The sequence below is a fragment of the Microbacterium flavum genome (genome assembly GCF_018717645.1).
In the GTDB taxonomy this organism is placed as follows: domain Bacteria; phylum Actinomycetota; class Actinomycetes; order Actinomycetales; family Microbacteriaceae; genus Microbacterium; species Microbacterium flavum.
The window spans coordinates 114,426-171,172 of sequence record NZ_JAFLHG010000008.1 but is presented as its reverse complement, the minus strand read 5'-3'; the positions used below and the strand labels follow the sequence as shown (position 1 = coordinate 171,172).

54 protein-coding genes (2 of these 54 cut by a window edge) are annotated in these 56,747 nt (G+C 65.8%); 26 read left to right on the top strand and 28 right to left on the bottom strand.

Annotated elements, in window-relative coordinates:
• A protein-coding gene (locus J0P97_RS10340; RefSeq protein ID WP_372449697.1) for an IS3 family transposase occupies nt 1–969 on the top strand; the annotation gives its coding sequence in 2 pieces (ribosomal slippage) (nt 1–11 and nt 11–969; 1,239 coding nt in all) (it extends 269 nt beyond the left edge of the window).
• On the opposite strand, the gene J0P97_RS10335 is transcribed toward J0P97_RS10340, so the two are convergent.
• Nucleotides 915–1,322 (bottom strand): hypothetical protein, encoded by a 408-nt coding sequence (locus J0P97_RS10335; protein WP_215487697.1) that lies wholly within the window; start codon nt 1,320–1,322, stop codon nt 915–917. The genes J0P97_RS10340 and J0P97_RS10335 overlap by 55 nt on opposite strands.
• A gap of 114 nt (nt 1,323–1,436) precedes the next feature.
• On the bottom strand, nt 1,437–1,904 hold the full coding sequence (locus J0P97_RS10330; protein ID WP_215487696.1) for a hypothetical protein: 468 nt from the start codon (nt 1,902–1,904) through the stop codon (nt 1,437–1,439).
• 281 nt (nt 1,905–2,185) lie between these two features.
• Between J0P97_RS10330 and J0P97_RS10325 the strand changes: the two genes are divergently transcribed.
• From J0P97_RS10325 to J0P97_RS10300, 6 genes are all read left to right on the top strand, one after another.
• Complete coding sequence (locus J0P97_RS10325) at nt 2,186–3,397, top strand: ROK family transcriptional regulator (protein ID WP_215487695.1); 1,212 nt, start codon at nt 2,186–2,188, stop codon at nt 3,395–3,397.
• On the top strand, nt 3,394–4,341 hold the full coding sequence (locus J0P97_RS10320; protein WP_215487694.1) for a carbohydrate ABC transporter permease: 948 nt from the start codon (nt 3,394–3,396) through the stop codon (nt 4,339–4,341). The genes J0P97_RS10325 and J0P97_RS10320 overlap by 4 nt, the downstream gene beginning before the upstream one ends.
• Nucleotides 4,334–5,164 (top strand): carbohydrate ABC transporter permease, encoded by an 831-nt coding sequence (locus J0P97_RS10315; protein WP_215487693.1) that lies wholly within the window; start codon nt 4,334–4,336, stop codon nt 5,162–5,164. Before J0P97_RS10320 ends, J0P97_RS10315 begins: the two co-directional genes overlap by 8 nt.
• 45 nt (nt 5,165–5,209) lie before the next feature.
• Nucleotides 5,210–6,454 (top strand): ABC transporter substrate-binding protein, encoded by a 1,245-nt coding sequence (locus J0P97_RS10310; protein ID WP_215487692.1) that lies wholly within the window; start codon nt 5,210–5,212, stop codon nt 6,452–6,454.
• 77 nt (nt 6,455–6,531) lie between these two features.
• On the top strand, nt 6,532–7,683 hold the full coding sequence (locus tag J0P97_RS10305; protein ID WP_215487691.1) for a glycoside hydrolase family 15 protein: 1,152 nt from the start codon (nt 6,532–6,534) through the stop codon (nt 7,681–7,683).
• Nucleotides 7,683–9,911, top strand: a complete 2,229-nt coding sequence (locus J0P97_RS10300; protein WP_215487690.1) for a glycoside hydrolase family 31 protein — start codon at nt 7,683–7,685, stop codon at nt 9,909–9,911. Before J0P97_RS10305 ends, J0P97_RS10300 begins: the two co-directional genes overlap by 1 nt.
• Before the next feature lie 55 nt (nt 9,912–9,966).
• Here the strand turns inward: J0P97_RS10300 and J0P97_RS10295 are convergent, their stop codons facing one another.
• Nucleotides 9,967–10,656, bottom strand: coding sequence for a LacI family DNA-binding transcriptional regulator (locus J0P97_RS10295; RefSeq protein WP_215487689.1), 690 nt, complete (start codon nt 10,654–10,656; stop codon nt 9,967–9,969).
• A 340-nt stretch (nt 10,657–10,996) separates the two neighbouring features.
• Here J0P97_RS10295 and J0P97_RS10290 point away from each other — a divergent pair, with 340 nt between their 5' ends.
• The gene (locus J0P97_RS10290) at nt 10,997–12,307 is read left to right on the top strand and encodes an ISL3-like element ISPfr18 family transposase (RefSeq protein WP_215487688.1); all 1,311 of its coding nucleotides are present in this window, start codon (nt 10,997–10,999) and stop codon (nt 12,305–12,307) included.
• Between the two features lie 87 nt (nt 12,308–12,394).
• Here the strand turns inward: J0P97_RS10290 and J0P97_RS10285 are convergent, their stop codons facing one another.
• The 4 genes from J0P97_RS10285 to J0P97_RS10270 form a co-directional block, all read right to left on the bottom strand.
• Complete coding sequence (locus J0P97_RS10285) at nt 12,395–12,550, bottom strand: hypothetical protein (RefSeq protein ID WP_215487687.1); 156 nt, start codon at nt 12,548–12,550, stop codon at nt 12,395–12,397.
• Complete coding sequence (locus J0P97_RS10280; RefSeq protein ID WP_215487686.1) at nt 12,547–12,840, bottom strand: hypothetical protein; 294 nt, start codon at nt 12,838–12,840, stop codon at nt 12,547–12,549. The genes J0P97_RS10285 and J0P97_RS10280 overlap by 4 nt, the downstream gene beginning before the upstream one ends.
• Nucleotides 12,841–13,114: 274 nt before the next feature.
• Entirely contained in the window at nt 13,115–13,957 is an 843-nt protein-coding gene (locus J0P97_RS10275) for a restriction endonuclease (protein WP_215487685.1), read from the bottom strand.
• 250 nt (nt 13,958–14,207) lie between these two features.
• A complete protein-coding gene (locus J0P97_RS10270) occupies nt 14,208–14,525 on the bottom strand; it encodes an ArsR/SmtB family transcription factor (RefSeq protein WP_215487684.1) in 318 nt (105 codons plus the stop codon).
• 255 nt (nt 14,526–14,780) lie between these two features.
• On the opposite strand from J0P97_RS10270, the gene J0P97_RS10265 reads away from it, so the two are divergent.
• From J0P97_RS10265 to J0P97_RS10220, 10 genes are read left to right on the top strand one after another with little or no spacing between them, the layout of a single operon-like run.
• Nucleotides 14,781–15,503: a hypothetical protein gene (locus tag J0P97_RS10265; protein ID WP_215487683.1), complete on the top strand. Its 723-nt coding sequence runs from the start codon at nt 14,781–14,783 to the stop codon at nt 15,501–15,503.
• Nucleotide 15,504: 1 nt separating this feature from the next.
• Nucleotides 15,505–16,140, top strand: a complete 636-nt coding sequence (locus J0P97_RS10260) for a M23 family metallopeptidase (protein WP_215487682.1) — start codon at nt 15,505–15,507, stop codon at nt 16,138–16,140.
• Between the two features lie 17 nt (nt 16,141–16,157).
• Nucleotides 16,158–16,451, top strand: coding sequence for a hypothetical protein (locus tag J0P97_RS10255; protein WP_215487681.1), 294 nt, complete (start codon nt 16,158–16,160; stop codon nt 16,449–16,451).
• Complete coding sequence (locus J0P97_RS10250) at nt 16,451–17,968, top strand: hypothetical protein (RefSeq protein WP_215487680.1); 1,518 nt, start codon at nt 16,451–16,453, stop codon at nt 17,966–17,968. Before J0P97_RS10255 ends, J0P97_RS10250 begins: the two co-directional genes overlap by 1 nt.
• A complete protein-coding gene (locus J0P97_RS10245) occupies nt 17,965–19,455 on the top strand; it encodes an SCO6880 family protein (RefSeq protein WP_215487679.1) in 1,491 nt (496 codons plus the stop codon). Before J0P97_RS10250 ends, J0P97_RS10245 begins: the two co-directional genes overlap by 4 nt.
• On the top strand, nt 19,455–21,053 hold the full coding sequence (locus tag J0P97_RS10240) for a putative type IV secretion/conjugal transfer ATPase (protein ID WP_215487678.1): 1,599 nt from the start codon (nt 19,455–19,457) through the stop codon (nt 21,051–21,053). Before J0P97_RS10245 ends, J0P97_RS10240 begins: the two co-directional genes overlap by 1 nt.
• The gene (locus J0P97_RS10235; RefSeq protein ID WP_215487677.1) at nt 21,050–22,354 is read left to right on the top strand and encodes a nucleotide-binding protein; all 1,305 of its coding nucleotides are present in this window, start codon (nt 21,050–21,052) and stop codon (nt 22,352–22,354) included. Before J0P97_RS10240 ends, J0P97_RS10235 begins: the two co-directional genes overlap by 4 nt.
• Complete coding sequence (locus J0P97_RS10230) at nt 22,351–24,165, top strand: type IV secretory system conjugative DNA transfer family protein (protein WP_215487676.1); 1,815 nt, start codon at nt 22,351–22,353, stop codon at nt 24,163–24,165. Before J0P97_RS10235 ends, J0P97_RS10230 begins: the two co-directional genes overlap by 4 nt.
• Nucleotides 24,162–24,647, top strand: coding sequence for a DUF4913 domain-containing protein (locus J0P97_RS10225; protein WP_215487675.1), 486 nt, complete (start codon nt 24,162–24,164; stop codon nt 24,645–24,647). The genes J0P97_RS10230 and J0P97_RS10225 overlap by 4 nt, the downstream gene beginning before the upstream one ends.
• Nucleotides 24,648–24,663: 16 nt before the next feature.
• Nucleotides 24,664–25,104, top strand: coding sequence for a single-stranded DNA-binding protein (locus J0P97_RS10220; protein WP_215487674.1), 441 nt, complete (start codon nt 24,664–24,666; stop codon nt 25,102–25,104).
• A gap of 86 nt (nt 25,105–25,190) precedes the next feature.
• On the opposite strand, the gene J0P97_RS10215 is transcribed toward J0P97_RS10220, so the two are convergent.
• The 7 genes from J0P97_RS10215 to J0P97_RS10185 all read right to left on the bottom strand — a co-directional run bounded on the left by J0P97_RS10215 (nt 25,191) and on the right by J0P97_RS10185 (nt 32,020).
• The gene (locus J0P97_RS10215; protein WP_246540200.1) at nt 25,191–28,187 is read right to left on the bottom strand and encodes an AAA family ATPase; all 2,997 of its coding nucleotides are present in this window, start codon (nt 28,185–28,187) and stop codon (nt 25,191–25,193) included.
• Nucleotides 28,188–28,297: 110 nt separating this feature from the next.
• On the bottom strand, nt 28,298–28,936 hold the full coding sequence (locus J0P97_RS10210; protein WP_215487673.1) for a hypothetical protein: 639 nt from the start codon (nt 28,934–28,936) through the stop codon (nt 28,298–28,300).
• Nucleotides 28,933–29,391, bottom strand: coding sequence for a hypothetical protein (locus J0P97_RS10205; RefSeq protein WP_215487672.1), 459 nt, complete (start codon nt 29,389–29,391; stop codon nt 28,933–28,935). Before J0P97_RS10205 ends, J0P97_RS10210 begins: the two co-directional genes overlap by 4 nt.
• Before the next feature lie 133 nt (nt 29,392–29,524).
• Nucleotides 29,525–30,103, bottom strand: coding sequence for a recombinase family protein (locus J0P97_RS10200; protein ID WP_215487671.1), 579 nt, complete (start codon nt 30,101–30,103; stop codon nt 29,525–29,527).
• On the bottom strand, nt 30,100–30,384 hold the full coding sequence (locus J0P97_RS10195) for a hypothetical protein (RefSeq protein ID WP_215487670.1): 285 nt from the start codon (nt 30,382–30,384) through the stop codon (nt 30,100–30,102). Before J0P97_RS10195 ends, J0P97_RS10200 begins: the two co-directional genes overlap by 4 nt.
• 10 nt (nt 30,385–30,394) lie before the next feature.
• Entirely contained in the window at nt 30,395–30,814 is a 420-nt protein-coding gene (locus J0P97_RS10190) for a hypothetical protein (RefSeq protein WP_215487669.1), read from the bottom strand.
• A 300-nt stretch (nt 30,815–31,114) separates the two neighbouring features.
• Entirely contained in the window at nt 31,115–32,020 is a 906-nt protein-coding gene (locus J0P97_RS10185; protein ID WP_215487668.1) for a LysR family transcriptional regulator, read from the bottom strand.
• Between the two features lie 88 nt (nt 32,021–32,108).
• On the opposite strand from J0P97_RS10185, the gene J0P97_RS10180 reads away from it, so the two are divergent.
• On the top strand, nt 32,109–33,170 hold the full coding sequence (locus tag J0P97_RS10180) for a YeiH family protein (RefSeq protein ID WP_215487667.1): 1,062 nt from the start codon (nt 32,109–32,111) through the stop codon (nt 33,168–33,170).
• Between the two features lie 428 nt (nt 33,171–33,598).
• Nucleotides 33,599–34,522: a DNA-methyltransferase gene (locus tag J0P97_RS10175; RefSeq protein WP_308163542.1), complete on the top strand. Its 924-nt coding sequence runs from the start codon at nt 33,599–33,601 to the stop codon at nt 34,520–34,522.
• Here J0P97_RS10175 and J0P97_RS10170 read toward each other — a convergent pair.
• From J0P97_RS10170 to J0P97_RS10155, 4 genes are all read right to left on the bottom strand, one after another.
• Nucleotides 34,519–35,121: a hypothetical protein gene (locus tag J0P97_RS10170; protein ID WP_215487666.1), complete on the bottom strand. Its 603-nt coding sequence runs from the start codon at nt 35,119–35,121 to the stop codon at nt 34,519–34,521. The two genes, J0P97_RS10175 and J0P97_RS10170, sit on opposite strands and share 4 nt — an antisense overlap.
• Nucleotides 35,122–35,320: 199 nt before the next feature.
• A complete protein-coding gene (locus J0P97_RS10165) occupies nt 35,321–37,606 on the bottom strand; it encodes an ATP-binding cassette domain-containing protein (protein ID WP_215487665.1) in 2,286 nt (761 codons plus the stop codon).
• 43 nt (nt 37,607–37,649) lie between these two features.
• Nucleotides 37,650–38,918 (bottom strand): FAD-dependent monooxygenase, encoded by a 1,269-nt coding sequence (locus tag J0P97_RS10160; protein WP_215487664.1) that lies wholly within the window; start codon nt 38,916–38,918, stop codon nt 37,650–37,652.
• Nucleotides 38,919–38,957: 39 nt separating this feature from the next.
• Nucleotides 38,958–39,935 carry a helix-turn-helix transcriptional regulator gene (locus J0P97_RS10155; protein ID WP_215487663.1) on the bottom strand — a complete coding sequence of 326 codons (978 nt, stop codon included), beginning with the start codon at nt 39,933–39,935 and terminating at the stop codon, nt 38,958–38,960.
• A 60-nt stretch (nt 39,936–39,995) separates the two neighbouring features.
• Here J0P97_RS10155 and J0P97_RS10150 point away from each other — a divergent pair, with 60 nt between their 5' ends.
• Entirely contained in the window at nt 39,996–41,441 is a 1,446-nt protein-coding gene (locus J0P97_RS10150) for an MFS transporter (RefSeq protein WP_215487662.1), read from the top strand.
• Nucleotides 41,442–41,669: 228 nt separating this feature from the next.
• On the opposite strand, the gene J0P97_RS10145 is transcribed toward J0P97_RS10150, so the two are convergent.
• Both J0P97_RS10145 and cmtR read right to left on the bottom strand, forming a co-directional pair.
• On the bottom strand, nt 41,670–42,272 hold the full coding sequence (locus J0P97_RS10145; RefSeq protein WP_016997609.1) for a cadmium resistance transporter: 603 nt from the start codon (nt 42,270–42,272) through the stop codon (nt 41,670–41,672).
• Nucleotides 42,269–42,628, bottom strand: a complete 360-nt coding sequence (gene cmtR / locus J0P97_RS10140; RefSeq protein ID WP_006590980.1) for a Cd(II)/Pb(II)-sensing metalloregulatory transcriptional regulator CmtR — start codon at nt 42,626–42,628, stop codon at nt 42,269–42,271. The genes J0P97_RS10145 and cmtR overlap by 4 nt, the downstream gene beginning before the upstream one ends.
• A gap of 191 nt (nt 42,629–42,819) precedes the next feature.
• Between cmtR and J0P97_RS10135 the strand changes: the two genes are divergently transcribed.
• The gene (locus J0P97_RS10135) at nt 42,820–43,935 is read left to right on the top strand and encodes a hypothetical protein (RefSeq protein WP_215487661.1); all 1,116 of its coding nucleotides are present in this window, start codon (nt 42,820–42,822) and stop codon (nt 43,933–43,935) included.
• Between the two features lie 372 nt (nt 43,936–44,307).
• Here the strand turns inward: J0P97_RS10135 and J0P97_RS10130 are convergent, their stop codons facing one another.
• From J0P97_RS10130 to J0P97_RS10110, 5 genes are all read right to left on the bottom strand, one after another.
• Complete coding sequence (locus J0P97_RS10130; protein ID WP_215487660.1) at nt 44,308–47,691, bottom strand: NACHT domain-containing protein; 3,384 nt, start codon at nt 47,689–47,691, stop codon at nt 44,308–44,310.
• A 177-nt stretch (nt 47,692–47,868) separates the two neighbouring features.
• Nucleotides 47,869–48,633, bottom strand: coding sequence for a DUF6338 family protein (locus J0P97_RS10125; RefSeq protein WP_215487659.1), 765 nt, complete (start codon nt 48,631–48,633; stop codon nt 47,869–47,871).
• Between the two features lie 430 nt (nt 48,634–49,063).
• The gene (locus J0P97_RS10120) at nt 49,064–50,338 is read right to left on the bottom strand and encodes an AlbA family DNA-binding domain-containing protein (protein WP_215487658.1); all 1,275 of its coding nucleotides are present in this window, start codon (nt 50,336–50,338) and stop codon (nt 49,064–49,066) included.
• Between the two features lie 679 nt (nt 50,339–51,017).
• On the bottom strand, nt 51,018–51,233 hold the full coding sequence (locus J0P97_RS10115) for a hypothetical protein (protein WP_196325001.1): 216 nt from the start codon (nt 51,231–51,233) through the stop codon (nt 51,018–51,020).
• Nucleotides 51,234–51,412: 179 nt separating this feature from the next.
• The gene (locus J0P97_RS10110; protein ID WP_215487657.1) at nt 51,413–51,946 is read right to left on the bottom strand and encodes a hypothetical protein; all 534 of its coding nucleotides are present in this window, start codon (nt 51,944–51,946) and stop codon (nt 51,413–51,415) included.
• 140 nt (nt 51,947–52,086) lie between these two features.
• On the opposite strand from J0P97_RS10110, the gene J0P97_RS10105 reads away from it, so the two are divergent.
• Both J0P97_RS10105 and J0P97_RS10100 read left to right on the top strand, forming a co-directional pair.
• Nucleotides 52,087–52,476 carry a nuclear transport factor 2 family protein gene (locus J0P97_RS10105; RefSeq protein WP_215487656.1) on the top strand — a complete coding sequence of 130 codons (390 nt, stop codon included), beginning with the start codon at nt 52,087–52,089 and terminating at the stop codon, nt 52,474–52,476.
• Nucleotides 52,477–52,712: 236 nt separating this feature from the next.
• A complete protein-coding gene (locus J0P97_RS10100) occupies nt 52,713–53,531 on the top strand; it encodes an alpha/beta fold hydrolase (protein WP_308163539.1) in 819 nt (272 codons plus the stop codon).
• A 153-nt stretch (nt 53,532–53,684) separates the two neighbouring features.
• On the opposite strand, the gene J0P97_RS10095 is transcribed toward J0P97_RS10100, so the two are convergent.
• Nucleotides 53,685–54,104: a DUF1761 domain-containing protein gene (locus J0P97_RS10095; RefSeq protein ID WP_215487655.1), complete on the bottom strand. Its 420-nt coding sequence runs from the start codon at nt 54,102–54,104 to the stop codon at nt 53,685–53,687.
• Entirely contained in the window at nt 54,101–54,508 is a 408-nt protein-coding gene (locus J0P97_RS10090) for a DUF6157 family protein (RefSeq protein ID WP_215487654.1), read from the bottom strand. Before J0P97_RS10090 ends, J0P97_RS10095 begins: the two co-directional genes overlap by 4 nt.
• Nucleotides 54,509–54,559: 51 nt before the next feature.
• Here J0P97_RS10090 and J0P97_RS10085 point away from each other — a divergent pair, with 51 nt between their 5' ends.
• Together J0P97_RS10085 and J0P97_RS10080 are read left to right on the top strand one after the other, a co-directional pair.
• Entirely contained in the window at nt 54,560–55,516 is a 957-nt protein-coding gene (locus J0P97_RS10085) for a helix-turn-helix transcriptional regulator (RefSeq protein WP_215487653.1), read from the top strand.
• The gene (locus tag J0P97_RS10080) at nt 55,513–56,160 is read left to right on the top strand and encodes a hypothetical protein (RefSeq protein ID WP_215487652.1); all 648 of its coding nucleotides are present in this window, start codon (nt 55,513–55,515) and stop codon (nt 56,158–56,160) included. Before J0P97_RS10085 ends, J0P97_RS10080 begins: the two co-directional genes overlap by 4 nt.
• A 133-nt stretch (nt 56,161–56,293) precedes the next feature.
• On the opposite strand, the gene J0P97_RS10075 is transcribed toward J0P97_RS10080, so the two are convergent.
• Nucleotides 56,294–56,747: the 3' portion of a 2'-5' RNA ligase family protein gene (locus tag J0P97_RS10075; RefSeq protein WP_215487651.1), read on the bottom strand. 191 nt of this gene lie beyond the right edge of the window; the window shows 454 of its 645 coding nt (coding positions 192–645); its start codon lies off the right edge, out of view; the stop codon is at nt 56,294–56,296.

Genomic DNA, 56,747 nt, shown 5'->3' with positions numbered 1-56,747 from the left:
GAGCGTGTTTTTCGCGAAGGAGCTCGACCGTCCCTGACCGAGATGATCCGGTTCATCACCGAGTACCGGGATCGTTTCGGGGTCGAGCTCATCTGCCGGGTGCTGCGACCGGCAGTGAGAGGATTCTTCACCTCACGCGGCTATCGCGCCGCGCTCGGTCGTGCGCCGTCGGCACGGCAGCTGAAGGACGAGCTTCTCGTCCCGGAGGTCGCCAGGTTGCATGCGGAGAACTACGGCGTCTACGGACGCCGGAAGATGCATGCGCTGATGCGCCGGCAAGGCTGGGACATCGGTCGCGACCAGACCGAACGCCTCATGCGCCTGGCCGGCGTCCGAGGCGTCCGTAAGTCGAAACGGGTATTCACCACCCGCCCCGATAAGACCACCGTCCTGCCGAGCGATCTCGTGAACCGTCGCTTCACCGCGCCCGCGCCGCGAAGGCTCTGGGTCTGCGACGTCACCTACGTCGCCACCTGGTCCGGGTTCGCCTACGTCGCGTTCGTCACCGACGTCTACTCGAGGCGCATCGTCGGATGGAACGTCGCCGCCACGCTGCGCGCCGAGATCCTGCCGATGCAGGCGCTCGACATGGCCGCCTGGAACGTCGGCGGCCGCCTCGACGGACTCATCCATCACGCCGACCATGGATCGAACTACACCGCAATGGTCTACACCGAGCGGATCGTCGAACTCGGCGCCGTCCCCTCGACCGGAACGGTTGGCGACTCGTTCGATAACGCGATGGCCGAGGCCGTGAACAACCTCTACAAGACCGAGCTGATCCGTCAGCGCGGCCCCTGGCGGACCGTCGAGCAGGTCGAGCTCGCGACTCTCGAGTGGGTCTGGTGGTGGAACAACTCCCGCCTCCACGGCGAGCTCGACATGCGAACCCCCGCCGAGGTCGAGGACGCGTACTACGCTGACCAAGAATCAGGCCAACCGGCACCTGCCGGACAAGGCTCCCGATAGGAACGAAAGTCAGGCCGATTCATGGAGACGGCATCCGGTATGCCGTGGTCGTCTAGTGATCCCTCCGGCATACCCTCAGCAATCGTCACCATGTGCTCGTAGTGTTTGTTGCCGAGCCCATCGATCGTCCATTCGATGTCGGTATTGCCGTCACCGCGGGGAGCGAGCTCGCCGGTGATGGTCGCGGCCCAGCGATTCTTCATCATTGCCCGCGGGACGTCGATCACGATTGACCTCGGCGTCGAAGCGGTCACTGTGAAATCGGTGGCCTCGACGGCCGCTCGGAGAAGGGTGATCGGGTCGCCAGCTTGCGGCAGTACTGTCCAGTGAACGGTGCGCAGAATGGTCGCCATGCCGACACCCTAGCGATTCAGCTGATCCGATAGTCCTGTCCGTTTGAGGGTCCGCTACCGAGCGTGGCTCCGTGGCGGATGGAGACTCGAGTCGAACGTCGTACCCGCGGGCTCCTATCGATGTGCGAGCCGCTCCAGTGCCGAGCCGCGACGATACGCGATACGCATGAGAATCGATCCAATGGCGCCGACCGCAAGGCCAACTGCGAGCCCGATCACGGCGAAGGCGATCGCTCCGATCGCTGGCGCGGGGCCTGGCACAAACTCGGCGTTCAACCCCGCTAACGAGTCAGGGATCTGCGAAATGATCCCGGCCACTGGAAACGAGAGTCCGAGAGCCAACCCAACGAGTGCGAACAACACCAATGGGCGACGCCGAGCGAGGCGAGAATCAGATCCATCGATGCCGAAGAGGCTCGCGATCAAGAACGCGCACCCGCACACCGACACCAAGAGCGGCACGGTCAGGAGCCACCCGAGCGCAACGACCGGATCCTCCGATTGAGCCATCGCCCCCAACGCGACCACGACGACCCCACTGATTACCAGCACCAGACCAAGGGAGAGAAAAAGCTTTCGCATGAGGCGAAGGTACCGCTCGGTCGCCGCGGTGAGAAGAGCAGCCGCTCGTTGAGACTGTCCGGTACTCGGTCGTCGTACGCACGGGGTCGCGCCAACCGTCCTTTCTCTCAGCGACTCGATGCAGGCGCACGTAGGACCCGCCCGGTCGATCGCCCGGTGATGCCTCGCTATTCGTGCGCCGTCTCCTGAGAGCTCGAAACCTTCGCATGATCCGCCGAGCCGGTCTTGACCAGGTTTTGGTTTTGTTCTAGCTTTTATTCATGCCTAAACAAAGTCGTGAAATGGCTTCCACGTCCCGCACTCAGGCGGACGTGAACCGCACCGCGGTTCTCGCGCGTCTCGGCGCGCGGGGTAATGCGTCTCGGGCAGATCTCGCGAGGGAACTGAACCTCTCCCCCGCCCTCCTCACTCAGCTGACCCGCGATCTCCTTCGCGAAGGCCTCATCGAGGAGCTCGAGCAGTCGAGCAGCAACGGCGGCCGCCCTGCGCGGCTGCTCGGGCTGGTGTCGCGCAACTTCACGGCGCTCGGTGTCAAGGTCGCTCCTGACCACGTGGCGATGGTCGAAGTCGGCATCGACGGCGAGGTCGTTCGATCGGTGACACGACCGTTCGAGGCGGTGTCCCCTCTCGCGACATCCACGCTCGTCGAGCTGGTCACGCAGTTCATCGCGGAGGGCACCGGGACGCGCGTCCTGGGCGTGGGTGTAGGTCTGCCGGGCAACGTCGCAGAGCAGGGCGTCGGCATCGTCGACTCCACTCAGCTCGGCTGGAACCAGGTGCCGCTCGGTGAGATCCTTCGCCGCGCACTCAACCTTCCGGTGGTTGTCGAGAACAACGTCAACGCGCTGAGCGCCGCGGAGCGCCTCTACGGTCAGGGCCGCCAGCACGATGACGTTCTCGTCGTGACTGTCGGCAACGGCGTCGGCGCGGGCCTGATCGCTGGCGGCGTGCTCGTGCGCGGCCGCGCGGGGGGCGCTGGCGATCTCGGACACGTCCCCGTGCGCGAAGACGGCCCTCTCTGCCAGTGCGGAAACCGCGGATGCCTCGAGGCCGTCATCGGCCAGGCGGCCCTGGTCAATGACGCTCGCTCGATCCGTCTGATCGGCACAGCAGAGACCATTGACGACCTCCGCGCCCTCGCGGACGCCGGCAACGCCGGCGCCGCGGAGATCTTCGGCAATGCGGGACACGTCTTCGGACGCGCCCTCGCCGGCGCGATCAATCTGTTCGACCCGGCGATCGTCGTCCTTCTCGGCGAGGGCGTGCAGGCATGGCCGCACTGGGCACCGACTTTCGAGCGCGCCCTGCGCAGCGCGCTCGTGCCGGGCAAGCGCGGGACCCCCGTCGTGGTCGAGAGCTGGCAGGACGACCGCTGGGCGCAGGGCGCGGCCGCTCTCGTGCTTGCCACTCCCTTCGACGCAGACGGCGTCGCCGGCGAGCAGGGGCGACTCGTCCGCGAGCGGATGGTCGCGTCAGCCGAGGCGACCGCATGACGACCTATGCAACCCCCGCGACGGTGGTCGCCGCGGATCCGGTCATCCAGCGACGACGCCGTCCGACGGGGCGCGTGCGACTGAAGTACGTGCTCACCGTGCTCGTGTTCTTGCTCCCAAGCCTGATTCCGTTGCTCGCGTTCGTGATCGGTCCGATGATCTCGGCTGGTTGGACGTCGCTGCACTCGTGGAACCTCATCGGGCCGATGCAGTGGGTGGGACTCGACAACTACGCGTTCCTCCTCAGCGACCCGGCCACGCACCAGGCGTTCCTGCACACCGTTTACTACATCGTGGGATATCTGCCGCTGGTGTACGTCGGCGGCCTCGCCCTCGCTCTCGCGCTGAACTCACGGTTGCGCGGCCGCGCGATCTTCCGCGGTGTCTACTTCCTTCCCGTGATCACGAGCTGGGTTGTCGTCGCGCTGGTCTGGCGCTGGCTGCTCAGCCCGAGCAACGGGGTCGTCAACAACGTGCTCGCCGTATTCGGCATCGAAGGACCTGGCTGGTGGGCAGACCCGGCGTGGGCGATGCCGTCGATCATCCTCGCGTCGGCATGGAAGGACCTCGGCTTCGTGATGGTCATCCTGCTCGCCGGTCTGCAGACGATCAACCCCGACCTCTACGAAGCCACCGAACTCGACGGCGCCGGGTGGTGGCGTCGACTGCGGAGCATCACGATGCCCCTCCTCTCCCCCTCGACCTTCTTCGTGATCGTCCTCTCACTGATCAACGGCTTCCAGGTGTTCGACCAGGTCTACGTAATGACTGGCGGCGGCCCCAACGACGCTAGCCGCGTGGTCGTGCAGCAGGTGTACGACCTCACCTTCCGCTACGGCCAGGCGGGCATGGCATCCGCCCTCTCTTGGCTGCTGTTCTTCGTCATCCTCGTCATCACCCTCATCCAGTTCTACGGGCAGAAGCGGTGGGTGAACTATGAGTGAGACCACCCGTCGGCTCACGGTCGGCAAGACCCTGCTCTACGTCGCACTCATCGTCGGCGGATTGGTCATGCTGTTCCCGTTCGTCTGGACGGTAGTCACCTCGATCACGCCTGGTGCGACGCTCACGTCGACCCCGAAGCTCATCCCTGACAACCCGTCGCTGGCGCCGTACGCCGAGTTGTTCAGCCGGGTCCCGTTCGCCCAGGTCATCGCCAACTCGCTGATCATCGCGATCGTCAGCACGATCCTGCAGCTGGTCACGAGTTCGATGGCGGCGTACGCCTTCACGCGCCTCCCCTTCCGTGGCCGGGGCGCGGTGTTCGTCCTGTACCTCGCGACGATGATGATCCCGTTCCAGGTGCTCATCGTGCCGCTGTTCGCGGAGATGAAGACGCTCGGGCTGATCAACACATACCTGGGCGCGATCCTGCCGACGATCGCTTCCGCGTTCGGCGTGTTCCTCCTGCGGCAGGCGATGAGCACGGTGCCATACGACCTCGATCAGGCCGCGACACTGGACGGGGCGGGACATTTCCGCATCTTCTTCCAGATCATGCTGCCCCTCGTGCGACCCGCTCTAGCCACGCTCGCAGTGTTCGCGTTCCTCAACACGTGGAACAGCTTCCTGTGGCCACTGATCATCCTGCGCGACCCGACGATGCAGACCCTGCCGGTGGCCCTCTCGGCGCTGCAAGGCCAGTTCTCCACGCAGTGGGACGTCCTGATGGCGGGATCCGTCGTCAGCATCATCCCGATGTTCGCCCTCTACGTCTTCGCGCAGAAGTACATCGTGCAGGGCGTCGCCGGCACCGGACTCAAATGACCCCTTTTCACCCTTCACCACCATCACATCAAAGGAGATAGCACCATGAAGAAGGCAATCATCGCGGCGGGCACCGTTGCGATCCTCGGCGCCACCGTCCTGACGGGATGCTCGTCCTCGTCATCAGGGGACGACTCGGGACCCGTCACCATCACGTATTCCAACTTCATCTCGAACGGTGGCAACGAGGACAACCTCAAGACGATCGTCGACGCGTTCGAGAAGGACAACCCCGACATCACGGTCGATGTCCAGACCGCGGCCTACGCCGACTACTTCACGAAGCTCCAGACTGATCTGGCGGCCGGCACCGAAGCCGACGTGTTCGATGTCGACGCGGGCAGCTTCGCCAACATCCAGGCGAACGGCGTCCTCTCGGAGATGACCGGCGTGGATGACTCGAAGTACCGCACCTCGGTGCTCGACAGCTACAAGGTCGATGGCAAGCAGTATGGACTGCCGACCTCGTTCTCCAACGTCGTCCTCTTCTACAACAAGGACCTTTTCGACGCAGCCGGTGTCGACTACCCGACCACCAACTGGACGTGGGCGGACGAGAAGGCCGCGGCGGAGAAGCTGACGAACAAGGATGCCGGCGTGTGGGGCGACTACCAGCCGATCAGCTACTACGAGTACTACAAGGCCGTGCAGCAGGCGGGTGGGACCTTCCTGAACGACGACAACTCGGCATCCGACTTCAACTCCGACGCTGGCAAGAAGGCTGCGGACTGGATCGCCGGCAAGTCCGGCACCGTCATGCCGACCGCCGCTGACGGCGCGGGAACCGCTGACTTCGACACCAACCTCTTCAAGGAGGGGAAGCTCGCGATGTGGCACACGGGCATCTGGATGATCAGCCTTGTGGGCGACCTGCCGTTCGGGTGGGACATCGCGGTCGAGCCGGGCGACACGCAGAAGGCGAGCGCAACGTTCTCGAACGCCGTCGTCATCTCGAAGAACTCCAAGCACCAGGAGGCCGCGCAAAAGTGGGCCGACTACCTGACGAGCTCGAAGACCATGGTCGACACTCGCCTCTCCGCCGGGTGGGAGCTGCCCCCGGTTGCCGATGACTCGCTGCTGCAGCCGTACCTCGAGAAGACGCCCCCGGCGAATCGTCAGGCCGTCTTCGACTCGCTCGAGCACATCGCCGTCGCCCCGCAGCTCGGAACGAACGCTCAGCAGATCCAGGACGACGTGACGAATTCGCTCGGCGAGATCGCGGCCGGCCGAGCGACGACCGGCGACGCCATTCCGGCGCTGGCCACGCAGGTCGACGGCCTGCTGAAGTAACGAACCCTGCACCGCACTCCGGTCGCGCCCGCGACGCCCGTTCGTCGCGGGCGCGACCACCCACCGAAGGACAGACCGTGGCCACACGCGCCCTCACCCAGGACGACATCCAGCGTCTCGCCGACCACAGCCTCTGTGTGATCACGGATCTGCAGACGGCGGAGGGCGCCTACCCAGCCAGTCCCACGTTCTCCGCATACGTGGGGTACAGCTGGCTTCGCGACGGATCCTTCATCGCGGACGGCGCATCCCTCGCCGGGGCCACCCTCTCCGCCACCCGATTCTTCGACTGGTGCGCCCGCACTCTCGAAGGCCGTGCCGATCAGATCCGCACGATCGTCCAGCAGAGCGATGAGGGCACACCCCCCAGCGGCGACCACATGCTGCCTGCCCGGTTCACGTTCGCTGGTGAGGACGGGACCGACGACTGGTGGGACTTCCAGCTCGACGGCTACGGGACATGGATCTGGGCACTGGGCGAACACCTCGATCGTCACGACCTCGACAGCGCCCCCTACCGGGAAGCCGTCGCTCTGACAGTGGACTACCTCGTCGCCTCCTGGCAGCGCCCCTGCTACGACTGGTGGGAAGAGCACGCCGAACACGTGCACATCTCCACCCTCGCCTGCATCGCCGCAGGCTTCGAGGCTGCGCTCCGTCTGCACCTCATCTCGGGTGAACGCGCTCGACGGGTCGAGGCCGAGCTCGCAGCCGTCCACGCACGCATCCTCGGCGACGGCGTGAAAGACAGACACCTCATCAAATGGGTCGGCAGCACCGCCGTCGACGGCAGCCTCGCATCCGCCATCGCACCCCTCGGCGTCATCGACGCGTCGTCGCCGATCGCGCGTCGCACCATCCAGGTGCTGGAGGCGCACCTGACCGTAGATGGCGGCACCCACCGCTACCTCGGCGACACCTTCTTCGGCGGCGGACAGTGGCCGCTGTTGAGCTGCTTCCTCGGACTCGCCCACGACGCCGCCGGCGACCGGACGCGCGCGAATGAACTGTTCGACTGGGCCGCCTCGACCGCCACCGCAGACCTCGACATGCCCGAGCAGGTCGACCGCCATCTGATCGCCCCCGGCATGCGCCAGGAGTGGATCGACCGGTGGGGCCCCGTCGCGACTCCCCTGCTGTGGAGCCACGCCATGCTCCTGCGCCTGGGAATCCAACTCGGTCGCATCGACTCCCACCGACTCACCGCCATCAATGAAGGAAACGCCTGATGCTCCGCCACCGTCCCGAGGGTTCCGGACACCCCTACTCCGTCGACACCGAGCAGCGTTCACCCGTGACGCCGCTCGCGCGTGAGGCGGCGCTCCTCGGCATCCGCGCGGATGCCGGGATCGTCGCCGTCACCTGCACGCTGCTGTGGGAACCTGACCACGGCGAATCGAGCACGACGGATCTGACGCTCGAGCGCGTCGCGACGACGTCGCGGGGAAAGGTCACCGACGGCGGCCACCTCGCGTCCGCAGCGGCACGGCTCGCGCGCGCTGTCGGCGGGTGGCAGGTGCAGACGCCGGTGCTGCAGACCGGCGGACGCTACCGCTATCGCTTCACGGGCACGCGCGAGGACGGCACGCAGGAGCGTACGCGCTGGTTCGACTTCCGAGCCGCCGAGTGGGAGGCGGACGAGACCCTGATCGAAGAGGTCGGCACGTCGCGTGTCGTCCCCGGCAGCGTCCGGGTCCTTCGCGACGGCACGCGCAATCGGCGCGTGCGCTTTGCGCTTCCCCTGGCGCCGGGCGAGCATGTCGCGGGTTTCGGGGAACGGTACGACGCGGTGGATCAGCGCGGGCAGACGCTCGACTCGATGGTGTTCGAGCAGTACAAGTCTCAAGGGGCGGAGCGGAAGACGTACATGCCGATGCCCTTCGCCCACGTTGTGGGTGGCACTGGGTGGGGCTTCCATGTCGACACGTCGCGCCGTGTGTGGTTCGACGTCGGTGCGAGCGCCGACGATGAGATCGTCGTCGAAGCCGAGACCGGCGAGGACGACCCGCTCATCGTCCGCATCTTTGACGGCACGCCGACCGAGGTTCTGGGCGGCTTCCTCGACGTCGCCGGCCGTGCGAAAGAACTGCCGAGCTGGGTCTTTCGCCTGTGGGCCAGCGGGAACGAATGGAACACTCAGGCCGAGGTCATGCGGCAGATGGACCTGCACACGGAACACGACATCCCGGTGGGCTCGGTCGTCATCGAGGCGTGGAGCGATGAGTCCACATTCACGATCTTCCGCGACGCGGAATACACCACGCACGAAGACGGCTCGCCTCACCGCCTGTCCGACTTCCAGTTTCCCGCCGATGGCGCGTGGCCGGATCCGAAGGCGATGACCGACGAGCTTCATGCCCGCGAGATCCGCCTGCACCTGTGGCAGATTCCGTTGATCAAGATGCGCCCGCATCCGCATGGGCAGACGAAGGCGGATGCCGACGCGGCGATTCGCGAGAACGTACTGATCCGCGAGCCCAACCCGACCGGTGGGACCCGGCCATACCGCAACCGCGGCTGGTGGTTCCCGCTGGGATTCATGCCGGATCTCACCGACGAGCGTGCGGCGAAGTGGTGGACGGACAAGCGCCGCTATCTCGTCGAGGAGGTCGGCGTGGACGGCTTCAAGACGGACGGTGGCGAGCACGCGTGGGGCAACGAGCTCGTGTACCTCGACGGACGACGCGGCGATGAGAAGAACAACACGTTCCCCGTCGCCTACCCGAAGGCATACGGTGCACTGCTCGAGTCGGCGGGCAAGGCGCCGGTGACCTTCAGCCGAGCGGGCTTCACCGGCTCACAGGCGCACGGTGCGTTCTGGGCCGGTGACGAGAACTCCACGTGGGAGGCATTCCGCTGGTCGATGAACGCGGGCCTCACGGCGGCCGCGTCGGGCATCGTCTACTGGGGATGGGATCTCGCCGGGTTCTCTGGGGAGATCCCGTCAGCCGAGCTGTACATCCGCTCGGTGCAGGCGGCGACGTTCGTGCCGATCATGCAGTATCACTCCGAGTTCAACCACCACCGCACGCCGTCACGGGATCGGACGCCGTGGAACATCGCCGAACGCACAGGCGATGAGCGGGTGCTCCCGCTGTCGCGGGCGTACGCGCAGTTGCGAGAGCGCCTGATTCCCTATCTCGAGCGGTCGGCGAAGCAGGCGGTGGCGACGGATCGTCCCTTGATGCGTCCGCTCTTCTTCGAGTTCCCGGGCGACCCGGGCGTGTGGACCGCTCCAACCGAGTGGATGCTCGGAGACGAGCTGCTGGTGGCGCCCGTCCTGGAGGAGGGCGCGGAGCGTTCTTCGGTCTACGTCCCCGAAGGTGAGTGGATCAACGTGTGGACCGGCGAGCGTGTGGAGGGCTCGGTGACGATCGAGGTTGAGACGTCGATGAACCAGATCCCCGTGTTCACGCGGAACGCTGAGCTGGTGAAGCTGTTCGAGCCGATGGGGTGATTTCACACCCCGAGTGACACTGAATTGCGACCGCGCGACCTGAGCCCACGGTTGATCAGTCCTGGGCGACCCGCGCGACAGAGTCACGCAGCACCAACCGCGCCGGCGCCAGACTGACGCTAGGCACTTGCTCCCCGTCGATGGACGCCAGGAGCAAGCGAGCAGCTTCTCTGCCGAGCTCGCGAGGTGCGCTGCGGATCGTGCTGAGCGTCGGGCGGACGTGGTCGCCGATCGTGATCCCATCGAACCCCGCGACGGAGACGTCGTGCGGCACGCGATGGCCGAGTTCGATGGCGCGGTTCATGAATCCGATCGCGGCGAGATCGTTCGCGCAGAACACGGCCGTGGGCAGACGGGCCCCTGTCATGAGGATGTCGGCCGCTGTGCGCCCCCCATCGGAGGTGAATGACCCCTCGACGATGTTCGATGCGTCCAGGCCCGCCGCTTCCATCGCTCCTTGCCAGGCGGCGATGCGCTCGTGCGTGTGGATGTACTGGGTCGGCCCGCTGACGTGCGCGATGTGAGTGTGACCGAGGGCGGCGAGCGTCCGCACGAGGTCGGTGATGGCCTCGACGCTGCTCTGGCGCACCGCCGGAAAAGGGAAATCGATGTCAGGGTTGATGCCGACTGCGGGAAACCCGAGAGACGCGAGTTCGGCGACGCGTTCATCGCCGACTTTGATCTCGCTGAGGAAGATGCCGTCGACCCGATTGCTGCGTGCGTCGCATTTTCTATTGGCCTGCATCGTGGGCTTGGCAGTTCGTCAGCCGCCTACGCGTCGATCGGGTTGCCAGTCGAGTAGTCATGTACTGCCAGCCTCAGGCGTCGTCGCTGGCCGCATCTCTAACAGTTTGTCCGAATCGCACTACCAGCGGCGCGGTGCCCGGCCACAGCACGAAACGCTCGCCGGTCTCTATACGGACCTGTGGCCCATCGGAGTCTCGCACGTCCTCGAAGACCCCGAGGGAAATGGGGCTCTTCGCAGTTGAGGGTGTAGCCCGGGACCGTCGGCTGGTTCGCGGATAGGCGTCGAGGTCTTCCAGGATGGAAGTTCTCACGCTCACCATCCGCCGGAAGACCTCGACTTGCACCACCCTACGTTCGTGACCCCTGACCTGACCACGTTCTGCCGTCTCGACGAGCTCGGCCTTCAAGCCGTCGGGCAGCTGCTCGAGCCTGATCGGGCGGTGCTGGAGTGCCGCGTCGTCGAGGACGACCCGTGGTGTCGGAAGTGCGGCGCGGAGGGCGTGCCGCGTGACACGGTGACGCGGCCGCTGGCGCATGAGCCGTTCGGGCATCGGCCGACGACGCTGCTGGTCCGGGTGCGCCGCTACCGGTGCACGCACTGCCGCCGGACCTGGCGGCAGGACACGTCGAAGGCGGCGGCGCCGAGGGAGAAGATCTCCCGCGGCGGGATCGGGTGGGCACTCACGGCGATCGTGGTCGACCACCTCACCGTCTCCCGCGCCGCAGCAGGGCTTGGGGTGTCGTGGCATACCGCGAACACCGCGATCATCAGCGAAGGCAAGAAGCGGCTGATCGATGACCCGGCGAGGTTCGACGGGGTCACCACGATCGGTGTCGACGAGCACGTCTGGCGTCACACACGGTTCGGTGACAAGTACGTGACCGTGATCATCGACCTCACCCCCGCGAGGAACAAGACGGGCCCGGCCAGGCTGCTGGACATGGTCGAGGGCCGCTCGAAGCAGGTGTTCAAGGAGTGGCTCGCCGCCCGGCCTGCGGAGTGGTCGAGCCGGATCGAGGTGGTCGCGATGGACGGGTTCTCCGGGTTCAAGACCGCCGCGGCCGAAGAGCTCCCCGACGCGGTCCCGGTGATGGACCCGTTCCACGTCGTCCGCCTCGCCGGCGACGCGCTCGACCGGACCCGGCAGCGGGTTCAGCAAGACACGCTCGGGCACCGCGGTCACGCCGGCGACCCGCTCTACGGGGTCCGCCGCACCCTCCACACCGGCGCGAGCTTCCTCACCAAGAAACAGACCGCGCGGCTCGACGCGGTGTTCGCCGCCGAGGAGCACGTCGAGGTCGAAGCGACCTGGGGCATCTACCAGCGCATCATCGCCGCCTACCGCGAACCCGACAAGAACAAGGCGAAGGAGATGATGCGGGCGGTGATCGACTCTGTCAGCAACGGCGTCCCCGCGCTGCTCAAAGAGGTCCGTCGCCTCGGCCGCACGCTGAAGCAGCGCGCCGCGGACATCCTCGCGTTCTTCGACCGCCCCGGAACGAGCAACGGCCCAACGGAGGCCATCAACGTCCGGCTCGAGCACCTTCGCGGTTCCGCCCTCGGCTTCCGGAACCTCACGCACTACGTCGCCAGATCGCTCCTCGAAGCCGGCGGATTCAGACCGCTCCTACACTCTCATTCGCGATGAGCCGCTTAGGCCTCGAATCGGCGCCGCGATGTGAGCGTTTTGGGCCGGTACCGCGCACTGGGTTCACTGCGTGTCGGGCCGCTCACGTTACCACTCGGCGAGGTTCACGCCGCTGTCGAGCGTCGACGGAGAGGAGCCGCCGAACTGGGGACGCACGGACTCCAGCGTCTCGCGCGCGCAGCGATTCTCGAGAGCTCGTACGGTGTCGTCGCCGAGCATGCACTCTTTGGCGAGCTCGATCATCGCCAGATCGACCCCGCCACCGCCTTCGACTCGAGATGGATCCACGCCTCCGGCCCGTGATCGGTCTCGGCCGAGCGGACGAGATGCCGGAAGTGATGCCTCCGTCCGTCGCCCCCGACGGTCGTGATCTCCGGCGAGGGACATCCGCGCACCGGGCACATCAGGAGAGAGCGAGCGATGTCGCGGTACGCCCCGGCTTCGCCGTCGGGCAGCTCGATCAGCCCAGGGGCACCGTCGCGGCGGATCGCATAGATGAAGCGCGGATCTCCGGTGGCGAAGTCGACCGTCATGGGAGCATCACACGGCCTCTGCGCGTTCGGACCGAGGCTGTCTGGGGCCCTCGTACGACGGGCGGGCATCGGGGTGAGAAGCCAGGCGCGGATGGTATCGGCATCGATGGACAGCGCATCGGCTGCGACGGACGCGGCGGTCGCTCGGCCGAAGACTGGGGTCTAGTGCCAGCTCTCGAGCGCGGTGGGGTCCCTCATCTCCATCTGGGCTACTGCGCCCTCGTGCAGGTAGATCTCCGTGCTCAGGGAGCTTCGAGCGGCCGATGCAGCCAGCTCAGACGAGGTCGAGCCGGTCGGTCAACGCGTCTGCGAAAGTGTACGGGCCCGGGTCGCGTCCGAGCGCCTCGAGGCGCTGTCGTGTTTCGCGATGCAAGAGCTCGCGCAGCGCGGCGACATCGGGAACCATCGCGCCAATCTCGCTTTCGAAGTCCAGCAGGTTCTCGGTGCGTAGTCTGTCGACCTCAGCGAGACACAGCATCGTCTCGTCAGGCGAGGATTCCAACGCCTCTTCGGCGCGCTGTCTGAGCTCGTCGATCTCGGAATCCCGGCGGTAGCGACCGTCCTTGACGAACTCGCGCAGTCGCAGGAACTCGTGCCGATCGGGAACGATGCGACCGAGCTCGTATTCGCTCGTCGTCATCACCGGGTCGGGGAACTTCGCGAGACTTCCATCGACGCGGCGCAGGGCGACCGGCCCCCACGCCATACTGCGGATCCACGCTCCTTCGTCGCGAGCTCGACAGTCTGCTTCGACATCGAGAACACGGAGCAGCTCGGGGAGGCGTTCGGCGACCGCGTTGAGCGGCGACACCGAGTTCAGCTCGTCGAAGGCGAACAGCGCTATGCCGTCGTCGTTCGCTGCGGCCTGCGCGAGCGCGGTGAACCCCGACGACGAGAAGAACAGTAGATGGGCATAGCGCCACCCCGCACCCTTGAGTTGCTGCACCGCGGGAGCGCCTACGGGTGACGACTGATGTTTGACCTGAGCGGCTGCCTTGCTCGCGATGACATCCAGCCCGCCGTCTACCAAAGCGCGGGTCGTGGCCGCATCGGCGAACCCGATCTCGCGCATGTACGCAGCCGCCAGCGCTTCGGCCATCCGCCACGAGAACGTCACGCGCTCCAGCCCATGGCGAGCCGGCGACGCCGATCAGGCGTAGCGCCGCATCGTCTCGTCGACGCTGATCCCGAGTGTGTCTGCGATCGTCGCCCAGGAAACGGGGACTGAAGGATCTTGCCGAGCAGATCGGCCCGCTCCGCGCCAACCGCCACCAGGCGGGTGAGCAGGGTTAGCAGGGTCGTGAACTCGTACGTCCATTGGACCGGCCAGGTGTCCTCGTGAATCGCGTCGAGCCGTGCGGCGGCATTCAGACCTCCCCGATAACCTGCCCCAACTGCAGATACAGCTCGCTGACCGCCGTGGCTTCCACGCGATAACGCACCCACTGTCCCCGCGTCGCCGTCTCGCGCGGCGGGTCCGGCACGACGAGCCCGTACTCGACGAGCGTCGCGAGAGCCTTTGCCGTGGTCGCCTTCGGGATGTCGAGTGCGGCCGTGATCTCTGCGCGGAGCGAGTCGGGGTGCTCGCGCAGGTAGCCGATGATCATGGCTCGGACTCGGTTGCCGAGAGCGTTGATGGGATCCTCCGCGTGCTCGCTGTTCGCGGGGCGGGTGTATCGGGGCACGAAACCATTGTCGCGGCTGCGGATGCACGCGTCCAACAAACTGATCAAATTAGTTCTTCACTTGCAGAGTGTATCGCTGTACTATCCACATATGTCAATGATCAGCACGCAACAAGGGGGGATATGGATGCCTGGTTTATCCACAACCCCTGGCACGCGTGCGCGAGACGCGCGTAGCATGCGGCCACGGCCATTAGCCACGGTTCGTACTGGGGCGATGGCCGCCATCCTTTCCGCGCGTGGAGGAGGCCAGTGATGTCCGCAGGAGCGAACCGAGCGCGCACTTGGGCGATCGTCGGTGGCGCGGTGCTCCTCATCGGAATCGTCGCGCTTATCATTTCCGCGATCGCGGGCCGCACGGATACGGCCGATCCGACGCCCCCGACGACAACTTCACCAGCGCCTCCGACCGTGCCCACCGCAGGCGCCGGTGAGTTCGTCGATGCGACCGTGACGAAAAGGGGGTGGGTGCCCGAACCCATCACGCCGGATGCTGAAACGTACATCCGCGCGGCGCTGGCCGCGGCATCCACTTTCGATACAGCGCTGTCGACGCGCGAGGAGTGGCTGACCTACCTCGACACGTGGCTCACTCCTGACACGCGCTACGACGAGTCCGAGCGCGCAGCGGATTTGCAATCGGTGAAGGTCGAGCTGCGGCAGGCGATCGTGATCCCGCAAGAGCAATGGGACTCACTCGCAGAACAGAACGGCAGGATCACGGCGAAAGTCGACGGCGACATCAGCCGCCAGGGCGTGCCGGCCGATCAGACCGGCGACATGACCATCGGGACTGCTGACGTGGTGCTCACCACCACGTCCAGCGACGGGAGTTCTGGGGAACTCTCCTTCGACGAAACCACTCGGGTAAGCGTGCAAGTGCTGTGCGGCGCGGGGTCCATCCCCACGCCTGGCAGTGCGCAGCAGGCTGGGGACTGCAAGATCGTGCGCTACTTCACGGAGCCGCTGGAGCCCTGACATGCCCGCGCCGGTTGCAGCAGCTGCAGTCGCCCTCGGCAACACGAGGACTGGCCGGAAGATCTTCGCGATCATGCTGATCGTGCTGCTCGCCCTCGGCGCTGTCCTATCCGCGCCGATGTGGATAATCCCGCTCGCCGTCGCCGGGCAGGCCATGCCCGCCGCCGGAGCCGCCGCTCCCGACTCCGGCAGCGCGCCGGTCACCAACGGCGCGTGGGGGTACCCGCTCGAGGGCAACTGGACGGTGGGCCGCGGGTTCGGGTGGCATCCCGTGCGCGGCTGCGCGTATTGCCCGTCGGATCACAAGGGCTTCGACATGTCCTCCGTCGCGATGCCGTGCGGCGCGGTCGTCCACGCCGCGAGCGCAGGCCGAGTCATCAACGCCGGCCCGATGCCGGGCTGGGGCAACACCGTCCGCCTCGATCACGGAGACGGCATCGTCACGCTCTACGGCCACATGGTCTGGGGCTCGCTTCTGGTCACCGTTGGGCAGGACGTCGACATCGGCACACCGCTCGGCGCAGAGGGCAGCACGGGAAAGAGCACCGGATGCCACCTGCACTACGAGATCCAGCGGAACGGAATCGCCATCGATCCCGAACCGTTCATGGCCGCACTCGGCCTCCCCCTGCAGTAATCCACGAGAGGAAGACTATGTATCCCATTCGACCGGCGGAAGTCGACGTCCCCGACATCCAACCCGACTTCTCCGCGCCGTTCTTCGCGGGCTTTCAGACCATCGCGTCGTACATCCTCGCGGGCGCACTGCTCGTCGTCCTGATCATGCTGATCATCGCCGGCGCAGCGCTCGCCTTCCGCGGCCTGGCCTCCGACCGGGTGCGCACTTGGGCGGGCGAGAACATCCTCTGGATCTTCATCGCAGCCGCCGTGCTCGGCTCAGCGAGCGGACTGTTCCAGTGGTTCGTCGGGTTCGATTTCGGTTTCTGATGCGTACCTTGCGCGTGGCGATCGCCGGCACCCTGCTCGGGGTGCTGCTGATCGCCGCCGCGCCGTCCGCGCAGGCGGCGGAACGGCCGGATGCCGCGGCCTCGATCACCCCGACCGCTACAGAGATCGCCGGGGAGCCGTGGAGCGCACCCGCCTATCCCGTGAAGTGCGAGCAGACTGCGAACCAGATCTCATGCGTGCCGACCTCGACAGCGGATGCCATCGCGCAGAAGTGCTTCCTCCGCGTCGTGCTCTCCGGCGGCGACCGTGTGACCATCTGCACCACATACGAGGGACACACCGGCGCGATCCAAGCCGCCGGCGGCAAAGAAGGAATCGTCGAGTACGGCTGCAGCCTCGGTGACGTCGTCTGCCTCACGTTCGAGAACGCTGGACGAGGCATGGCCGCGGGAACCACCGCCATGATGTTCGCCGTCGCTGAAGTGATGCGCTTCGATACGTCCACCGCGCTGTGGGGTGCTGCCACCGGCGAGTGGTCGTTCTGGCGCTGGGCGGTGCTGGCCGTGATGTTCGCCGCGATGGTGTGGGCGATCGCGGCCGCCGTCGCATCGCGCGATCGAGGCGAACTCGTCAGCGCGATCGTCCGCTCTTCCCTGGCCTTCCCGGCGACGGCGGCGACACTGTGGCTCACCGGACACGTGCTCAACGCGGTCGACGAGCTCACCTGGTTCATCATGAACCGCGACGGGCCCGCCGCACTGTTCGGCACCCTGCAGCAGGTGATGTGGGCCGGCGGCCGCGCCAATTACTTCTTCGGATTCGTGATCCACGGGCTGCTGATGATCTCGATGCTGCTGCTCATGCTCGTCTTCACGTTCCGCAATATCGCCCTCGCCGCGCTCATCATGGTCGGTCCACTCGCCTGGATGCTCTTCCCCGTTCGGAGCATCGGCCCGCAGTGGGTGGTGCGCTACCTTTCCGCGCTCCTCGTCCTGCTGCTCACCGCGCCGCTGACGATCGGGTTCGTCACGCTGATCATCAACGGGTTGGCATCCATGGACTCGATCTGGAATCCCCAGGCGTGGCCGCTGCTCATCGGCCTCGTCCTCGTCGCCTTCGCCCCCTTTGCGGTGTTCGGTCTTTTCAGTTTCGTGGGCGCCGTGACGGCGGATGCCACGGGCTCGAGTCTCGGGTCGCGCGCGGGCCGCACTGCCTCGGGCGCGGCCCGCTCGGCCATGAGCGTTCCCGCGCGCATCGGAGCCAGCCCGGCTGGTGTCGCCTCCCGAACGGGCGCGGCCAGTCGTGCCGGCGCTGCGGCGCCGGCCGGACCTGCCGGGCGCCCGGACAGCAGCCGACCACTGGCCGGGACCGCGGGATCACGCCCTGCACCTGCCACGTCGACCGCACAGCGCGCCACCACGTCGACGTCCGCAGCCTCGTCATCGACCCCGAGCTCGGCGACCACACCGAGGGCCGCGTCGACACCGCCCGCCCGCCCGACCGGGGCTGGGCGACCGATACCCAATCCCTCACCGCGTGACGGGAGACCCTCATGAGCCTCGACGACTACGCCCGCCCCGTGCGCCTTCCCCGCCGTTCCCGTCAAGGGATCGTCATGGGGATGGATGCCTGGCAGCTCACGTTCATCAGCATCGCCGCGGCGTGCGTGCTGATCTGCGTGAACCGGTTCGGCCCACTCGGGCTGCTCTACGGAGCACCGCTCTATCTCACCTTCGGCATCCTCGCGATGACGACCCTGCACGGCATCTCCGCCCCTCGAATGATCGGACTGTGGACCATGAAGCAACTACGCCACGCGACGGGCGCAACCCAGCAGACCTACCGGCCTGAGAAGCCCCACCTCGCCGGCACGCTCAACCTGCCCGGCGTTCGCGCCTCGGTGCAACTGTGGGAGATCGACGGACTCGCCGCCGCCTACAACCCTCGCGACCACGCAGTATCGGTCACCGCCGAACTGGAAGTGCAGGGATTCCTGATGAATGACCTGCCCGAACGGTTCGAGCTCGCCCAGCAGTGGGAGCGCGTGCTCGCGTCGTTCACTCAGCGTCCCGGTATCAAGCGCGTCAGCCTGCAAGAGCGCACGCTGCCGACAACGATCCGCGCCGCGCGCGACCACTACGAGAACGTGCAGCACCGACGCGGTCTCGACCCGCACACCCCGGTCGCCGAGAACTACGCCGAAGTGATGGATGCCTCGGAACGCTTCGCCGTCGCGCACCGCAACTATCTGACCTTCACGCTCGACCTCATCGGCCAGGGCGCCCAGCTGCGCGCGCTGGGCGGCGGCAAAGACGCGATCCTCGCCCTCGCCGCGATCGAAGCGGCCAACCTGGCGGATGCGCTGCGGGCGGCGAAGATTCGTGTGCGCCGGTGGCTGGCGCCACGCGACATCGCTGCGCTCGCCCGCATCGCGTTCGACCCCGACTTCGCGGCGACCGTGCAGAACCGGGTCGGCGACCTCGAAGGTGTCGATCCGTCGGCGATCGGCCCGATGCACCTCGAAGAGCCCGCCCACCGCAATGCGGTCGTGCTGACCGACTCCGGCATCCACACGACCATGTGGATCCACGAGTGGCCGCGATCGGACGCGCCGATCGGGTTCCTGTCGCCGCTCGTCTACGCTCGGCACCCGGTCAGTGGGGAGGCGGTGAGCCACATCTTCACGCTGGTGCTGACGCCAGTCCCGGTGTCGAAGGCTCTCAAGCGCATCCGCGACGAGAAGAAGATCTGGCGCGGTAACGAGCAGCTGCGCGCCAAGCGCGGCACCGACGGCTCAGCGGCGGATGCCTCGGACTGGGAGGCCCTCGAACGGCAAGAGGAGGAGATTGTCGCCGGGCACGGCGAGTACCGCTACGGGGCCTACTTGACGATCTCCGCCGCCGACGATGAAGAGCTCGACCAGGCGATCGCGGGCATGCGCAACGCGCTGTCTCGCGCGGGAATGGAAGCACAGACCCTCTACTGCCAGCAGGCGGAAGCGCTGATGGTCAACGCGCTGCCGCTCGGGCTGGGGATGAAGTGATGTCACGCCGAACCGTCGTCTTCGAGCCCGGCGACGCCGACCGCCGCGAGCGCCGCCGGCTGCGCAAGGATGCGCGCGCCGCCGAACGCGCTCCGGCCACCGAGTCGTCGAGCCGCCGAGATCGCCGACTTCCAGAGTCCGCTGTGCCCGGTCCGTTCGGCCCGGGCCTCGCCGAGGGCGGCTACTGGAACCTTGCGGCACCTGCGATCCCGCCGCACCAAGCCACGTCGCAGCACATCGCCGGTATCTACCCGTTTGTAGCCGACGGCGGGCTCGGACATCGGGGTCCGATCGTCGGCGTCGACCTCAACGCCGACGCGCTCTGGCACTTCTCCCCGTGGGAGGCTTACGTCGACACGAGCGACCGCGGGGCGTTCTCGACCAACATTCTGGTTCTCGGCGCGTATCGGTCGGGAAAGTCAGCAACGGTCAAGACACTGGCCACGCGCTCGATCGCATTCGGCCACCAGGTGGTCGTCCCGTCAGACCCGAAGGGCGAATGGGTCACCGTCGCTGAAGCGATCCCCGGCAGCAAGGTCATTCGCCTCGGTGGCGGCACCGGCGCTCGCCTGAATCCGCTCGCGCGCGGGCCGCGGCGCACCGGCACCAGCGACGAGCAGCACGAGCAGATGGTGAAGCAGCGCCGGATCGCCACCCTGATCGCCCTCGTCGAGATGGCGCTCGGCACAGTGCGGCTGACCGCCGTCGAACACGCGGCGATCCACGATGCGCTGGAGCGTTGCATCGAGGGGACGAGTGATCACCCCACGCTGCGCGGGGTCTACGACGAGCTCGGCGCCCTGGCATCCGACGCCAGCTCGCCGTTCCACGCGAACGAAGGCGCGCTCCAGCCGCGATTCGTGCTGCGGAGGTTCGTGACCGGCGACCTCTCCGGCCTCTTCGAAGACGAATCGACGGTGGAGTTCGATCAGGATGCCCCAATCGTCGTCACCGACACCAGCGAGCTCTTCGCGCGTGGTGAGCTCGCCGCGCAGTTGACGCAGGTGTGCACGACGGCATGGATCCAAGCCGTCATCAGCGATCGCGGCGCACACCGAACGCGGTACGTCGTGCGCGAAGAGGGGTGGCGCGACATGACCTCACTCGCCGCCCTGCAGATGTTCCAGCAGTGGCTCAAGCTTTCGCGCCACTACGGCATCAGCAACATCGTCATCCTGCACAAGATCGGCGACCTGGATGCCGTGGGTGAGGCCGACTCGGTGGAGCGAGCGCTCGCCTACTCGATCATCGGCGACATCGAGAACAAGTTCATCTTCCGCGTGAACCAACAGGAGTACCGAGGGCTCCGTGACCGGCTGCAGCTGCCACCCGCGCACGCCGACCTCGCCCGGCAGCTGCGGAAAGGTGAGTTCCTCGCATACGTCGGGCAGTACTCATACCTCGTCGACTGCTTCGCGACGAGCACCGACTGGGAACGAGACCTCTTCCAAACCGACGACGCCATCGACGCCGCCGACCGCGACGACTTCGTCGACCGCCTCGCCGTCGACCTGGATGCCCTGTGGCCGATCGACACGGAAGTCGAAACCGATATCGACGGGTGGCTTGCCGCCCCTTCCCCCGAGGAGCAGAAATGAGCACGACACTCCACCGCGCCTTCGCGACCGTCGAAGGGTCGACGGCGCGCTTCACCACTCTGGACGGGCACAGCGAGGAACTCGCGGCGCAGGAAGGCTCCGATATCCGGCACGCGATCGTGCAGCGCGCGGTCGCGGAAGCCCGTCGCACAGGCGCCCCCGTGGAACTCGTAACGTCGGGCGACCGCGGCAGCCACCGCATCCGTGTCACGCCGGACGGCACGTCCTCGCCCGTCGATGATGGCGCTTCGGCGCTGCGACGCGTGCGCACCGAGCCTGTCGAGGTCGCGCACGATTACCCGATCCCCCTATCGGCAACCGCTGAGGAGGATCCGATCGACGAGGCGCCGCCATCCGTCGGCCAAGCACCGGCCGCGCGGCGGACTTCCTTCATCCCCGACAGCATCCACCCGAAAGAGCACCTCAGCGGCTGGCGAGCGCTGCTCGCGACATGGGGCGTGGCGATCAAACCGTCACCGTCGCAGTTGGAGCACCATGAGCGTATTCACCTTGTCTCCCGCCACTGGGCGGGCTGCCGCACGATCGCGATCGTCAATGGCAAGGGCGGCGTCGGCAAGACGTTGACCACCGCCATGCTGTCCGCCGTGTTCGGCCGCTATGGCGGGGGCAACGTGCTGGCGTGGGACAACAACGACACTCGCGGCACACTCGGATGGCGCACCGAGGCGGGACTCTACGACACCACGATCCGTGACCTCCTGCCCGCGGCACCGGGCCTCCTCTCCGCCGACGCCGGCGTCTCCGACATCACCCGCTACGTGCACCACCAGTCGGTCGACCGATACGACGTGCTGCGCTCGAACCCCGAACTTCTCGCGACCGACCAACGCCTCACCTCGGTCGAGTTCGAGCTGCTCATGCGCGTAGCGGCCAGGTACTACCGGCTCGTCGTTTTCGACTCCGGGAACGACGAGTCGGCGGACCGATGGCTCAGCATGGTGGACCACAGCACACAGTTGGTGATTCCCACCCTGACCGCACCCGAGTCGGCGGAGTCCGCCGCGCTTCTGCTCGAAGCGCTGGAGGCGCGTGACGAACGGTCGCGCGATCTCGCGCGAAACGCGATTGTCGTCGTCACCCAGTCCGAGCCCGCCAGACCGGCCGAGTTGCGCGACATCATCCTCGGATTCGAGGACCGCGTCCGCGACGTCGTCACCATCCCCTTCGACCCCGTCCTCAAACGCGGGCCGCTTCGATTCGACGACCTGCGCTCGCCCACACGCGAGGCCTGGATCCGCGCGGCGGCCGCAGCCGCTGCAGGACTGGGAGGGAGGCCATGAACGACGGCGTGCTCGGCAAGATCGCTGCGGTCGGCATCGCGATCGCATTTGTGCTGAGCGTCGCCTTCGCGTTCATCGCCGAACTCGTCACGATCTGGATCTGCGGCGCCAAACCGCGCGCTCACCATCTGTTCTCTGGACTCTGGCTCGCGCTCACCGGACGAACCGACGTCTACGAGGCATCCAGCGCGTGCACTCTGCCGGTGTGGCAGATCCGTGTGGCCGATCTTCTCGCCGTCCTCATCGTTGTCGGCGCGGGCCTCGCGCTCATCGTCTGGTATCGCCGCTACCGGCACTCGGACCGCGGGTTCATCGCCGACCTGCGGATGCGGCCCGGGTTCGCGACAGCCGCCGACATCCGATCGCACCTGTCCGCGAAGGCGGCCATCCGTCGGGCGAAGCAGCTTCGGCCCGACCTCATGCATCCGAAAGCAACCGACGTCGCCTGGCGAGTCGGGTCCTCGCGCGGCATGGACGTGTTCGTCTCGATCGAGGACTCCGTGACCCTGGAAGGACCACCCCGGTCCGGCAAGGGGTACCGCGTCCTGATCTCCGCGATCCTCGACTGGGCCGGGCCGCTCATCACGACCTCGACCACCAACGACAACCTCACCGCGACCATGCAGATGCGAGCGCGCCGCGGAACAGTCCACGTGTTCGACCCGCAAGGCCTCTCCGGCATCCGTGACACGCTCCGCATCGACCCCATCGCGGGATGCGCCGACCCGCTCATCGCCATGCAGCGAGGCGTGGCGATCATCACCGGCACGGCCCTCGGGCGCAGCAACCAGAACGAGGAATGGGCGCAGGCCGCCGGCATCATCCTCGCCCGGCTGCTGCATGCCGCAGCCGTCGGCGGCGGCACGATCGACGACATCTACGACTGGGGCTCGAGCCCGTTTGCAGCCCGCAACGCCGTGCCCTTTCTGAGGACTGCGGGAGCACCCGGCTGGGCGGAGAGCCTCGCGGCAACCATCAACGGCGACGAGAAGCTGCTCTCCTCGATGTGGTTCGGCGTGCAGAACGCGGTCGCACCGCTCGCAGTGCCGCAAGTGCGCGACAGCCTGCAACCACGCGAGGGAGACGCGATCTTTGACGTCAACGAGTTCTTTGCCGGCGAGAACACGCTATACCTGATCGGGTCGGCCGCCGGTGCGACCGCGATGGGCGGATGGATCAGCGCCCTGCTCGACAGCATCGTCGAGGACGCCCGGACCAAAGCCCTCGCCACCCCCGGCTCACGCCTTCGGCTGCCACTGGGACTGATCCTCGACGAGATCGTGAACATGTTCCGCTGGGCGAACCTGCCCCGCATCATGGCCGATGGTGGTGGTCGCGGCATCTGCACGCTCGTCGTGCTGCAGGCCCTGTCCCAGGCTGAGACCGCGTGGTCGCGGGCAGAGGCCGACACGATCTGGGCGGCGGCGACCGCGAAGGTGGTGCTCGGCGGGGCATCCCACGTCGAACACCTGCGCGACATCGAAGCCCTCCTCGGCGTTCGCGACACGAGCCGGCGGCAACGGTCGTGGTCGACCCAGCAGACCGGACACAACACCACTCTCGTCAACGAACGCCGACCACTGATGTCGGTCGACGAGATCAGACGGATGCCACCCGAGATCGGGCTGCTCGCCTACCGCAACCAGCGCACGGTGCTGCTCGACCTCGCCGGCTGGGATGCCCGGCGCGATGCGCGAGAGGTCAGCGCGGGCAAGGCCGCGACCGAGCGCGAGCAACGGGCGGTATTCATGCCGCCGCCTATCCCGGTACCGCCCACTGCGGGTCCGGCGCGAACGGAGACCGACGCATGAGCGATGACCCGAACGAGAAGATGCTGCAAGCCCTCGCCCACCAGTCCGCCGGTCGCCCCGATCCCGGGCCGAGTTCGTATGCGAGCCGCACCGTCGACTGGAGAACGCTCACCGACGACCGCGCACCGGTCGAATGGGCCGCACTGCGCGCATGGGTCGAGTGGTTCACGGTGCGCTTCGACGTACCGGTCAGCGTCGTACCCGACTGCTGGTGGCGGCACGGCGAGATCGTCGAGGAACTCGCGGCACTGCGCTCCGCACACCTGCTTTTGTTCGACCCGTCCGATCGCGGGACGGGCCCAAGCGCGTGGCTGCAGTACCTGTCGACCGCGCTCCCCCGCCTCACGCGCGCGGGCGGCGGATGCACGCGCGAGCACCGGGAACACCGCTCACGCTCCTGGGCGAATGCGACCGACGAGCAGGCATGGACCGCATGGGTCACTCAGTCCCATGCTCACCAGGACGGCCCCGGCCGCCCCTGACCGAAAGGAACGAGAGATGACAACCAGAATCCCGGTCACACTCGAGGGCAACCTCACCGCTGACCCCGAGCACGGCGAGGCCGACGCTGGCAACCGGTGGGCGAGGTTCACCGTCGCCGTCAACGACCGGCGTCTCAACGAGACGACCGGCACCTGGGAAGACGCCGGCACCGTCTTCCATCGTGTCGTGGTCTTCAACCAGCAGGCCAGCCACGTCGCCGCATCGCTCCGCAAGGGGGACAGCGTGCTGGTCGCCGGCGATCTGCGGTTCGGCTCGTACACCGACAAGGAATCCGGCGTCACGCGCGAGACCCGCGACGTCGTCGCCGAGAACGTGGGCGCTTCGCTCAAGTTCACCAACGTCGGAGTGGACCGCGCCCCAAAAGCTAACGGCCCCGCAGCAACGGGGCCGGTAGCAGAGCCGGCGCGGTACGCCGACTCGGGCATCACTCGCTGAACCGCCAGGAACAGGAGCGGGCGAGAGTCATCGTACTCTCGCCCGCTCCGCTGCGTCTCGGCGAGCGCTCGCATGAAGTCGCGAGGTCACCGGGAAAGGGATGCCGTTGGACGCGCTTCAGCCGCGGTCGGTATCCATTGGTCTTCGTCGTCAAGCTGCGACCGCGCGGAAGAGTCCGCTCGCGCGACGCGCAACGCCCCAAGACGCTCTGCCGCGGTAGCGCGGGCCTCGAGGTCTATTCGCACCTCGCGCCCGAGCTCGTCAGCGAGAGACCCGTCGGCTCTCCGAGCGTGGGCGGTTGCGGCCCGACTCGCAATGCGGGCGTCGAGCCCTCGCAGCACGCTGGTCGCCTCAGCGATCAGTCGGTCGATTTGGTCTGCGACCTCCTGATCATCCGGCTCACGATCGCGCGCCGCGCGTCCCAATTCGGCGCGCGCAGCGGCTTGCGAGTCGTCGATCGTCACTTCCGGCAGACCGCGCATCATTGCGTCCGCGATCACCCCGGCGGCCGTCTGATGAGGCTTGACGAGAGCGATCGCGTCGTTGCGCAGGCGACCACGCGTCATGCCGACGTACAGGCCGGCGGCATCCACACCCGGGCCTACCATCGAGACATCGGTCGTCTCCCCCTGGATGCCGTGGACCGTGGACGCGTAGGAGAGGTGCACATTCTCGGCGGTGTAGTCCATGCCCACAAGTCGGATGTCCGCACTGTCGGTCGTGCTCACCAACTCGATCCCATCGGCGGTGATGTCGCGCACGATCCAGACGGCCCGGTTCTCCACGCCGGCGCCGGTGTCGTTGAGGCGCGTCTGGACGACGTCGCCGATCAGGATGCGCTGCTCGTCCATCCCCACCGCGATCGCACGCAGGTCAAGCTCTCCACGGTCGACGCGACGTTGCTGGATCTCGTCGTTGATCGCGTCGGCTTCGTCGTTGGTAGCCACGACGAGCGCGATACGCTGACGAGCGGATGCCGCCGCGAAGTACGCGTGCAGCATCAGATCTCGTGCCATGCGCTGATCGGTGACGGCGTGCATTTGCCCACGCTGCGCCAGCTCTTCGGCCACCTCGAGGGCAGCGTCTTGCGACACCGGATCGCGCATTCTCAACGTCAGTGCTGCGTACTCAGCATCACGGAAGCGGTGCACCGCCGACATCTCAACGACGGCACCACTTCGACGCGCCATGCATGCCATCGCGCCGGAGTGCCCCACGGGCATCGCTTGAAGAGGATCGCCCACCATCGCAACCTGCGCCCCCGTCTCTTCGGCGAGCTCCGCGAGTGCACGCGCGGTATGCAGGTCCACCATGCCGGCTTCGTCCACGATGATGCGGTCGTCGACCTCGATCGGACACCGACGAGGACCGAGATACGCGATGCCCGCGGCGTCCACCTCCCCCACGCGTAGCCGCGTCCACATCTCGCGACCGGCCTCGTCATAGTCCCAACGCCAGCCGTGATCGGCAAGCAGTGCGTGAAGGCTCGAGGCGTTCGCCCCGATCTCGCGGGCTGCGACCGAAGCGGCCTTCTTGGTCGGCGCGACGACGATCATGCGGCGATGCTGCAACCGAAGCGCCTCGTTCGCGAGCCGGAGCATCGTGGTCTTTCCCGCCCCGGCAGGGCCGGTCACGGCGACGAGCCGATTCGTGCCCGCGATCGCTGCGGCGGCTTCGATCTGCCCGAGGTCGAGGTCGACGCCAGGCAGGGTCGTGGCGGCGACGCGGGCGAGCACGTCGTTGCTGACATTGATGCCCGCGATGTTGAGCCTGTCGAACCTCTCCGCGAGCTCGAGCTTGAGCAAAGCGGTCTGCGGCGTCATAAAGGCCTTGACATGCTGCGGGCGGCGGGGGTCAACGCTCAGCACATCGACGACCTCACTTATTGCGCGCGCAACGACGTCATCGATCAGAGGCGCGAGGTCTTCACGACTCGCCACGATGCCGGACGAGGCGACCGCTCGCGTTGCGCCCGCCCGGACATCGATGAGGCTGAACCTGCCTCCGGATGACGCGGACCGTCGGTCGGCGTCGACGAGCGCCTTAGCCGCGAAGAGGTCCGGGTCGGGATCGGCTGGTGCTGTTGCGACGACCGGTCGGTGCGGGACCTCGCTCAATAGGGCGGGGTCGATGACCGCGATCTCGTCGCGAACCAGCTGCTCCCATTCGTCCTCGTCAAGGCGCTGCGGCTTAGTCGGCCGGTCCTTCGACCACGCGAACCGATCGATCTGACGGATGATGTCGCGATCGGGTTCCTGACCAGGATGGTCCGCTCGCCACGCTGCGAGCTTTATCGCGCGGTTCGCTTCGATCTGGTTCGACCGACGCGAGAGCGGCCGCACCGCGGCGGCGACCTCGGCCACCTCACCATCGTCGTTGATCGTGTAACCGTGCCGCGCCAGCGCCTCGACCCATTGCGGGTCGGTGCAGGCGGCAAGCTCGCCCTCGGCGTTGATCAGGGTGTGCAGCTTCATCGCGACGCGCGAGTCGACGTTCGACCACGCACCGTCCTCCCCTTGAACCTTGACGCTCAGCCACAGGTGACGGTGGATGTGCGGGTCGAGCGCCCGCGAGCGACGGTGCTGCAGCTCTACGACCTCGAGCCGGCGAATGTTCTCTCGGGTCTTCCCGCCGGCGCCACGTCGAGCGTTGAGCTCTCGTTGCCAGATGCGGATGACACGGTCACGCAAGCGATCTTGCAGCGCTTCGAACTCGACCGCGAGCTCCGGATGAATGAGGGCGACAAGGCTGAAGGACTTCGGCGCGTTGATCGTCCCGTCGAGCAGCAGATCGGCCTGCGGCGAGCTGAGAACGCGGCCGCGATGCTCACCCGTGAGCGGATCGAAGCCATCGACCCACTGGCAGAGCTGTCCTCTCGACAGCTGATCGGTCTCGATCGCGCCATCTTCGACCGCGAACCTCGTGACCGTTCGCTGCTCGGTTTCACTGTAGGCGGCGAGCGCTTCAACGCCGTTAGAGAGTCGCATCGACGCGTCGCACGTGCCCTCGAGCGCGTAGGCGATCGCTGACCGCACCCCGTGCGATTCAACGCCGCGCTTCCAGCGCTCCAGTCCTCCGCGCATGCTGGCATCCTACGCCTTTACGTCTAATCACGGCATGGATTCACAGAAAGTGCCTGCGTGCATCCCTCAATATCGTTCTCCTCGAGGTGAGGCTCTGCTCGTCGGGATCGTCAGGCGCTCTGGGAAGCGCCGCGATCCTTCTCGGACTTCCTCGGCCGGTACAGCTTCTCTCCGCGAGGGAAGGCCGTGCCGCGCGACTTGAGCAGCGGGTCGATCTGTCGGTAGCGCTCCGCGAGGGCGGGGTGGGCCGCGGTGATCTCCGTGGCCGCGTCGACCGCGTCGACCGCTTCCGCGAGCTGTGGATGCAACGACTTGATGAGCTGCAGGGCGCCTCCCTTGGGAGCTCGCAGGCTGCGGCAGAAGTTGTCGACGATGAACGTGGAACCCTGGTCAGGTTCGCGCCGGTTGTCGCGCTTCTCGCGGATGCGGAAGATCGTCGTGCCATCGTCAGACAGGTAGCTGCGCTGCTGGGGGGTTTGCCGATGCGTTGCAGCCATGACGGCGACCATCACGAGCGCCCACACGATGATCGCGGGCGGCAGGAGCCACCACACCGGCTTCCCGAGCACGATCATGGCCTCGCCTACAAGCGCGACCGGAACAGCGAGCCAGGAGAACAGTGCGATGATCACTCCGCCCACCGAGGGCTTCTTGAGCGCGACGAGCATCCAGAGAGCCCCCCATGCGCCCATCCGCACGCGATCGCGCAGCCGAGGAGCGTGCGTGCCCGCGAGGTCGGGGAGGCTCACGACGTGCGAAGCCGAGCGCGGAAGCGGCGCTGCTTCGGCTCGACCTCCTGCAGCTGCAGCCGCACCGGAGCTTCGCCGGCAGGCAGAACGACCCACACGCTGCCGATCGTGGTGCCTGCCGGGTTCAGTTCCAGCCGACCCCCGCCCTCACTCCACCAGCTGACCTCCGTCGTCAGTTCGGCGGTGTAGCGCGCCTGCTTCGTGCGTACCTCGGCGCGCTGCGCGAGCACCGGCACCGTCCGCGGCCGCCGGGTCGTGTTGGTGAGGACGACGGGCACCTTCCACAGCTGTTCCAGCACGCGATCCTCCGCCACCAGCGGTGGGGTCACCTCCAGCCGGATGCCGGCAACATCAGCGGGCAGAGAAGGTGCGTTCTGGGCGCGCAGCAGAAGCCATGCCGCGAGGACGAGAGCAATCGCGGCAATCAGGAGCGCCAGCCATGAGTTGCCGGGCATCACTCCTCCGGTCTCTGCAGCAGGTCAAGCCAGCGGCGGAAGGCAGCTTCCGCCGTGGCCTTGTCGAAGTGTTCTCCCGGCCGCACCCACAGCTGCGACACTCCATTGGCGTCCGGGACGGGAATCAGATGAATCACTGCTCAACCATTGCTCGGTGCCTGGCGGCTGCTCGGTAGACCCCGCTGCGCGAGATCCGGAAAACACGGGCGAGATCCGCGGCGCTCTGCACACCCTCATCGAGTGCCTTCGCGATCGCCGCATCCGTCTCGGGAGGGATCGACGGCTGCCGGCCCTTGAGCTTCTTCCGCACGCTCGGCCGCGCCATACCCTCCTGCGTGCGCAGACTGATCCACCCGCCCTCAGCCTCAGCGATCGCCGCGAGGAAGGTGAGGAACAGTTTCGACCACGGGTCGTGCGGGTCGTACACGGTTTGCCCCATCTGGAAGATCACGCCCCGCTCGGTGAGCTCACGCACGATCTGCAGGGTGTCCTCAACGTTGCGGGCCAGCCGGTCCATCTTCGGCACCACGAGGGTGTCACCCTCACGCACCGCCGCAAGCGCCTGGCGTAGCCCCTCCCGCTGCGCGTTCTTGCCCGTGAAGCCGACGTCGCTGTAGATCCGGCCCTCGTCGACGCCCACGGAGAGCAAGAAGCCCCGCTGTGCCTGCGCGTCCTGCTCGTTCGTCGACACGCGCGCGTACCCGACCTTCACAACCCGCCCCCGATCTCGCGTCGTGCCGCACTGTTCGCGTCGAGCTGCCGCTCGATGTCGTCGATGAGTCGATTCAGGCGCGCCGCCCACTCTCGGTTGTGTGCGACCTGCGCAGGATCGCCCTCTTCCCCGTTACGGCGCGCATCCTTCTCCTCCTCGTCAGCTTCGTGCTCGAGCTGGGCTACGTAGTCATTCATCGCCGCAACGAGCACCATGTAGTCGTGGATGTCGCGGAGATCCAGGAGCACCGGATCGAAGGACGAGCTCTCGAAGTCAGGCATCAGTGTCCGCCTAAGAGCTCGGCCACGTGTACAGCGCGTCGACGTCGACGAGGCGCGGCCTCTCGTCGACGAGCTCGATCGAGCGCCCGGGCCGGTGGAACCCGCTAGCGTGCGCGATCGCCGCGAGCACGAGCTGCGCGTATTGGCGATCAAGACCAGGCAGTTCATCTTCGAGACTGACCCTCACTGGCACCTCCTGATCCGCACCGAGGGACGCGGCGATCATCAGCAGCCGCTGTTCTCCGCCCGAGTACCCGCCGATCATGTCGGGGATCTCGGAGAACACGATGTACACCCGTCCGTCGTCGGCACGGTGCACCCAGCGTCGCTCAGGGCCGGCCCACCCAGTCCTGATCAGTAGCTCGGTCGCCGCCTCGAGCGGGAGCAGCCCCTTCGCCCACGCTCGCAGATCGTCCTCGTGCTCAGCCATGTCGCCTACTCCATCCGTGTCGCATTAAGGCTACCCCTAATGGGATTCTTTGTGAACACCCTAAATGGGACATCCGACATCGCGAGATCTCGGCCCCACCAACGACCGTGCGGAGGTGTTCGTTAGCCGATCCCCTTGCGGTCACATATGGCAGCCCTTCCCGAACTCACGTTCGACCCACCGAAAACGTCCTATGAGGGCTTCGGCCAGTGGCCGTTACGGCGGGGGGTTTCGGCGGTTCCATCGCCCGGCGTGTTGAGTGCTGATCCACGTCGGCGCCGGCCGTGCCGTAAACGATCGTTACCGGTCAGTTCGCGCGATGACGTCCAGGAAGTCCCGTATGTGAGGGGGCGGAGTCGTCCCGGCCCAGATGGCGGTGAGCGGGCGGGTGATCTGGAGATTGTTGATCCGAACTCGCACGAGTCGGCCGGCGCGGGCGTCCTCGGACACGGCGAGGGAGCTCAACGCGCCGGGGGCTATGCCGGCCATAATCGCGCTGCGAACGCCGAGCGTGGTCGTCAGCACGGCTGCGGGCTCGGCTGCGAGGGGAAAGCCCGCCTCGGTGAGGGCGTTCTCGAGCGCTTGTCGGGTGCCGCTGCCGGTCTCGCGGAGCACCAACCCAGTGCCCGCCAGTTCACGGACGGACACCCGGCGGGTCTTCGCCCATCGGTGACCGTGCTGCACAACGACTTCGATGGTGTCGTAAGCGACGGTGACCGACCGGAGGCCGGCGGGAACGACAGGGGTCTCGACGAGCCCGAGGTCTGCGGTTCCCTCGCGTATGGCCTCGACGACCGTGCTGCTGTTGGCGGCTGTGAGTTGAACGACCGGGCCGTCATTGCCCTGAGAGATGCGCCACCGGGCGATCCATTCCGGTAGGAGGTGTTCTGCGATCGTGAGGCTCGCGGCGATGCGCATCATCTTCCCGCGATCCGTGCGGAGCGAGTTGACAGCATCCGAGAACTCGTCGGCCGCTGTCAGCAGCGTTGTTCCCCAGCCAACAACCAGCTCGCCTGTCGGAGTCAGTCGGGAGCCCCGTGCGGAACGCACCAGCAGTCGCGTGCGCAGATCTTTTTCCAGGTTCCGGATGCGCAGAGATATCGCCTGCTGACTCACGCCCAACTGCGCGCTTGCCGCCGACATGCTGCTTTCCTTCGCGACGAGCGCCAAGACTCGCAGTGCCTCCAAGTCCGGCTCGTGGCGCATCTTCCGCCTCCCAGCCACAAGCATAACTTGTATAGCGGACCGTATCTGCCTCTACTCGCGCAAGCGAGTCCCAGGAAACGATGGATGCATGACCCAGGCCCAGGACATTGCGACTGCCCGACCGGAACACACGCTGCTTGCCCGAGTCCGCGCGCTCCTGCCCGGGCTTGTCCTCTGCCTGGCCGCGGCCGGAGCATCGTACGGGGTCAGCCTGCTGCTGCCGGGAGTCAGCCCGCTCATTATCGCGATCGTGCTTGGCGTACTCCTGGCCAACGTCGTCCGGCTGCCAGCAGCGGCCTCCGACGGCATCGACTTCTCCGCGAAAAAGCTCCTGCGCGCCGGCATCGTCTTCCTCGGACTCCAGCTGGTACTGACCGACATCCTCGACCTCGGAGCCCCAATGCTGGTCGTCGTCGTGTGCATTGTCGCCGGCGGTCTGCTCGGCACCGTTCTCCTGGGGAGGCTGCTGCGGGTTCCATCCGGGCTCTCGCTGCTCATTGCCTGCGGATTCTCCATCTGCGGCGCGGCAGCCGTGGCGGGCGTGGCAGGGGTCACCGACCCGGACGACGAGGCCGAGGAAGACACCATCACCGCGGTCGCCCTCGTGGTGATCTTCGGAACGCTGATGATTCCCCTCGTCCCACTGCTCGCGAACCTGCTTGGCCTGGGCTCCGAGACGGCCGGGATGTGGGCCGGGGGTTCCGTCCATGAAATCGCGCAAGTCGTCGCGGCCGGAGGCATCATCGGCGGCGGAGCGCTCACGGTCGCGGTCATCGTCAAACTCGCCCGAGTGCTGCTGCTCGCCCCGGTCGTGGCCACCCTCAGCATCCGGGAGCGCCGTCTCAGCCGTACGGCAGGCGAACCCAGTCAACAGAGGTCGAGTTCGAAGCTGCCGCCCATCGTCCCGCTGTTCATCATCGGGTTCATCGCCATGGTGCTCCTGCGTTCCTTTATCCCTCTGCCGGACTTCGTGCTGACGACCGGCGGGCTGCTGCAGACAGGGTTGCTGGCTGCAGCGATGTTCGGACTCGGCTGCGGCGTCAAGATTCGGAACCTCATCAAGGTGGGCCTCAAGCCCTTCGCCCTGGCCGCGCTCTCCACCCTCCTCGTCGCCACCATCGCCTATTGCGGAGTCACCCTCGCCGGCTGAACATGGCTGGCACCAGGGCGTCACTACGCGCCGCAAACGATCGATTTCGGCGCGCAACCGACTCACCACTTCGTCAGGCCGCAGGTCTGTGATCATCTTCGGCAGATGACTCAGCAGGAACGGGAGCGCCGACGACATTGTGCGATGGTGCCCGCCCTGCGTCGCCGCGAAGCATCGTGTGATATTTTGACGTCTAGACGTCAGGAGACAAGCCGTGGAAAAGCTGCAGCCGGGTCGCGTCCGCGATGGCATCGTTGGGTTCCTCCGGGAGCATGACTCTATCGAGGGCGTTGCATATGAGGAGATCGCTACGCATCTGGACCAACAGCTCGGCAAGCCCGTAGCTCGGTCCTCCGTACGCTCCTACTTGAATCTGAACACGCCGGGGAAGTTCGAGCGTGTCGGTAGGGGCCGGTACCGTCTAGATAGTGCCTCTCGTGCCTGAACCCGCTCGCATCCCGCAGACGCCGCATGAGGAGCCAGCGTTCTCGTACGGACGCGCTCGCTTGTTTCATGCCGACTCGTTGGAGTGGTTGAAGCGGCAGCCCGAGAACTCCATCCATGGAGTTGTCACCGATCCTCCGTACGGCCTTGTCGAGTACACCCCGGTCGAGTTGGCGAAACTGCGTGCTGGTAGAGGTGGAACATGGCGCATCCCACCATCGTTCGATGGGAGCACGCGCTCCCCTCTGCCAAGGTTCACAACGCTCTCGGACGCTGAGTTGGACGATCTCGAGCGGTTCTTCCGGAATCTCGGCGCGGCGCTCCGTCCCGCCCTCGTACCGGGGGCTCATGTGATGATGGCGGCTAATCCTCTTGTCAGTCACCTCGTGTCATACGCGCTCGATGAGGCCGGTTTAGAGCGCCGAGGCGAGATCGTGCGCCTCGTCACCACCCTCCGAGGTGGCGATCGACCAAAGAACGCTCACGAAGAGTTCCCGGACGTGACGGTGATGCCTCGTTCAATGTGGGAGCCATGGTTGCTGTTCCGCAAGCCTCTCGACGGAACGGTGGCCAGCAACCTGCGCAAGTGGGGAACGGGTGGTCTTCGGCGAGTGTCAGACAAGGCGCCGTTCGGAGACGTGATTCGTTCTTCGCCTACCCGGCCCGCCGAACGCAGCATCGCGAACCACCCGTCACTCAAGCCCCAAGCACTCATGAGGCAGTTGGTGCGCGCGATCCTCCCTGTGGGCGAGGGAGTCGTTCTCGACCCCTTTGCCGGCTCCGGCTCGACCCTCGCGGCTGCTGAGCATGTGGGGTATCACTCTGTTGGCGTGGAGTTGGATCCGACATATCTGGCTCTTGCGAGCAAGTCCATCCCTGCCCTCGCAACACTAAACGTTAGGGACTAGCGGTCCATGTAGAGCCAGGACCGCCGGAGCTTTGCGACGCCATCTCGATCAAGCGTGGAGGTCCGGGTACCTAGCTCGCCACGTTCATTGCGGCGGAAGTCGTCGGGTTCAACCTGTGCGAGGTAGACCTCGCGGAAGGTCATGGGCGTGCGACTGTTGGCTGGTTCCGTGACATTGTCCACCTCGTAGACGAACACGCACATCCATTGCTTGCGGCCGCCGTGGGTATCGACGGCACCGCCCTTCTTGCGAGTCGATTTGATCTCGACGCCTTCCTCGCCCGACTTCACGCGATCATCGGGGTAGACGCCGCGAACAAGAAGGTCAGGGTGGCCGTTGTGGTACGCGTTCACGACGAGGGAGCGTGAGTGCTTAGCCAGGGACTCCGTCAGCATGTCAGAGATGGTCCCCGACAAGTTCGCGGGCCGGAGCATGTCGTCCAGGCGAGGTAGACGCTTGTCGTGCAGGTGCAGATTCACGTCGTAGAAGAAGTCATAGACATCTTGCATTGCCGACTGGAAGTCCAGGACGCGCAAGTTGTAAGGAAGCGATGGTGCCGGGTTGAACGCGCTCTGGTACACCTCTTGTCGAACAGTCACCGTCTCAGCGTAGCCGTGGCTGTTCGGCCGTCAGGCGTACGAGCACCCGGCGTCATCCTCCATTCCCGCGGCTTGTCCGCGCTGAAGTCGGGGTCGAAATCACACTCTCGGAGCCCGAGCTACGTCCCGATCTTCTCGGTGTAGCCGGAAACGATCCCCATACGGAATATGGGTGGAGTCACTGGGGAATCCGCGTCACTCACTCCCTCGGGGCCTCAGCGCTCTTCTCGATAGATGTGCGAAGAGCGCGTCCGGTGTGGGTGCGGGTTCGCGCGAGGGCGGCCACGTTGCCCTCGAACACGGGTTCTCCCCCGTTGCGTCCTGCTTCTGGGCCGAGGTCGATGACGTAATCGGCGTGGGCGATCAGGTGCAGGTTGTGGTCTGCCGCAATCACGGTCGACCCTGCTTCCACGAGTCGATCGAGGACGCCGATCAGGTTCCGGACGTCCTTCATGTGCAGCCCTGTGGTGGGTTCATCCAGGACGTAGATCGCGGCCTGCTGTCGGAGCTCGAGGCCGAGGCGGAGTCGCTGGCGTTCGCCTCCGGAGAGCTGGTTGAGGGGCTGCCCGATGGTGATGTAGCCGATGCCCGCTTCGGCTACGCGGGTCAGGATGTCACCTGCTTTCGTGTTCTCGAACAGTGCAGCGGCCTCCTCTGTCGGAAGGTCCATGATCTCCGCGATGGTGAGGTTGTGGAGGCGGTATTGCAACGCCTCGGCGCTGAAACGCTGGCCGTTGCAGACTGGGCAGATCGCGGTGAGTGTGTCTCCGAGTGGGGTTGTGGCGCTGGTGGAGCCGAGTCCTCCGCACTCCTCGCACCCACCCGCACCGTTGGGGCTGAAGTAACTGGCAACGACGTCATTGGCCTTCGCGAACTGCGCGCGAATGTCGTCTAGGGCGCCGGCGTATGTCGCGATGCTGGAACGGCGCGATCCTCGGATGGGCGACTGATCGAGGGTGACGAGGCCGTTCGTCTGGGGGATGCTGCGCAGCAGGCTGGTCTTGCCTGCTCCGGCGACACCGGTGATGGCGACGAAACATCCGGTGGGAATGTCGACGTCCACGTTCTTCAGGTTGTTGAGCGCCGCGCCCCGCACGCGCAGGTGGTCGGTGGGTGTGCGCGGTGTCGCGTTCAGCACAAGGGGCGCGGCCAGCTCGGCCGCGGTCGGGGTGTCCGCCGCTGCGAGGTCAGCCGGGTGCCCTTGGAAGAGGAGCGTTCCGCCGTGTCGGCCGGCGCCCGGGCCGATGTCGATGATGTGGTCAGCGGCTCGGATGACGTCGGGGTGGTGTTCCACGACCAGGATCGTGTTGCCCTTGTCGCGCAGGCGGTGGAGCAGCTCGACCACTCGCGCGGTGTCGTGGGCGTGGAGGCCGGCGGCTGGTTCATCGAAAACGTAGGTGAGTTCCGTTAGGGCGCTGTCCAGGTGCATGACGGTGCGAATCCGTTGGGCTTCTCCGCCGGAGAGCGAGCTGGTGGGTCGCTCGAGGGAGAGGTAGCCGAGTCCGACGTGTTGCATGCCCTGTGTGATGGAGAGGAGCCGGTTGCGCAGCTCGGCCAGCGAGTCCGGGACGGTGAGTTCTCGGAGCCACTGTTCGAGGTCGTGGGTTTCGAGGGCGGCGGCGGTCGCGATGCTGTGGGAGCCGATCAGGCAGGCGCGGGCGCGTTCGTTGAGACGGGTCCCCTTGCACGCGGAGCACGGTGCGACGTGGGCGAGGGTGTCGAGCGCTTCTCTGATCGCTGGTTTCAGCGTCTCGATGCTCTTGCTCAGATAGAGCCTTCGGATCTTGCGGACGACCCCCTCGTAGGCCATGGGGTGCGATCCGGTCTCGACGCTGGGCCCGGTTCCCTCGAGCAGCAGCGATCGTTCGTCGGCGGTGAAGTTCTTGATGGGCTTGTCGTTGTCGAAGTACCCGGAGCGGGCGTAGACCTTCCAGAAGAGGGACCCGACGGCGAAGTTCGGGAATTCGATTGCGCCGTCGTTGAGGCTTAGATCGCCGTCGAGGAGCAGGTCGAGGTTGAGACTCGCCTCTTGTCCCGTGCCCTCGCATTCCGGGCACGCGCCGGTTGGGTGGTTGAAGCTGAGCGCCTGTGGCGACGAGACCTCGGGTGAGCCCTGAGCGACGAAGAGTTGACGGAGCAGGCTGATGGCATCGGTCGCGGTCCCCACCGTGGAGCGAGGGTTAGCGGCCATCGGGCTCTGGGTCACGGCGATAGTCGCGGTGAGGTTTTCCAAGAGGGTGGCGTCCGGCCGCGCTGCGTGGGGGAGCTGATTCTGCAAGTAGGCGGGATAGGTCTCAGTGAGGAGCCGCTGAGATTCCGCGGCGATCGTGTCGAACGCGAGGGACGACTTCCCTGACCCGGACACTCCCGTGAACACGACGAGTTTCCTCTTCGGGATGTCGATGTCGAGCTTGCGGAGGTTGTTGGTGCTCGCTCCTCGAATCACGATCGCGTCGCTGAATGTGGGGCGGTGGCGCTGAGGCATGGGGGTGCTTTCTGTCGAGGTGACGCTACGGGTATGGCCTCGTCTAGCGGGGTCGGTGGCGCAGGCGCTCTAGTGCAGCCCCAAGGGGTAGACCGACGCGCGCGACGATGCGGCCGGCTGGCGTGTTCGTCGCGTGGATGATGCCGACAGGGCCGAGGGAGGCGCTGACGGCGGCGGCGCCTCGGATCCGCATCCCGTGCTCGAAGTCGTGAACGGCGGCCGGGATCGTCGCCTGCTGGTCACGAACGGTTTCGAGCCCATCAGCGAGAGCTGCGGCGTCTCGGATCGCTGTAGCGGCGCCCATCCCAGCGGTGGGCGGCATGGCGTGTACGGCGTCGCCCAGCGCGGTGACGGGGCCGGCGGGCCAGGGGGCGACGTCGTTCGCGACTTCCGGGCCTGCGTGGAATCTGAACGTGGCGAGGCCGTCTGTGTCGGTGTGAGTGATCACGTCGAGCATCGGGCTCGTCCATCCGGCACGCCGCAGTAGCGCCGTGGTCGCGTCGCGGAGCTCGCCTCCTTCGAGGGGCCGCAGCGCGTCCGTGCTCGGAGACTCCGAGAGGACAGCGCCCCAGATGTAGGTCGGTTCGGTGGTGACGGGGTGAGCAAGGTGGGGCGAGTTCACGGCCGCCTGGTTCACCGGGTCGTGGTACCCGATGTAGAGCCCCGTTCCTCCGGGGCCGATCGCGAGGCCGGAGTCCGTGGAGAACAGTTCTCGCGCCTTCTTGGGCAGGGCGGAGGCCGGGGTGCGTCCGCCGATACCGAGCAGGCCTGTGGGGGTGTTGGTCGGTCGGCCGGCAAGAGCTGCGGCGATGTGGGAGTGCACTCCGTCTGCGGCCACGAGCACGTCGGCCGTGTGCGTCGTTCCGTCCTCGAGGCCGACGCTGATCGTGCCGTCGTCCTCTGTCGAGTGTCGGTGCACCACGGTTCCCGTGCGCAGCGCGGCGGCAGCCGCGTCGGCCAGGATCAGCCGGAGGGTGATCCTGTCGATGTTCACGCCGCCGTCGTCGTCGGGTGCCGCTTTGCGTAGCAGCAGCCGCCCCCGCATGTCGCGCATGACGTCGCCGCCCTGCACTCGGGTCGTCGCGGACGACGCGAGGATCGCCTCGAATGATTCCGGCTCCAGGAGGCCGCGCAGCGCCGTGGTCGCTGCCCGGTCCAGATGGATGTGGTAGCCGCCTGTGCGGCTGAGGTCAGTGTCCCGCTCGAACGTCGTGACGTCGATACCGCGCTTCAGCAGACCCGCGGTGAGGGCCAGTCCGCCCAGTCCGCCGCCAGCGACGATCACTCGTAGGGGGTTCTTCTCTTGTGTCATGGGACGAAGCTGCCGCTACTACCGGACACGGGAAGGCCGCTATGGCGTGGGTGTTCCTGGCAATCGGCCGAGTCGAGAGCGGACCGTGGCGAACGCTTGGCGCAGCTCGAGCGGTTCGATCTCCGTCATGTCAGCGGCGAACGTGATGAACAGGCCAGCGAGCCCGATCCAGGACCACGCTCCCATCGTGAGGCGGGATGTGCCGGCGGTGACTTTCTGCACCACGGCCCCTCCCGGAGCAAACTCCGCCGCGATCTCGGGTGGGACCGCGAGGACCACAGACCCCTGGCAGGGCCAGCCAGCCACCGAGTCGCCACGATCGAAGGTGTGCTTCACGAACTCCTCAGCCGATCCGGCGGGTAGCTCACGGTCGGGGAACGGGACATACGTGGGGTCTTTGGCGTGCAGGCGGTCGAGTCTCAGCGCGCGCCACTCCTGGGCGTCGAGGTCGAACGCGACGAGGTACCAGCGCGCCGCCCACACGATCATCTGGTGAGGTTCCACCCGCATCCGCACCATCTCGGTTGCGCTCTCGAGGTAGTCAGCTCGGAGAACATGCCGGCGGCGGACCGCCGCGCCGACGTCTCGCACAACCTGGGCGCCGATCGGCGCCGCGGGGAACTCCCAGTAATTCGGGACAGACGTGACGGTGAACGCATCGGACTCGATGCGCAGCTGCTCCGGCATGACTTGCCGCACAGTATCGAGCGCCCGATTGTTCGACTCCGAGATGCCGGCCAGCACTGTCGGCGCCGTTTGAAGCGCGACTGCGATCGCCACCACCTGGTCCTCATCGAACACCATCGGCGGAAGCCGGGACCCGCCGCGCAGTCGGTATCCACCGCCGAGGCCCTTGATGGGCTCGACCTCGTATCCGAGGTCTCGCAGCGTTTCCATATCTCGACGAACGGTCCGCTCGGCGACCCCCAACCGCTCGGCAAGTAGCGCGGAGTTCAACGTCGCGCCTGAGCTCATCATCGACAGCAGTTTCAGCGCTCGGGCGGAGGTGGTGGCCATGACCTCATCCAACATCGAAACCGGCCATTCCGTGTCCGGTTGCCGGTCCACAGTGCTTCCATGTCGAATCCAGCCAGCCCACCTTCAGCGCCGCTCGCCTCACCGAAGGGCGCCGCCCTCCCGCTCCTCGTCGTCCTTTTCGCGTCCTTCATCGATCTTGTCGACGCGACGATCGTGGTGGTAGCAGCCCCCGCCATCGAAGCCTCCACCGGCGCATCCCGCGCACAGCTGCAATGGGTGGTCGCCGCCTACACACTCGCTCTGGGCGCCGGGCTGATCACCGGCGGACGCCTCGGAGACTCCTACGGCCGAAAGAGGATCTTCCTCCTCGGTCTCGCCGCGTTCGCGGTCACCTCAGCCCTGTGCGCGCTGGCGGGCACACCTGAAGCACTGATCGGGTTCCGTGCAGCTCAGGGTCTTGCTGCGGGCATCATGGTGCCGCAGGTGTTCGGCATCATCCGGGGCTCGTTCGCACCCGAGCAGCGTGCGAAAGCGTTCGGCGCCTACGGAGCCGTTCAGGGCCTCGCCTCCGTCGCAGGTCCGCTCCTGGGTGGTCTCCTGGTCATCGCGAACCTGTTCGGGATGGAGTGGCGAAGCATCTTCTGGATCAACGTCCCCATCTGCGTCATCGCCTTCATCATCGGGATTCGAGTGCTCCCGGAGTCTCGATCCGACCGCCGATCCGCGTTCGACATCATCGGGGCAGTCCTCGCGGCCGCAGGGATCGTGTTGCTCCTTCTCCCCCTCATTCAGTCGACGTCGTGGGGCTGGGAGGCGCCGAGCTGGGCGCTCCTGGGTGCAGCCGTTGTCGTCCTCGCCGTGTTCGTCCTCTACGAGAGGCGCCTACTCGCGCGCGGCGGTGATCCGGTGTTCGACCCGACGCTGATCAAGAGCCGTTCCTTCTCGGCCGGCCTGATCGCATCCGTGCTGTTCTTCTCGGGGATCGGATCTCTCTTCCTCATGCTCTCCGTCTACTTGCAGGACGGAGCCGGGCGAACAGCACTCGAAACGGGCCTCACGATCCTCCCGTACGCGATCGGATCGCTGATCACCTCAGGGATCGGTGTCGCCTTCGCCGCCCGCGCGGGTCGCTTGCTGCTGGTCGCCGGCTCCCTCGTCGTCGCGCTGTCCTACGTTGCTCTGTGGGCCGCGGTGAACACCGGCGAGGACCCCGGCTACTGGCCTCTCGCGGGCGGGCTGTTCCTGGGCGGTCTTGGCCTCGGCCTTGTGGTCCCCATCCTCGTCAACGTCATCCTCGCGGGAGTCCCCGGCCAGCACGCCGGCGCAGCAGGCGGAGTCCTGTCCACCGTCAACCAGATCGGCGGAGCGGTCGGGATCGCAACCCTCACCACGGCGTTCTTCGCCGCCGTCAGCAGCGGCTCCGGCAGGGGCCTGGACGTCTACGGTCCTGCGCTAGGCGGTGTGCTCCTCGTCTCGGCGGTTCTCTACGTTGTCGCGGGACTCGCGATGTGCCTCCTCCCGAGAACCGCGCCGCAGCACGGTTAGCCCGATCGCTGACCCGCAGGACGATCGCTTTGTGGGACGGCATCGAGCGTGCGCGCTTGCTGCCGACTCGGGCAGAATTGTGGCTTCGTTCGCTTGGTGGCGGGGTTTTTGCAGCGCTCCGTGGCGGTCTTGTTGCCGCGATCACGCAGGACTGGCTGCAGGTAGGTGTCGCGGTCTGAACCGAGAGGGGTGCGCCCGGTCGGGGCCGTTTGGATCGCTGCCGCTACGTCAGAGTCCGAAGGCTCCGCCGCTGACGAGGATCACGATGCCGAGGCCGATGAGAACGATGGGGAAGAGGATGTGCTCCCAGCGTTCGAGCACTTCGGCGATCGGGGGGCGGGTGGCGACGAACTTTGCCAGGGCCACCAGGACCGCGACGAGCGCGAGGAAGACGATGCAGTAGGCGACTACTGCGAGAGGTTCCACGCTGAGGAAGACAGGGGTGTAGACGCCGATGTTGTCGCCGCCGTTGGCAAGGGTGACGCCTGCGACTGTCCACACGCCGACCTTCTTGCCGGCAACCTTGGCCTCGTCGTCATCGTCATCATCGTCTCCGCGCCAGGCCTGCCATGCGGCCCAGAGGCCGAGGCCCAGAGGGATGAGACCGAAGTACGGGATGGCTGCCGAGGGCAGGAATGCTCCGGCACCGATGGTCACCAGGACCGCGGCACCGAGGATGCCGGCGAATCCGAGGTACTGGCCGGCCAGAATGCGGGCGGTAGTGCCGCGCTGGCCTGCCCCTCGCGCGAAGAAGAGGGAGAGCACGATGATGTCGTCGATGTTGGTCGCTGCGAACAGGCCCATCGCCTGCAAGACCGAGGTGAGGATCATGCGCCCTCCCCAGCTGCGTCGCATCCGGGAAGCGAGCAGGCGGGATCGATGCACGGGGCGTCTTCGTCCACTGCCAGGGTGGCATCGACCAGTGCCGTCAGCGCCTGCGCCAGGTGCGAATCGGCGATCTCATATCGTGTCCGACGACCCTCGGGCTCGGAGACGACGATCCCGCAATCGCGCAGGCATGCCAGGTGGTTGGACACGTTCGGGCGTGTCAGGTCCAGATCTCGGGCCAGTTCCGCCGGGTAAGCGGGATGGTCGAGCAGGGTCAAGATGATCCGGGATCGAGTGGGGTCGGCCAGTGCACGACCCAGGCGGTTCATCACGTCGAGACGCGAAGCAATAGTCAGCATGGACTGAACTATACAGCGCGCACTGAACACTCGGTCACAGGCGTCAGCCCAGATCGCATGCCCGTAAGGGGATCCCTATTCGGGCAGTGGTCGTTGGAGGGGCCTCAGCGTGCATTGGTGATCCCTATCCGGGCGACGCTCGTCCCGGGTGTAGGCGAACGTGTCGCCCCCTTCGCTTACGCTCGCGATTGATGAGCACTTTCACGACTGCACCGAAGCCCGACTTATGGCGATTGGCTTCCGAGCTCACGATCACCCCGACCGGCGACGACCTCGGCTCGCGCGCTGCGCGGCGTCTGGTGCGCCACCGCCGGCGACGGAACTGGTGGTGGTTCGGAGGGGCGACGGTCGTCGCCCTCGCGGCAGGGATCCTCGCCGCACTCCTCCAACACCCCGTCGCGAGCTCGGCGCTCACCGTTCTAGCCACACTCGGCGGCACTATTGCCGCCGCTGCCTGGACTGTGCAATTGCGCGCAGGAACCTACAGGCGGCTGACATCTCGGATGAGGCGAGGCGCCACCCCCGCGTGGTGGGTGTTCACTTCGCTGGCGTGGGCTGCGGTCCTCTCAGCGGGCGTGGTCGCGATCATCACCGTGACGTCCGAAGGGTCGTTTACCTCAGTTGACTCCCTCGTGTCGACCAAGCTGACGGCTTTCGCGCTCGGCTTCGTGGGCATATTCTTCAGCGCAGCGAGTTCGGCATCGGCGCCCCCATTGTTGTCAGCTTCTCCCAAACCGCGGCCGTATCAAGCGCACTGGAGCCAGCTGACTTGGACCGCATCACTACTCGCGGCGACTTTCAGCGCAATGTCGCTCGCTCTGTATCACGGCCAGGACGGCTGGGTCGTCGAAGTGGCGGTCACCGTCGGGTTCGCCGTCATTGCGGCACTTCTCGCCTGGCACGCACGGGCGCTCCACAACCTCCGGTCTCAACGAGCGCGACTGCTCGATGGCTTGACGGCGGCCTACGAGCTCATGACCGACAGCAGCAATTCAGACGCCGCCACAACCCGCGCGCTGCTCGCGCTCCGCGCACTCACCGTGCCGGACCCGTTTCGCTCTCAGTCTCCGGCTGCGCCGCCTGCGGCGACCGGCTGGGAGATTGCAGAAGTTGTCGGCATCTTGTTACATGCCTACGGGTATGGCGACATGCCTGAGTCAGTCACCAGCAGAGCACTTCTAGCGGACGAGCTCGGGCAGCCGTTTCGCGATGTGCTGGGCGCGGAGAACACAGAACTGCGAGGTGCAGGATGCGATTTCATATCTCGGACGATCGAGTGGGCATCGCGGAACACGGCCAGCGGCTGACCGTCGGCGCGTTCCCAGCCAGGATCCGTTTACGGGCAATGCGTGATTGCGAGGCGGCTGCGGGCGATCTCGATCCACGACATGGACGGTAGGTGATGGGTGGTCGTGGGCGAGGCCTCGAGGGTGCTTGCAGCCCTCGGATCGACCACACAGATCACAGCTGTCCCCGCGTCAGTCTCGCTCCGCACACCCGACAGCACCCGGCTATCTGAGCAGCATGCGGCGGTGCCTGCTATCACGAATCAATCAGCCGCACCAATGTCGCGGCTCTGCGGCTGACCCCACCACACTCAGCCATTCGCGCAAGCGCACGGCGCCGTCAGAGAAGCTTGGCGGCGGACGCAGTTGAAATCGTTCGGCCTGATAGCGTGCCTAGGACACGAACCATCTATTGGAGTTCGCGACGTCGGCCAGCGCGGCGGTTGTCTCGGCTGCACGCGTGGCGAGCCTGTCCGCAGCAATTTGCACAATCTCAGTCGGCCAGTTCTCGGGCGCTCTCATCATTGCCTTGGCCTGCGTTGGCGTGATGGAGACTAGCCGGTTGGGATTCAGATTGGCGCCGCTGGCAAACACTCCGCGAGTGCCTTCGAACACCTCTAGCTTGAGCTTTCGGCCGCCGTGCGCTGCCGCAACTGGCCGGCGTCCGTCCGTTAGCCCAGCTCGTAGTATCTCGGCAAGAGCGCCCGAGAGCACGCGACCAATTCGATCACGTGCCGCTTCGGTGCCGACGATCCAGAGCAGCCATAAGGTGGGGCCCGAGACATCGATCTGCTTCAGACGGAAGGCGTCGACCAGGTCTACCCGACGGGTGGATGCAACGGCCGCTCCATCCAGCAGGGCACCCTCGAGCGCCCGATAGTGCCTCGGGTCGAGAGCGTTGATCGCGGCGTCCAGCTCGGCGGCCAACTTGACGATGACGTCGGCGCGAGCGTGGCGGAACATCGCGAACGCTGTGAGTGCGGTGTCCCGGCTGCCTGTCTGCGATTCGAGCGTCCTTCGCCACCAATCGAGCTTGGCCTTGTTCTTGCGGTAGAGATTCTCTATTTCAAACGCATCGCGAACGATGCCGGTAGTGATGAAGGCGCCGAGCTCTTCAAAATCGAATCTCGCTGGGACGAGTCCGAAGGCTCGCCGCAGCACCCACCCCGCGCCACATTGTCCTGCGACTGCGTTCAGCCGTCGGCTGAGATCAAAGGCGGACGCAGACTCAACGGCTCCAGACGGCGAACTGACATTCTGCGCCGCACCGAGGGGGCCTGGGATGGGCAGCGCGCCGCCTGATATTGCTGCTCTTGCGACCGCTAGTCGCGCACCCAAGACGGTTCCAGTCGATGCGCGAACTAGTTCGACCGCACCATCATTGACCTCTAACTGCGCAACTGTGAGGACAGTGGCGTCCGAGCCCCCATAGTTCCCCGCTACGAGGCTCTCAACGTGCCATCCGGTCCGCCCAGGATCCTCGCCAATCAGGGCGCGAAGGCCTTCTACGCATAATGCGGGAGGATCTCGAAGCGCGCCGAGTTGGGCTGCAGTCTCAAGCCAGAGTGGCGTCGGTGTGAAGCGGGACCACCACCAGCCGGGCAAGTCATCGTTCGCGCTCGCGTGCGCCGCGAGACTTGTCGCTGCGGCCTTCATCTCTAGGGCAGGTAGGCCGCCGTCTATTCGGTCCATGAGGTGGGCGACGGCTTGGGAACGCCCCGCCCGTTCCCCGAGGCGCAATGGTGCGCCCGTGGGGTCGAGGGCGCCGTCCTCGCCGAAGATCAAGCCGGGGCCCTCAAGGATGAAATCCACAACCCGACGGATGTCAGTGTCAGATTGCCCGTTGTAGATTCGGTCGTTCAGTACCTGGACAGCCATCCCGCGCACGAAAGGATGTGGACCCACTCGCCGATTCGCGGCCTCAAGGTTTCCGCGAAACGCCCGCACCTCGCCCTTGGCCAGCATGCCGACGAAGAATCGACAGACGTTTGCCCAATATGGCCGCTCCAGAAGAGCATCCAAGCCGTCATCGCGAGAGTTTCCTTCGCCCCGAGCCGTGAGGTTTTCGAACATGTGAAGCGCGGCGAAGTACTCCCGGAGAGACTGCACTTCGAACTCGAAGGCATCGTTTCGCTCGACCAAGCACAAGACTCGGTCCGTGATGGCGGAGTACATCTCATCAGCGAGCTTCTGCTCTTCGGGCTGCCCTGCCAGGTAGGAACTCAGTAGCGCTTTGAGTTCTGTCCGGGTGATCGCGCCGGAGCTGTCACCCTGCTCCGCCTTCGCTTGTAAGTACCAGCCCAGATACGCGTGAGTATCCTCCACGACTCGGCGTTGTTCGTCTAGTAGAGGCTCTTTGTCCTCGGTCTGCTCTCGATCCAAGAACGTTTTCAGATACTCGCGATACAAGTCTGTGCGTTGCTGTGGTAGCAGCTGACGTCGGTGAAGCAGGTGGAGCAGGATCGCAAGTTGCATCGGGTACGAAGCCAACTCGCTGATGTGAGCGATATGTTGGCTGTCCATGAATGTCGATTCGAGACGAACCGCGGCGTCGAGCGAAACGCCTGAAACTGCCACCCATTGACGAAGGTATTGCAGCCGCAATCCTTGCGTGAGGCGCTGTAGGTGAAGCAGCGGGAAGCCCGACGAGGTGAGCGGCTGGAGCGAGCTTCCGGGTCTTGTCGCGACGATGATCACAAGATCAGCGGCATCGTGCATCAGCCGACCCCTGACGAGCGCAATCTCTTCGATCACGCGAGAACGCGTCGGAAGACTTGCGACTTCATCGAGTCCGTCAAGCGCGAGCAGTACCGGCTCGTTGGCGATCACGCTGGCGAAATCTTCAGCTCCGAAAGTATTCGCGCCGATGTGGGTACGAATGTCCTCGATCATGTACTCCTCGAGGCTTCGCCACTGTGGTCCTGCAGACGAATCTCTACGTCGCCTTCGACGCTTCGTTGCTGACGCGTCCCGCAACGGGGCCGCCCACGCGGCGTAGCGGCGAAGATCGACGCGAATTGGGAACCGACCGACTGTGGCGTCCCGGGCCAGCCCGGTGCGCCCCGCGGTGTATGCGTCCTCGCCCAGGAGGCGCGCGCGGTGGAACTGGCAAACGAATTGGAGAACAGTGGATTTTCCTTGGCCCGGCCCGCCCACCAATACCGCGTTGCCTACCCAGTCGGGATGGAGAAGAACCTGCGCAGCGCCCGCGATGATGAGTCCCGATGCGGCCCGAAGCTCATCCGTGTCGCCCGGGGCCACGTCGGCGATGTGCCTGAACAGCTCGGCCACCGCGGCGTCGTCCGGTCGACACCCGATAGGAACGTCAACAAACATCGCTTCGACCGACGGTCCCCGGAGATCCACTTGCTGGAACTGCACCGTGTTCTCCGCCGCGAAGCGGTCGCCCAAGTACGCGCGCAGCGCGCGCTCTCGTGCGTCGCGTTGTGAGGTGCGTGCCTCGTGCTTCCTTTTCATCGCGAGTAGTTGGTCGACCGTGAAGCCAGCGCCATCGTTCGCATCGATGAGAGCGTGGTGCGTCGGACACATGAGCACGAGGTTCTCGTAGCCATCGACGTGATCGTAGTCCGGCTCAAATCGCGGACCATCCGCACTCTGCGCGCGAATGTGCGCCTCTTCTCCGACGACGGTCGAATCGATCGCGCCGGACATCGCATCGGCAACTTCTTCGGTCAACGGCTGTGCGCATCCGGGGTATGCGCACTCGTTGTGAGCCCGCCCCCACAGCAGCTTTCGCGTACGAACGCTGATCGCCACGAATCCTCCCTTGCAGACCGCCTCACACCACCCGAGACGAGATCGACGCTACTAGCGAGAAGTGTCTGACGATGAGACCGCCGTCGGCTTCGACGGAATCTGCGAGTAACAACTGGTTTGCTCTGCGTCTGGCGCGACTGGCGGCCGGCCACCGCCGAACTCAGGGGAGTCGTGTACCTATGCGGCATCTCCGAGCACGAGTCCGAGGATGAGACCAGACGCGGCCGCCAAAACAACGAGAGCCAGTCTTGAGCGCAAGTGCCGCTTCGGTTCTATGATTTCCTCGCTATCTTGCTCGCCCCTTCCCGCGATGTACGTCACTGACAGGTAGAGGATCTCCTCGTCCTTGACCACGATGACCTCGCCATCGAAGTCTTGAAGCGCCCCTCCTGGCGGTCTGACGCTGAGGCTCCCGATGAGGGTGAGCGCTTTCGGTGTACCTTCTTCGCCGACATTGCCGTACGTGTCCACATAACCCTGGACCCAGGTGCCGTCCTTCAGTTGAACCCCCGCAAAGTTCAGCGCAGCGGGCTGCCGGGTAAAGACGTATCCCCAGGATTCCCTATCAGGATCATCGCCTGACCTACCGATGGTCAAGTTGTGGACACGTTCGCTCCCGAGCCACCACGCCAGAAGCGACACGAATGTGAGCACCATGAAGCCGCATATCACGAAGAGCTCGTAATGCTCTCGTGCGTACGCGCTCGGGTCGGCCAGGAACTCTGCGACCTGGTTGTGCCATGAGGTGTTGAAGACTGACCCGACGGCGAGGACGAGCGCGAACAGGCTGATGATCGCGGCGCTCACGAGAATCGCGGTCGCGGTCTCTCTGAAGGCGGATCGCTTAACCTTCGGGCGGTGGCGCTCACGACTGAAGGCGAAAACTACGCCGGGGATAATCAGTAGCAAGTAGAACCCGACACCGACGAGATCAGTTGGCACAGGACCACTCCCGAGGGGACAGCTGGTAGAATCCAGTCATGAGAGGGACGGAGGCGAACGTGATAAACGTCACCACCATGAAGTCACAGACGATCGAGCACGCTCAGCAACCTGTGAGCAACCGTATCTCGCCTTCGGTCCGCCCCGCCAACCAGATTCCGCGACCACCCGCGAGTTCGCAGGGAACGTCCCGCTAGACGCACACCAGCACCCGAGCCCTCGTGACTCGGCGGCTCCGGTTTCACTCCTGTCACTTGATTCGCGGGCCCGAACGCCGACCATAGTCGGTTGCCCATCGTGCGAAGGCCTTTGCGCGAAGATTCGTACGAACTCACAGCGCCCCCGCACGGCCGCGGGCCGACGCGGTTCGGAGCACATCGTGACCGGGGTGGTGCCGATTCCGCGCGCCATTCGCGAGAACGGCGCTAGGTCAGCGCCGCGGAGGAAATGGAGGTTCCATTAGCGCGCTCAGACCTCTGATTCCGAACTGGTTGACGCAGTCCAGCGCGACGGTGCGCACGTCTTCGTAATAGCGCTCCTCTGCGTCTTGCATGGAGACGGTCGCGTGCACGCAGGTAAAAGCTCGACCGAACAAGCCCGGTGCCAAGTGGGAGCGTCCGTGCGAATCCATCTCATAGCAAACCACGTCGGCGGCGTCATTCCACTCCAGGCCGATCTGGATCTCGACGTCCGTCCCCGAGTCAGCGCCGGCAACCTCCCGCACGAGCGACAGGAAGTCCCCGACGAATACTTCGATGGAGTCGGACGTGATCTCTCGACCCGCGTATGCCGCCTCGCGGTTCGAAGGCCATTGCCCACCGGCGACCCACCCGAGACTCACTGACCCGTCATCGTGGACAGTGGCGTGCGCACCAATTCCGCCGGTGGGGTCTGCAGCGAGCGCGGTCCACCGCCTCAGGCCGGCACGCGGGGCATACGGGTCTACCGCATCGAGCGGGTGACTGAGCGGTCTTGACAACGATCGCCGAAGGTCGAAGTTCGTCCAATGCGCGGAGCGCATCCACGCTTCGTCGCGTAAGCCGGTGATGGCGTGACGTGGCCGCCGCGTCTTCGACGTGCTGTACCGCGGGCGAGCCACGCCGACGAGCACGACTGCTTTACCGGGGTCGTACGCACTCACACACTCGGCGTACATCGTTTCCAGCGTTTCTGCGGCGTCGGCAACTGTGCTGAACCGCGTGCGATAGGCCGCTTCCAGGTCACGCTCCCGCATCCACTCGGTGTCGCTGTCGTTGCGGAGAGGTGCGCTAAAGCTGTGCCCATCGCGGTAGACCAAGTGCGGGGCATCCGGACTGTCAGGGATGACAATCGCAATCGCGCGCGGACCATCTCCGGCAATGCGCTCCACATAGATGCCGCGGATCGGCGGTGTGATGGCGGTATAAGCGACACGGCGAAGAGTACGCTCGTACCCCTCGTTCAGCTCGCCCGCTTCCTGGCGACCGACCGCGCGTTTGTCGGTCTCGTTGACCCCGAACACGATGGTGCCTCCCCCAGAGTTAGCCATCGCGGCCATGTCCTTGACGATGTCGGATAGCGCGAATCGTGCTTCGGGAGGAAGTGCGGACTTCCAATCCAAGTCCCCTGTCTCGGGGAGTCGCTGGCTGACGGCATCCTCAATCATCCGCTCGGTGATCGGTCCGGGCGCCTCACCGAGGTACCGGTGCAACGAGGTGAACAGCATGTCGTAATCGTAGGGGCGTTCGGCCACGCTGCCCCGAAACTGCCCGGAGAGCAGACCGTTCGAGCTGTCACTCCAGATCCGCGAGTCTCGAAATGCCCGCAATATGTCGGACAGCGTGCGGAAGCCGGTCGATCTACGCGCGGTCGATGGGCTTCCGACATTCAGAGAGATTTCACCACGTGCTCGAGGCCGAAGTGCGAGGCTGGTGGGGTGCGTGGTTTCCACCGTCTTCTCGCGGCCACAGTGGCGACAGCGGTTATCGGTGGCGCTACCGGGTGCGCCATGGCTTGCACCGAAGCGGGCTACACAAACGTGCTCGAAGTCGTGGTCACGGGTGCGCATTCGTCCGACGTTGCGTCGATGCAACACTGCACTGACGAACGGTGCGTGGACGGGGTACGAGCGGCCTCTCGAGACAGTTGGGTCTTCGAGCTCTTCGTCGACGCGCCGCGGGAGCCGCAGGTGACGGCATCCGACGCAAGTGGTGCGACGCTCGCCTCCACTCGGCTGGCTGTCGATTGGCATGCGACGACCGAGCCGAACGGGGCGGGCTGCGAAAACAGATCACCCGCAACGCTTGAGGTCCCCTAAGAACGTTCTCAAGCCGGTCGCCGAGCGCACGCCTCCGACTTGGAAGCGGTGACCCGGCCAGAGCGATCCCGCGATGGTTGGCGTCAAGCTATCGGGCTCGAGCGTTCCCGGCTGTGATCGCGATCTGAATCGTCCCAACCACGGCGGTTGCGACGCCGCCGAACATGAGAATCCAAAGCATCGGGTTCCAGCCGCTGATTCCGGTCTCATCGGCGACGATGCCGTAGTTGTAGAGCGCGGCTCCGGCCGCGATGGTGATCACGGCACCGAGTCCGACCACCAGAGATGCCAGAGTCATTCGCATGTGAGCACCCTGCCACATCAAGAGCTCTGCTTGGCGCGCAACGAGCCGCCGGCACGGATGCCGGTCGCTGCACGGGCGTCGGTTTCCGATACGAACGGTCCGCTCGTTGCGCAGTCGCCATACGCGCGAACGACGAGGATCCGGACTCGTATCCGCTCCTGCGGCACGTGACGGCCCGTCTACGTTGAGCAGGTCGGATCCGAGCATATGTATACGTGAGTGGGACGCTCGACCGTAATACCCAACGTGGATGCCATTTGCCCTGTTGCGATAAGCAAGATCGCCGCGACGAAGGCCACCATCCCGATTCGAATGGCATTGAGCGCCCTTGACTGCTGTCGCTCGCGGATGCTGAGGCCATCGATACGCGCCCTGACGATGGCCAAGTCGATAGCCTCCGGCTCAGTGTCCCAATCGGAACCAATAACGGCGCCGAGATGCTCATACGACCACTTCTGTTGAGGGCTGATCAGGGCGAAGAGCCCCGCGCCGATCGATCCGAGCAACAGAAGTGCGCCGGCGACCGTCAGCCATACGAGTGGTCCGCGTACAAGCGTTCCCGCGAGCGAGGCGACGATACCCGATGAGCCCAGCAAGAATGTTGCCCCGGTTACTATGCGTTGCGAGCCGGCACCGAGATCGCGCTCCCACTCGTCGACACGCTGACTCAGCCGAAGCGCCCAGTGGCTCGGTCCAGATGATTCTGATCCCACGTCGCTCAGAGTAGCGAGAGGGCCCCGCCGGGATCCGCAAACGGGCAGTGCCCGAGTAAGGGACCGCTGCGCGCAGCGAGGGAGCGAGAGATCCTTATCGGGCGGCGTGCGTCGAGACGGTCTCGTGGCAAGATCTTGCGATGACGACCGATCAGCTCGTGGCGAGCTACCTGAAGGCACTCGAGACGTCTGATCTCGACGGAGTTCTGGCGCTGTTCGCTCCCTCCGGGACCGTGCATTCGCCGCTGTACGGAACCCTCCCGGCCACAGAGTTCTATCCGCGGCTGTTCGAGGACACCGCCGAATCGAAACTTACGCTGCGGGCCACGATGGTCGGTACCGCCGAGGGGCGCACCGTGGTCAGCTTCTGGTTCGACTTCGACTGGGTGCTCAGCAACGGCGAGCCAGCGCCGTTCGCGGTCGTCGATGTGGCAGAACTCAGCGAGCACGGACTGATCGACGAACTCCACATTGTCTACGACACTGCACCGCTGCGCGACACGTTCAACAACCTCCGCGAGGAGAGTTGACCTCACGGCCCGAGCCCATCCCCTTGCGGTCACATATGGCAGCCCTTCCCGAACTCACGTTCGACCCACCGAAAACGTCCGATGAGGGCTTCGACCAGTGGCCGTTACGGCGGGGGTTTTCGGCGGTTACATCGCCCGGGGTGTTGAGTGCTGATCCACGTCGGCGCCGGCCGTGCCGTAAACGATCAGATTCGGGCGGTTGAGGGAATCTACAACTGGCGTGCCACCCTGGAAGCGTGAATCTCGACATGCTCGCCCTTCCCTTCGCGGTCACCGCTCTCGGTGACGGCGTGGGCGATCCGGTAATCGTTCTACCCGGAGGCCCTTGCCGAGGGCCGGAGTATCTGGGCGACTTCGCCGGCGTGGGTGATGTCCGGCCACTCATCGTCCTGCATCCGCGAGGCACCCCGCGAAGTGGCGGGCTCAGTCGCGGGTGGTGGGCCGACGCGAGCGACGTCATCCTCCTCGCCGACGCACTCGGCCTCAGTTCATTCGATGTGATCGCGCACTCCGCCGGCACTCGCCTCGCTTTGGCCACGGCCGCTCAATTCACGTCGCGGGTCGGTTCGATGGCTCTTATTACCCCGCCCGCTTCCTGGCTCAGCGGCACACCTTCCGACGCCGAGTCGATCGCGGAGGACTGGGCCACCGCGGAGGCGCGTGAAGCCCTCGCCGCCATGACGACCGATGACCCCGCAACCGAGTCCGAGTTCCGCGTGGCCTTCCGGCGGCAAGCACCCGCGAGCTACGCACGCTGGACCGCCGTCGAGCAAGCTCACGCGACGATCGGTGCCGTCAGCCTCGCATCTGCGGAGGCCTGGTTCATCGACATTCCTCCGGATGCAACTGACCGCATCCGCGCTACGAGTCACCCACGAGCCCTGGTCGTCGCGGGCAGTCGCGACCTTCTGACCGGCGTCAAGCCGGTCGCGGACTACGCCAGCCTTCTCGGCGCCAGCTACACACTCATCGAAGACTGCGGCCACTACCCCTGGATTGAGCAACCCGAGACATTCCGTCACCGCCTCGCCTCGTGGCTCACCGGTCCCGAGTGACTCCCACCGAAACTCAGTCCCGATAGTTTCGGTGCCCGAACCCCTCACCGTTCTGGCACGGAGTAGCGGCCAGCAGGCCCTCAACGTCCCGGAAACGATCCGCGCGCGGGCGGCTGTCGTTCCGATCATCCCGAGAGTCGGTGGTAGTGACTCCTAGGTGCCGAGGGCGCCGATGATGAGGCCTGCGATGGTGCATCCCACGAGGTGGTAGCCGCCGGTGATGGTGGCGAAGAGATAGGGCTTGGGAGTGTGTGGTGTGAGCGCGTTGGTGAGAGTTGCGGCGGCGATGGCAAGACCGACGATCGCCCCGATGCCCGTGCCGATCAGCGGCCCTGTAGCCGGGATGAGCGCGATGACGACGGCGATCGCAACGGCCGTGACGACAGCTCCGACCATCGGCAAGATGTAGTACGGGGTCGGGAATCTGCCCTTCGAGGCGGATCGGTCATGGCCGATCGATCGATCCCAGGCGGCGCCGAAGAGGGGTGTGAACCATGCGGCGCCGAGGGCGAAGTACGCCAGTGCCGCAATGCCGACCGCCCACCACGTGACCTCTCCGAGAGTCTGATTCATGCGCGGGACGACCGCATCGCCAGCTTCTGGGTGATGTGTGGGTCCGCGGCGAGGCGCTCATACTCGGGGGTACCAACTCCGTACAGGGCAACGCGGCCCTGCGCGTCGTGATGAGTGCCCCATCCGTACCGTTTGGACAGCACGGAGGCGCGCATGCACGGCTGACCTTTCGAGAAGAAGCGGGCGCGTTCGGCCTCGTGGTCACATACAGGGATGTCGGCGCGAATGGCCGCCACACCGAAGATGATGTCATCGGATGTCAGCCCGTATGGGCGTTCCATGATCAGCCGATGCTGCAGCGCCGCGACGGTCGGGGTCGCGGTGACCGGCGGCACCTCCGGGATGTTCGTCGGACAGTCCGGTGCGACTTGGATGAACGTGTTGTAGTAGTTCGTCGTGCTCACCCGACCAGCTTGCTTGGTCCCCCGGTCGTGAGTATTGGAGAATTGCGTCACATGAGCAGCTCACCTGTCCGGACGATCGCTACATCGGAGCGATCCGGTGTCCTTGCACCAGAGAACCTCTCTCGTTTCGCTGCCTCGTGGATTCGGCCCGCGCGCGATGTCAGTGCAGTGATCGACACGTACTGGAGCGTGCGTTGGAACCTTCCCGCGGAGGAGTTCGTGGATCAGCGCATCATCGACTTCCCCGCCGTCACCTTCAGTATTGAGCAGGGCGACGTGCCGGCGCCGTTCGTCGTGTCCTCACCTCACCCGAAGGCGTGGAATCGCAGGATCGTCGGCCGTGGATCTGTGTTCGCTATCCGTTTGCGTCCTGCGGGACTCGCGGTGCTCTCGGACCTGAACGCCGCCGCGTTGACGCCTGAGCAGGAGCTGACAACCCAGCTGGATGCCAGAGCGTACGCGCTTGTCAAGGCTGTGTCGGGAACGAACGACGAGGATCGCGCCGCACGGGCGGACGTGCTCATTCGAGAGATGATCCGCGAACGACCCCCGACCCCCACTCACCTCTTGGCCAATGCTGCGTTAGATGCGTTGGTTTCCGCTCCTGAGGTGCGGCGGGGCCGGGACATTGCGACCGCTCTGGGCACAAGCGAGCGCACGCTGCAACGAGCGCTGCAACGAACCGTCGGACGAGGACCCAACGACGTCGCTCGACGCATCAGACTCCAGGAAGTAGTCCGCCGGCTCTCGGACCCGGGGTCAGAAATAGCTCGAATAGCTACAGAGCTCGGATACGTCGACCAAGCGCACCTCACCAACGAATTCCGAGTCGCCACCAACACCACGCCCGGCCAGTACCTGCACGACCAAAGACGCTCTCCGACACCCGCACAGGAGCGCCGCTCAACCACGGCAGAGTCGGCAGCGATCACCCGGCAACCGACACCCGCTTGTGTCGCACTGGCGGGTCCTGGAACGTCCGAGGTTGACCGTATGTTGACGACATGAGCACAGTCGCAGCCGGCAAACGTCCTTCACGTGTCGAGGTGATCGCGTCCGCGCTGCTGGGTCCGGTCCCGGTGCTGACGACCTTCTACCTCGTGGCCGGCATTGGCTCGCTATTCGGCCGAATGTGGCCCATCGCGTTGTTCTGGTCCCTGACGCTTGTCGTGGCCGGCCTCACGATGACGGTGCTTGCCGGCGCTCGCCCCCTCCCTCGACTCGCCGACCAGAGTCATCTCCTCAACCGACTGTCGTGGCTTGGCCGCTACGGAACCTCAGCCTTCCTGCTGTGCGTTTCGACGTTCCTAGGCGGCATGGCCGGGGTGGCCGTCCCCGCGGGCTCGGCGCAGCAAGTTGCCGACGCGCTGTCTTCGCTCGTCGGGGCCGTGGGAATCTACGCGATCCAGGCCGCGATCGTCATCTTCCTGGTGTGGCTGGCGATCGACGTCAAACGGCTCGGCGTCGATCGTCGTCGCGCAGGGTTCGCGCGGGCCGTCACCTACTTGGTCGGCCAGCGCGTAGCGGGCGCGTGCGATCATCCTGCGGTCACGCGATGGATCATTGCGCTCACGTCTCCGCTGCTGGTTTCGCTCGCTGCGGCAACCGCGATCGTCTCGATGTTTCTGCAGACGGCTGGGTCGGTTTCCTAAACCACACCTCTCGCCTGCTCATATCGGTCTCGTCGGTAGATGTCGCCGCGTACCTTGACCGGTCCCTCATCGAGGCAATCCTGCGCCAGCTCACGCAGTTGCTGCCTTGGTCGCGTGTATCCGAACGGGAGGGTCAGCTGCGCAACTCTTGCTGCGCCACCACCCGCCATGTGTACATGCGGTCGTCGCGACCGAGTTCGATGAGCGAAAGGCGCGGAGACACTACAACGACCTGATGGAGGTCAGCGAGTTCTAGCGCGTCGCTCAACGCCTCTTCACTGATCTCTTGAGAGAAGTAGCCAAGACTCACGTGCGGGTAGAAGACCTCGTCCGGGTCGGGGGCGGGGCCGCCGGCCGCCGACACGAGTTCGCCTTGCAGCTTGCGCAGCTCTTGTAATCCCGGTGACGTCGCGGAGAGACAGAGGCCCTCCTGATAGATGAAGAGGCGATCGAAGACCAGCGGCACGATCGAGGCGTGGGACGCAGCGCTGAAAACAGAGTCGACATGCTCGTTCAGCGTCGCCGGATCGAGATCACCGGAATGCCCGACACCCGTCATCGTCAGATGCAACCACTCGACCGGCACA

Coding starts and splice junctions, on each gene's coding strand:
- J0P97_RS10250 (WP_215487680.1), top strand. CDS start 16,451: ATGCGTACCTTGCGCGTGGCGATCGCCGGCACCCTGCTCGGGGTGCTG.
- J0P97_RS10205 (WP_215487672.1), bottom strand. CDS start 29,391: ATGCCCGGCAACTCATGGCTGGCGCTCCTGATTGCCGCGATTGCTCTC.
- J0P97_RS10235 (WP_215487677.1), top strand. CDS start 21,050: ATGAGCACGACACTCCACCGCGCCTTCGCGACCGTCGAAGGGTCGACG.
- J0P97_RS10095 (WP_215487655.1), bottom strand. CDS start 54,104: ATGAATCAGACTCTCGGAGAGGTCACGTGGTGGGCGGTCGGCATTGCG.
- J0P97_RS10255 (WP_215487681.1), top strand. CDS start 16,158: ATGTATCCCATTCGACCGGCGGAAGTCGACGTCCCCGACATCCAACCC.
- J0P97_RS10220 (WP_215487674.1), top strand. CDS start 24,664: ATGACAACCAGAATCCCGGTCACACTCGAGGGCAACCTCACCGCTGAC.
- cmtR (WP_006590980.1), bottom strand. CDS start 42,628: ATGCTGACTATTGCTTCGCGTCTCGACGTGATGAACCGCCTGGGTCGT.
- J0P97_RS10230 (WP_215487676.1), top strand. CDS start 22,351: ATGAACGACGGCGTGCTCGGCAAGATCGCTGCGGTCGGCATCGCGATC.
- J0P97_RS10300 (WP_215487690.1), top strand. CDS start 7,683: ATGCTCCGCCACCGTCCCGAGGGTTCCGGACACCCCTACTCCGTCGAC.
- J0P97_RS10195 (WP_215487670.1), bottom strand. CDS start 30,384: ATGCCTGACTTCGAGAGCTCGTCCTTCGATCCGGTGCTCCTGGATCTC.
- J0P97_RS10165 (WP_215487665.1), bottom strand. CDS start 37,606: ATGCCTCAGCGCCACCGCCCCACATTCAGCGACGCGATCGTGATTCGA.
- J0P97_RS10215 (WP_246540200.1), bottom strand. CDS start 28,187: ATGCGCGGAGGACTGGAGCGCTGGAAGCGCGGCGTTGAATCGCACGGG.
- J0P97_RS10105 (WP_215487656.1), top strand. CDS start 52,087: ATGACGACCGATCAGCTCGTGGCGAGCTACCTGAAGGCACTCGAGACG.
- J0P97_RS10150 (WP_215487662.1), top strand. CDS start 39,996: ATGTCGAATCCAGCCAGCCCACCTTCAGCGCCGCTCGCCTCACCGAAG.
- J0P97_RS10225 (WP_215487675.1), top strand. CDS start 24,162: ATGAGCGATGACCCGAACGAGAAGATGCTGCAAGCCCTCGCCCACCAG.
- J0P97_RS10330 (WP_215487696.1), bottom strand. CDS start 1,904: ATGCGAAAGCTTTTTCTCTCCCTTGGTCTGGTGCTGGTAATCAGTGGG.
- J0P97_RS10180 (WP_215487667.1), top strand. CDS start 32,109: ATGACCCAGGCCCAGGACATTGCGACTGCCCGACCGGAACACACGCTG.
- J0P97_RS10155 (WP_215487663.1), bottom strand. CDS start 39,935: ATGGCCACCACCTCCGCCCGAGCGCTGAAACTGCTGTCGATGATGAGC.
- J0P97_RS10120 (WP_215487658.1), bottom strand. CDS start 50,338: ATGCTGTTCACCTCGTTGCACCGGTACCTCGGTGAGGCGCCCGGACCG.
- J0P97_RS10260 (WP_215487682.1), top strand. CDS start 15,505: ATGCCCGCGCCGGTTGCAGCAGCTGCAGTCGCCCTCGGCAACACGAGG.
- J0P97_RS10325 (WP_215487695.1), top strand. CDS start 2,186: ATGGCTTCCACGTCCCGCACTCAGGCGGACGTGAACCGCACCGCGGTT.
- J0P97_RS10085 (WP_215487653.1), top strand. CDS start 54,560: ATGAGCAGCTCACCTGTCCGGACGATCGCTACATCGGAGCGATCCGGT.
- J0P97_RS10265 (WP_215487683.1), top strand. CDS start 14,781: ATGTCCGCAGGAGCGAACCGAGCGCGCACTTGGGCGATCGTCGGTGGC.
- J0P97_RS10080 (WP_215487652.1), top strand. CDS start 55,513: ATGAGCACAGTCGCAGCCGGCAAACGTCCTTCACGTGTCGAGGTGATC.
- J0P97_RS10285 (WP_215487687.1), bottom strand. CDS start 12,550: ATGATCGAGCTCGCCAAAGAGTGCATGCTCGGCGACGACACCGTACGA.
- J0P97_RS10135 (WP_215487661.1), top strand. CDS start 42,820: ATGAGCACTTTCACGACTGCACCGAAGCCCGACTTATGGCGATTGGCT.
- J0P97_RS10295 (WP_215487689.1), bottom strand. CDS start 10,656: ATGCAGGCCAATAGAAAATGCGACGCACGCAGCAATCGGGTCGACGGC.
- J0P97_RS10315 (WP_215487693.1), top strand. CDS start 4,334: ATGAGTGAGACCACCCGTCGGCTCACGGTCGGCAAGACCCTGCTCTAC.
- J0P97_RS10245 (WP_215487679.1), top strand. CDS start 17,965: ATGAGCCTCGACGACTACGCCCGCCCCGTGCGCCTTCCCCGCCGTTCC.
- J0P97_RS10335 (WP_215487697.1), bottom strand. CDS start 1,322: ATGGCGACCATTCTGCGCACCGTTCACTGGACAGTACTGCCGCAAGCT.
- J0P97_RS10240 (WP_215487678.1), top strand. CDS start 19,455: ATGTCACGCCGAACCGTCGTCTTCGAGCCCGGCGACGCCGACCGCCGC.
- J0P97_RS10160 (WP_215487664.1), bottom strand. CDS start 38,918: ATGACACAAGAGAAGAACCCCCTACGAGTGATCGTCGCTGGCGGCGGA.
- J0P97_RS10115 (WP_196325001.1), bottom strand. CDS start 51,233: ATGCGAATGACTCTGGCATCTCTGGTGGTCGGACTCGGTGCCGTGATC.
- J0P97_RS10190 (WP_215487669.1), bottom strand. CDS start 30,814: ATGGCTGAGCACGAGGACGATCTGCGAGCGTGGGCGAAGGGGCTGCTC.
- J0P97_RS10280 (WP_215487686.1), bottom strand. CDS start 12,840: ATGACGGTCGACTTCGCCACCGGAGATCCGCGCTTCATCTATGCGATC.
- J0P97_RS10145 (WP_016997609.1), bottom strand. CDS start 42,272: ATGATCCTCACCTCGGTCTTGCAGGCGATGGGCCTGTTCGCAGCGACC.
- J0P97_RS10320 (WP_215487694.1), top strand. CDS start 3,394: ATGACGACCTATGCAACCCCCGCGACGGTGGTCGCCGCGGATCCGGTC.
- J0P97_RS10185 (WP_215487668.1), bottom strand. CDS start 32,020: ATGCGCCACGAGCCGGACTTGGAGGCACTGCGAGTCTTGGCGCTCGTC.
- J0P97_RS10310 (WP_215487692.1), top strand. CDS start 5,210: ATGAAGAAGGCAATCATCGCGGCGGGCACCGTTGCGATCCTCGGCGCC.